Genomic DNA, 54,045 nt, shown 5'->3' with positions numbered 1-54,045 from the left:
TCGTCGCCCGCAGCCTCCTTGTTCATGGTGTAGAACAGATCGCCGGTGCCGCCCTCGGCAACGGTCTTCGCCGTCCAGAGCGCAGCATTCAGATTGGCCGAGAACGGGTTCGAGGCGTCCGCCGTGGTGCCGAGGTCCAGCAGCGCCATGTTCTGCAGCGCCGCGGGCGTCGTCCCGATCCAGCCCGCGCCGTTGTAGACCAGCAGCAGCCCCTCGTCCTCGACCCACGCCCGCCAGCCGGTCCGGGGCGGCAGGCGCAGCCAGGCTCCGTCCGTCCAGAGCGCCACGTTCAGGTCCCAGCCCGACCAGTCGCCAGTGGCGCCCGAGCCGACGATGTAGCGGTCGCCATCGGCTGGACTTGCGGGCGGCACGGTCAGATCCCGGTCGAGCACGGAGAGCTGGATGAGCCCGTCGAGGATCCGCAGCGCCTCGTTGTGAGTGACATGCTTCTGGGCCTGCGCCGCCAGGATGTAGGGCAGCAGCAGATGGGTCGTCGCGTCGGACATGGGAAAAGCCTCAGAAGAAGAGCGTGACGATCTTGGGAGCGCCCCGCCCGACTAGGGCGGAGAGCTGGGAGATGCGGACGTCGAGTGTGTCGGCGGGGCCGAGTGGCGCGCCCCAATCGGCGGTCTGGTCTGCGGCGGTGTAGACCGCGTTGGTGGTGGCGGTGCTCAGCACCCGCTTCACAGTTGCGCCGTCGAGGATCTCGACCTCGTAGGCTTCCAGTTCTTCTCCCAGCGACACCTCGAGCCCGCCCCAGCTGTCAGCCGCTAGCGCACGCGACCGGCGCGTCCAGCGGATGGTGAGGTCCCCGGAAGTGCGCGGCCTGCGCCACGGCTGTTCGACATGGGTGACGGAAAACGGCCGCAGCCCGACGCCCGCTGGCGTGAAGGCCTGCGCGACATAGGTCTCGTCGGCCACCGGGCGGCTCGCGGGCCCGATGCGCCAGTTCCACGGGATGCCGAGATCGGCCTCGGCGATCGGCAGCGATGCGATGCTGTCGTCGAGCACCAAAACCCGCGCGCCGGCGGGCGCGGGATTGCCCATGTCGCCTTCCGTGCCGCGCTGGCCGCGCAGGAGTCGGGTCAGGCGATACCGACCCGGCGCCAGCAACTCGGCCGCACCTGCCTGCACGATTTCCCAGACGCCGGGCGCGCTCTCGATGGCGAGCGCATTGGCGCCGCCGAACAGGGTCAGGTCCGTCACGCTTTCAAGCGTGCCGGTGCGCAGATCGACGATCAGCGCTTTGCCGAGGTCGAAGCGCAACGTCGGCCCTGCGTACAAGTCCGAGACCAGAGTGCCGATCCGCGCCCGCGTCCCGCAGCTCGTGAGCAGTTCGAAGCCGTCCATCGAGGGGCTGCGGAACACCGCGATCTCGCCGGGCTAAGGGACGCCATGCGCCACTGCAAAGGGCCGGTGCGCCGGCTGGTCCTCGGTCAGCTGCGGCAGGTCGAGCAGCACCGCCTCGGGTGCGCCGAAGACGACGGCCTGCGACAGCGCCGAAGGCCGCGGCGCACCGGGCGGGAAGTCGTAAGCTTCCCGGTCCTCGCGGACCGCCTCGATACCGCGCGCATCGGCATCGGCGATGGAAATGAACCGCAGTGGGACGGCGTGGCGGTCATGGACAAACGACACGACATCAGCCGGGTCGAGCGCGAGGCACGACGGCGGCAGACGGAAGACCGCGCTCTCGCGACCGGTCCAGGCCTCCATCAGCGCGCGGCGGCAACGCCGTTCGGCTTCCTCGGGCGGGACCGCCATCGGGAAAGACTCGGACGCGATGCGCGTCGTGTCGACGGTGATGCGACGGGCCTCGACCTGCGCGGCCTCGTAATCCTCGTCGGCGCGAGCCACCTGCCATTTCAGGGCCTGCGGCAGTTCGGTCTCCTGGCCGCGCGTCAGCTCCAGCACGTCGCCCTCGCGGGCGGCCACCAGATCGTCGGGGCTCACACTCGCAACGGCAGCGCGCCCGCGCATGACGAAACGGATCACGCCTTCGGTCTCGACGGCGTCGAATCCGAAGTGGCGGGCGAGCGTGGTGATGGACGCACGCGGGGACTCGAGTGTGCCGATGGCGTAGCCCTCGACCGCGCCCCACAGGCCGGTGACATCGACGCGATCCTCGGGCAGCCCGGCGCGCAGGCAGAGATGTCGGACCAATGCGGCCAGCGACACGGCCCCGAGCCGTCCGGCCAGCCAGTGGCCCAGGCGCCAGTTGCCGCCGTCCGTCCAGACATCGGTCAGCGCCGGAAAGAACTGGTACGGCCGCGCATCCCAGGTCCAGGCGGCACATTCGGCGACATGCACCATGCGGCCGCCGTAGACCGAGGACAGCGGGTTGTTCGCGGCCTCTCCCCAGAAGAGGTAGGTCGCCTCGAGATAGGCGCGCTGGATCGCATCGCCCCGCCAGCCGCGGGAGAAGTAGGGCACGAAGCTCTCCGACGACTTCGGGTCGAAGAAGACGTTGGGCTGGTTCGTACCGCGGTCGATGGCCGGGCATCCGAGCTCGGTGAACCAGACCGGCTTGGACTCCGGCGCCCACGCGGTCGGCGTCCCGCTCTCCACCCCGCCTGGGCGGTCGTAATGCGCGTTCGACCACCAGGCGCGCAGATCCTTGTAGCGGAAGACCCATGGCTTGCCGGCGGCGCCATCAGTGATCGCGGTCCGGACCTGCGCGGAGCGATCGGCCGCGCTGGCGTAGAACCAGTCGAAGCCTTCTCCACCCGCGATGTTCGCCTGCAGGTAGGCCCGGTCGTAGATCGCGGGCCAGCCCTCGGTCGCGTCCGCATGTTCGAAGCCGTCGCGCCAGTCCGACAGCGGCATGTAGTTGTCGATCCCGACAAAATCGATCTCCGGGTCCGCCCAGAGCGGATCGAGATGAAAGTACACATCGCCGCTGCCGTCGCCCGGCTGATGCCCGAAGTATTCCGACCAGTCGGCCGCATAGCCGATCTTCGTCCCCGAACCGAGGATCGCGCGGACATCCGCGAGCAGGTCCCGATAGGCCTGCACCGCCGGATAGGTGCTGGCGCCCGAGCGGATCGTCGTCAGCCCCGGCATCTCGGAGCCGATCAGGAAAGCATCGACCCCGCCCGCCGCCGCGCAGAGATGGGCGTAGTGCAGCACCATGCGCCGCAGACCCCAGTCGCCGGGCGTGCCGGTCCAGCTGACGCTCTCGCCGGTGACGCTGATGCTCGCAGGCGTGGCCGCGCCGAACAGCGCCGCGACCTGGCTTGCGGCCGTGGCGGTCTTGTCCACGGTCCCGGCGAAACCTGCCGCCGGAGAACAGGTGATCCGTCCGCGCCAGGGGAACGCGGGCTGACCGGTCTCGGCGGCGTTGTCGGAATACGGGTTCGGCAGGGTGTTGCCAGGCGGCACATCCATGAGGATGAACGGGTAGAAGGTCAAGCGCAGCCCGCGCGCCTTCATCTCCTGGATGGCCTGCACCACCGCGAAGTCGGACGGCGTGCCGCCAAAGACTGGCCGATCCTGATCGTCGCGGCTGACGAGGAAAGCGCTTGCGCGGCTCACGCCGTTCACCGACCAGCTGGCGGGCGTGGTGGATTTGGCCGACACCTCGACGCCCGGCCGCACCTTGCAGGAGCCCGCCCGAAGATCGTAGCCGAACCACGCCACCACGAGGCTGACGCTCTCGACCGCCGGGGCCATCGCCTGCAGCCGGTCGAGGGCTTCGACCATGTCGGTGGAGTCGGCGAGCGCATTCAGGTTCTCGGGCACCGTCGCGCCGCCATCGGTCTTGCGGATCGCCTGCGTCGCATAGGTGAACTCGCCCGAGGCCGGGATCATGGTGACGGCGCGGGTCAGTCCCTCGGCGGTGTCGGGATCGGCCAGCGGCCGGAACACCTCGAAGGACAGCTGCGGCAGGCGGTTGCCGTAAGTCGAGAGCGCCAGCTCCTCGAAGACCACATAGGCCGTGCCGCGATAGACGGGCGTGCTGGCCGCGCCCATCTTCGCGGCAATGAACGGATCGGGGCTCTGCGCCTCGTCGCCGGGATACCAGCGCCAGGTGACGCCGGAGAGGTCCACCGGCTTGCCGTCGGCCCAGATGCGGCCGATGCCGGTGATCGACCCCTCGCAGAGCGCTACGGCGAAGCTGGCGTAGTAGAGATACTCGGTGGTCTTGACCTTGCCGCCCCCGCCGCCCTTGCCGCCGCCCTGCGTGGTGGTCTTGGTCTCCTCGCGGAAATCCGTCGCCCAGATGATGTTGCCGCCCATCCGCATGCGACCGTAGAGCCGCGGGATGACCGCGCCTTCAGTGGCCGAGGTGATGCGCAGCGTGTCGAGCCGCGCGCCCTCGATGCGCTGGGTCGGGGCCAGCGACGAGATGATCCAGCTGTCCACGACCGAGCCGATGCTGGAGCCGATGAAGCCGCCGATGGTCGCAGCGCTGACACCGAGGATCGCCCCGCCGATCGAACCGCCAATGGCGGCGCCGGCCGCGCCGAGAACAAGGGTGGCCATTTCGGGGTCTCAGCGTTGCGGGAACAGGAAGGCGAAGGCTGTGCGCCGCCGCCAGGCGTAGGTGAGCGGTTCCTCGATCACGCCGAGCCGCTCATAGGCGTGGAGGAAGAAGTCGGGGGCCGTCAGGATCCCGACATGCTTGGCGATGGCACGGGGCTTCATGCGGAAGAGGACCAGCGCCCCGGGAGCAGCCTCGTCGGGCGCCACCTCGATCATCATGCGCCGCGCTCCCTCGGCCAGGACCTCGCGCGGGCCGGTCTCGCCCCAGTCGCGGCTGTAGGGCGGGATTGGGAACGGCTCGGGGCCGACGACCTCGCGCCAGACGCCCCGCGCGAGCCCGAGGCAGTCGCAGCCGATACCCCTGAGGCTCGCCTGGTCGTGATACGGCGTGCCGAGCCAGGAGCGCGCAATGGTGATGACGCGCTGAGGATCAGTGGCGTTCACAGCACCGACCCCTCGTGCCCGCCGTCCTTCGTCGCATAGCGCAGGATGGTGTCTTGGCCGGGTATGTGCGGAAAGCCGCGGAAGTTGGCGGTGTTGGCGAACTTGGCGCCGCAGGTCTCGATCCGCTTGTCGCAGCCGGCCCGGATCGTGAAGCCGTCGCCCTCGGCGATGGCGCGCACCGGTGCTTCGAGCAGGGTTAGCACCGCGATGCCGTCCGACACGTCATGGCCCAGCACTTCCGCGCGACGCCCCGCGTTCGCACCGCTGGACCACTCGATGGTGCCGAAGGTGAACCAGCCGGAGGTGAAGCCGCCGAGACCTGAGGCGGTGAAGGCCCGGTCGCGCAGGAGATCGATGACGGCGCCCGCGCCCTTGTAGGCCGGATCCTCGAGATTGACGGCGCAGCGCGCGTCACCTAGCACGGCATCGCAGGTCGCCTGGAAGGTCCGCCCCACCGTCTGACCGAGCACATGCGCGAGCGAACGCACCTCGGCGACGAAAGCCAAGCGCCCGCGCCGGATCTGACCAATGGCGCCCCGGCGCATCAGCACGCGTTGTCCAGTGTCCGCCCAGTTCACCCGCCAGACCTCGACCTCAGCGTTGTCCCAGCGGCCGTCGAGGATGTCGGTCTCGGTGATCCGGTCCGAGGTCAGCACGCCCTCCGCGTCCTGCGCATCCACCGAAAGGTCCGAGCCAGAGCGGACCTCGGAGGCGGTCAACCCGCTCTCGGGCTCGAAGTCCGTGCCGTCGAAACTCAGCGTCCGGTCGTGGTCGGTGAAACCGAAGGTGACGCCGTCGGCCCGAGTGATCCGCCAGCACCAGGCTAGCGTCGTCGTGCCCTCGTCGAGATGGGCCTGCAGGGCGGGCGAGAGGGATTTCATCGGCAGGTTCCCGTCATGCGGTCGTCGAGATCGGCAATCCAGTCCACCCATGCAGGCGGCACGGTGGCGACGGTTTCGGCAGGCGGTCGGGCAAGCCGCGCCTCCGCGTAAGCTATGCGGCCAGCGTCACCAGCGACCATCGTTGCGGCGCAGCCGGCCAGCAGGATCGCCAGCGCCGCGGCCATCGCGAACCGCATCCCGACCGCGCTCGACACGCTTGTTCTTGTCTTCCATCGCATCGCGTTCCGCCTCCCGTTTGCCTGCGCGTTCCCCTTCGACGCGGCCCCAGAGCCGGCCGAGGACGACGCCCCCGATTGCGCCGAAAGCCGCGACCAGCCAGATCAGGAGATCAGCCATCGTCCGGCTCCCCGCGCGCGGCGGCGGCGCAGAGGGCTGCGACGAAGACGCCGAGGAAGCCGCCCAAGACCAAGCCTGCGAGGAACTCAAGCATCGCCGCGGAACCCGCGCTCGATCCTGTCGCGCAGGCCGATCAGGCCCAGACCGAGGAACATGAGCCCTGCGGGCGAGGCGTCGCCCGAGCCGGCGAGCAGCGCGACGAAGCGGGCGAGTTCCCCGAGCGGCCCGGTGGCGGGCAGAGCGAGAGAGGCGATGCCGGTGAGCATGGCGAGCAGACCCGCCCACCAGGTCATGGAGTTGGGGCGAACGTAGCGCATGGGATCAGGCCCTCTGGATCAGGGTGGAGAAGAAGGCGGCAAGCCGGGCGAGCCAGCCGGTCGGCGCTGTGGGTGAAGGGTCGAGGACGGGCGCTGTCGGTGACAACCCGCGAGCCAAGGCCAGCGCCTCATCCTCGGTCAGGCGACGGATCGGCCGTGAGAAGTCCACGCGGCCTGTGCGATCTACGGACCAGACCGGGATCGTGCCGCCAGGATAGCGGCCATGCCGGAACAGATCGCGCTCGGCCTCCCGGCGGGGAATGATCGAGGCCGGTCTCCGCCAGTTGAGAAACGTGCCGGCGGCTGCAACGCGATTGCCGGCATTGAGGTGCCGGGTGAGCGCGGCCTTCGCGATGCCGCCGGTGTTGTAGTGAAAGCTGACCAGCGCATCGAACTCGTGCGGCGCCAATGGCACCTTCACGGCGCGCAGGACGGCAGCCTCATATTGTGCGAGGTCGGCGCGGAAGACCCGGAACGCCTCGCGTATCCCGGCGTCGAGATCGGCGGGCATGCCCCGCGGCATCGTGGCCGGATCGGGTGGCCCGGCCGCGTCCGTGTGGCCGATGCCGAAGGTCCAGACCTGTTTCACATCGAGATAGGGTCCGGGCACGAGTCCTTCGTGCCAGACGAGGGCCAGCAGGCCCCGGTCGGTCATGTGCATGGGATTACCGGAGAAGCGAGAGGATCAGGATCAGAGAGGCGACGGCGAGGCCGACCGCCAGGCGGTGGCGGAAGGCCTGCCGGGGATCGGCGGGGTCGCAGCGGAGCGAGCGCGCGAGGCGGAGAAGGTCATTCATCGCCACCGCCTTCGTTGGCGCGGCGCAGGCGGGCCAGCAGCATCTCGATGAAGGCCGGACCGAAGACGCCGACGAGATAGGCGGCCGAGCCTGCCGCCCCGCCCGCCGGGATCGCCTCGGGCGGTAGGCTGAGCCAGGCGGTGATCACGGCCATGGAGAGGCTGCCCATCCCGGCTGCGATCAGCCCGCCGAGCAGGATGTGCCGGAGCGCATCGCGCAGCCGCATCTTCGTGGTCAGCGCGTTCGTTGCCCCGCCGAGCGCGCCCCAGGCGGCGAGGATCACGGCGGTCGAGGCCGCGAGCTCGCGCAGCACGGCGGCGACGAAGCTGCCGGTGTCATTCATCGCCGGATCTCCAGAAGCGGAATTGAGGTGATCGAGCCGAGCCGCTCGAGGTCGAGCGTCACGTCGAGCGAGTCGGTGTCGAAACGGACTGGCACGTCGAACTCGAAGCCCGCGGTGACGGCGACGCCCTCAGCGGGCGCGCCATCGAACGTCACGACGCCGGTGGTCGTGTCGACGGACCAGCCGCCGAGCTGTTCCGCGCCATCGAGCGCGACGCGCACCGTGCCGGCGACCGGCTTTGTGATCGTCAGAGTCCAGGTCTGGCTGCCCGAGGCGTAGCGCTTTACCAGCTGGAAGGCGGTCGTCGCGCCGTCGCCGGTGCCGAGCGCCTGGTCGGTTGGCGATGGCGTGCCCGAGGGCAGGCAGGACTTGTGGTCGCCCCAGTCCTTGAACCGGAAGCCATGTAGGCGCCCATTCCGCGCCTCGAAGAAGGCGACCACCGTCGCCAGATCGTCCACGTGGCGGATGCCGTAGGCGACATCGTAGCGGCGTCGCGAGTTGGCCCAGCTTGCGTTGCGCTCCTCGTCGCCAGAGGCGAGCTCGACGATCTGGGTGCGCCGCTCGGGCCCGCCCCGTGCGCCACGGCTGATGTTGTCGGGAAACCGGACCTCGTGGAACGCCATCAAGTCTCTCCTTGGTTCGTGCTCTGGCCCCCGCAACCGGTTTCCACTTGCGGGGTCGCACTCACATGCCCCTCCGCCCGAGCGAGACTGCGCGGGCGATGTCGGCCGCCACTTGCGTGCGGGACTGCCGGAAGCTCTCGGCGTCGCGGGCCATGATGGTGACGTTGACACCGCCGCCCGCGCCGTAGGCCTGCGCCTCCCGCCGTGACAGAACCCGCTCGCCGCGCTGGAGGATCGCTGGCACCTCGTCGTGGCGAAGTCCTGCCATGCCGCCAGCATGCATCCGTGGCGCGGCGGCAAAGGCCATGGCCGGGACCATCCGCGAGGGTCCAGCCGATCCGACCATCCCGCCTGCGTGCAGGACGTTGGCGAAGATGCCGCCCGCACCGGAGAACACGCCGGAGAGTGCATTGGCGATCGGCCCGAGGATGAACCGCCGCGCCGCGAGCTGGGCGAGATCGGCCAGCAGCGAGGTGACCAAGTCGCGGAAGTTCAGCTTGCCGGTCTTCACGAACTGGCCCACGGCGTTCTCGGCGGACTGGAAGGCGCCGACGAGGCTCTGGCCGATGTCGCCGCCGATCTGACGCGCCTTGCTGGCATAGTCGGAGAGTGCCGCCGTGACCGCCTGCCAGCCCGCGACGGCTGTCTCACCGTTGGGCTCTGCAGCAACGGCAGCAGCACCCGCCGCAGCGCCGGCATCGGTGGCCACCTGTCTTGCACCATCGAGCGCGGCCTCGAAGCGCTCTGCCGCAGCTGCGGCGTCGGCGAGCGCGTCGGCGCCGTCCTCGTCGGTTCCCCGCACGGCATCGCTGAGCGCCTGCCAGCTTTCCAGCGGGGCACGGGTCCCCTCGGCCAGATCGCGCGCGGCGCCGCGATAGAGATTGGCGGACTCGAGCGCGCGGTTGGCCGCGTCCGTCAGTCCGAGGTCTGGTGCGGTGAGTGGGTTGTCCTCGAAGGCGCGGTCGAAAGCCGCCTGAGCGGCGGTGGTCGCGGCCGTCGCCGCACCCTCGAAGCGGTTCTCGATCTCGCCGAGGTCGAGGTCGGGCACCAGCGAGATGCGCCGCTCGGACCCGAGGGCTTCGAGCCCCTGATTGATGCCGCAGATGAAGCCGTTGATGCGCAAGACCACGCCGTTCAGCATCGCCTCGACGCCATCGACGAGGCTGTTGGCGGCCTGGAACGCCAGATCGCCGATGGCTGCGGGCAGCACGCCCCAGATCGCCTTGATCGCCTCGTAGGCGCCCTCGAACGTGTTCGCCGCCGCATTCCCGAAACCGACCACGCTCTCGATGGCGCTCTGCATGGCCGACGCAGCGTCCGCCTTCAGGTCGAAGAACATCGCCGTGGCGGCCGCGCCCGCCGCCGCCGCGCCCATGCGGATCTGCTCCCAGACCTCGACCGCGAGGTCCTTCAGGAGGGACATCGCTTCGCCGAAGCCGCCCGCACCGGAGACGAGGCGCGTGAACTGGTAGACGAGCTCGCCCGCGCCGACGATCAGCGCGCCGATGCCGGTGCGGATCAGCGCGCCGCGCAGGACGACGAGCGCCGTGGCTAGGCCGCGCACTGACAGTGCAGCAGCGGCCATGCCAGCGCCCCAGCGGCCCGCGAGGAACGCGGCGAAGGTGGCGGCGTAGGTGGTCAGGCGGCCGATGTTATCGAAGAGACTGCGGATCGCGATGCCGAGCGGCCCGGTGCGGCTCGCCAGCGCCGCCATGGCATCGGCGACGGCTTCCAGCGCAGGCGCTGCGGCGACCGCAAGCTGGTTTGACAGACCGCGCCAGATTAGCCCCAGCCGGGAGATGGCGTCGTTCGTCCGCTCGATCTGGTCGGCATCCTGCTCCGAGACGACAACCCCGAAGGCGCGCACGTCCTCGGTCGCCTGGCGCAGCGTCGCGGTGTCGATCCGCGACATGGCGATGGAGCCTTCTTCGCCGAAAAGCTGGCCCGCGACCGCCGCACGTTCGGCAACCGGCACGAACTCCTCGATGGCAGCGTTGATGGCGCCGACCCGCTGGTCCAGCGGCAATGCGATCAGCTCGTTGGCCGAGAGCCCCAGCCGGTCCAGCGCATCGGCCGCGGGACCGCTCCCGGCGGCCGCCTGGCTGAGCCGGCGCGTCAGATCCTTGGTCGCCTGCTCGATGCCGGACATCGACACGCCGGCCAGTTCGCCCGCACGCTCGAGCGTCTGGATCGAGGCGACGGTGGTGCCGAGCGATTGGGCGAGCTTGGCCTGCGCGTCCACCGTCTGAAGGCCGGAGCGCACCATCGCGACGCCCGCCGCCGTGGCAGCGGCGACGGCCGCTGCAGCTGCAACGCGCACACGGCGCGCGAGGCCCGCGAGCCGAGCGTTGGCCGCCTCCATCTCGCGGCTGAGCAGGCCGAAGCCGCGGGCGCCAGCCTCGCCGACACCTTCCAGCTCGGCGCGCACCTGTCGCCCGCCGACCGCGGCGAGGCGGACGGACACACGCTTTTCAGCCATCGGGACGTTCCATCTGTTCGTTGAGTTTGGCGACCATCACCGCTTCGATGACGGGCAGCAGTTCGGCCGCGGCACTGGGCGGGACGCCGAGCGCGTCTCCGAGCGACAGCGCCGCGGTCAAATCCCAGCCGACGACGGCTCCGGGCAGCACGCGGAGTTGGCCGCCGAGACGGCCGACCAGGTCCCAGACCTGCCAGCCCTCATGGGTCAGCGGACGGTTCAGCCGCGCCGGGCAGTCCGGGCAGATTTGCGTGCAGGCTTCGCAGTATCGCTCGCCCCCGCCGAAGGACCATTCGGCGAGAGCGCGGAGACGTTTTTTTCCTGTTCCAGCAGCAGGCCCTTGGAGACATAGGTCAGTTGGAACGCCTCGAAGATCGGCCAGACGTCGAGCAGCGCGTCGATGGCCTCTGGGCTGGGAGCGATCGGCTGGTCGTCGGCATCGCCAATGCCCTCCCAGGAGAGCACAGCGCGGCAGGCCAGCGCCTTGGCGAAGGCGACAGCGCGCTCCTCGTCGGAAGCCTCATCGGGCACCGTCTCGACGGCCGGGTCGCTGCGGGTCGCCACCATCAGAGCGGTGGTAAGCGGGCGCAACTGCACGCGCACGCCCGGCGCCAGATCGTGCCAGCGGGGTGCGTTCGACAGGTCCAGCGTGAGCATCAATAGGTCTCCACATCATTCACGAGAGTCGCGGTGCAAATTCGGCCGACCACGCTGACGCGGGCGGCCTGCCAGTCGAAGGTGGCCTGCACGCCCTGCGGCCCGGAAATCTCGATGCGCGGGCGCGGCAGGTAGACGGCGTGCACGGTGAAGGTGAAGCTCTCGCCGGACGGCAGGACGTAGGCGAACTCCATCTCGCAGGCCTCGCCGTTGATGGCCTGCGTCACCAGCGTGCTGTCGGCGAAACGCACCTCGATGGAGCCGGTCAGCGCGGCGATGGACGGGTCCGCGCCGTCGATACGCCCGTCCGAGCGGATGGTCTCGATGCGGTCGAGGTTGTTGGCGTAGGTGATCTCGGCCGAGACCACGTTGCCGAGCGCAGAACCATTTCGGGTGATCGCCCCGTTGAAATGGCCGAAACGCTTCAGTTCCAGCGCCGCAAGCGTCCCGGCGCTGGTCGTCGTGCCCACCGTCTCACCCTGTGCCACCAGCCGCGCGGTCGCAGTGAGCAGCCCCGAGCGCTGCATCTGCCAGGTGATCTGGTCGAGCACGCAGCCGGAATACATCGCGTAGCGCGGCACCTCCGGCATGCCGGTCTCGATCGACATGCTGGGCAGCGTCCAGGACCCCGACTGGAACTCGTGGGTGTACGGGGCCTCCGCGCCCGCGGTCGTCGGCGTGCCGAAGGCCGCCTTCAGCCAGAAGCCGAAGGCCTCGGCGTCGAGCGGCACGACGACATCGCCGTCAGCCGTCACCGCGTCCTTGATCGGCGCCAGCGGATCGCGGCCATAGCCGAGAAGTTCAGAGTTGAGGAGCGGCTGCTCCGCCCCCAGCGAGGAGCTGGCGAAGGGCATGCGGATGAAGCCGCTCGCGGGCGGCGTTCCATAGGTCGTCTCGAACGCAAGCGCCATCAGCGCCCGCGCCCCCTGGGCTCGTGCCATCGTGTTCTCCTCGGGTTGTCGGGGTCAGGCCAGCGGGTCGGCCGTGGAATAGTGCAGCACGACCGCGATCACGGCGGCCTTCAGGCTGGCCGCGCTCTCGACCGGCAGATCGACCGGGCGCGGCGCTTCCGCCTCGACCCAGTCGCAGAGTCCGCCCAGCGTTCGGTCGGCGGCGAGTGCAGTGCCGATGCTTCCGATCAGCGTGTCGAAGGCCGCGTCACGGGCGGCGCCCTGCACGACCGCCTCGATCTCGGCTAGGTGCTGATAGTGGTAGCGCAGGGGCGACAGCGTAACCTCCGGTTCTCCGGGCTCGCCATCGCGGAGGATCAGCAGACCCTCAGACGGCACGCGCTCGGGCAGCACCTCGCCACGGAGCGCGGTCGTGGGCAGCGCCGAGAGCCGCGCATGCAGCGCGGCGAGGATGGTTTCGCGGGGTGTGGGCATGGATGTTTGCTATCGTGCAGGTGCGGAGAAGGTCGCGAGAGAGCCCAGAGTTCCGGGTGCTGCGACCCGTATGAATGTCCGATCCTAGACGAAATCGCACGTAGCGTTCGACAGTACCTATCATACTAGGTACCAAGCCGGTATCTCTATGCATTTGTGCCTGCCGGAGGACGCATCGTGATTTCTGGAGTTACAATTCCTGCTTGGTTGGTGAACCTTTTGAGTTCGGCGGCAGTCAGTCTAGTCGTTAGCGTGATCGTATTCTCCATTGGAGTTCGCGTGGGCAAGGAGAGAGCCGACAGATCAATCGTTCGTAAGAAGTATGAGGATATATACACTCATTTCAAAGACCTTTTCAGCTCAATCGAACGTCGACAACTTCGATACTGGTCGCACTATAAGTTAATAGGCGATACCTATGCACCTTGCGTCAGAGAGGGTGAACACGATGGGTCAAACAATTTGCTTCCACCGGCACTGGTGAGACGCTTCCTGGAAACTGAGACAGAAGCACTAGTTGCATCGAGCAAAATTCGGAAGGAGGTGGAGGACATACACGCACCAGAAGTGGAGGTCCAATTCGACCGCCATCGAGATTCAACCAGACAGAAAGGCTCCTCGTACAGAGTCCGCACTTTGTCCATTTCCGATTTTGTCACCATGTCACGCGCCAAAGTTGAAGCGGTCTTGGCGTCCCTGGAAGACGACACATATCTAGCGATAGACACTGCGACAGAACGCGGAAAAACGCACAGTCTCTACATTCGTGATGACATGATGTATGAAGGCACGATGCAAGAATTCATTCTGAAACTGCACGAGGATCGCCAAGCAGAACGGAAAGCAGAAACGGAACTGCTAGAAAATGCGGCGAAGCGCCTGAATCATGATCTCAGGACCCTCTCAGATCGAATTCGCGACCCACATCCACTACGGACAACGGTATTTGGCTCAATGCGCGACTTCTTCAAGTAATGTTTGCAGCCGATCACTACGCTCCCACTTAGCCTGGAATAACTGCTTTCACACTTCAGATGATTTAGAAGCAGCCGGGGCAATGTCCGATTTTGTGCTGTTGCGGTGACTTAAGGCTTTTGGGCCAGCGGCAGTAATGTCCGCAGAGCTGAGTTCAAAACCTCCCCTCCACCCAGTTCGCCACGATCAACCCCGGCACACTGTCGAGCGCCCGCTCGGCGTCACGGTCCAGATCGAGCCGCTTCGGCAGCTTGACCTGGGGGACCAGCAGGAAGATCGGCGCGGACACCTGATTGCGGCCGGTCTTCGAGCGCGACGCCACCGCCTGGCCGCGGGTGTTGATCCGGGCACGGTCGGCGATGAGCAGGCTCGGGCCCCTGCGGCGGTAGACGAAGCGCAGGCGCAGGCCGCGGCGCCGTTCCCACTCGCCGGGGGTGATCTTGCCGCCTCGAAGGCCTCGCCCCGCGGCCTCGGTCGGGATCGCGAGCCAGAACCCGTCTTTCGAGCGGATAAGCGGCCCGGTGTCGTGGGCGCCGACGATGACCGGCGCCTTGGACCACACGAGCGCCGCGGCGTTCAGGCTCTCGCCAGCCTTCGGGTAGGTGTGGCTGCGGATCGAGTTGGCAAGCCGCCGGCCGAGCCCCGCGCCGGTGATCTGGCTGCGCCAAGCGGTCTTCAGCCCGGTGCCGGCCTCGCGCATGGCGGCGGTAACGGCCTTCTCACCGGCCTTCACCTCGGCGGCCATAGCGGCGACGAGGTCCGGGGTGATATCGAGCTTCAGCTTCACGCCGGCCTCAGGTCCACGGTCCAGACGAGCCGCTCGCGGTCGCGGACGGGCTCGCCCTGGATGAGGAAGGCCTCGCCGTCGATCTCGATGCGGTCGCCGGGGCGCGGGTTCGGCACCTCGGCGAGGCGCAGATCCAGCCGAGTGGTTTCCGACCAGATGCGCATCTCGCCAAAGCCGGTGATGTCGTCGGGCCTGCGCGGGATCGCGCGGACCAGCGACGGCGCGCCGCCCTCGGCGGTATAGACGACGTCGCGCGCGAGATGCGCGTCGGCGAAGAGCGCGTCGACGGCGGCGGCGAAGGCGGTCATCAGAAGCTGCCGTTCAGGCGCACCCGGCCGATGGTGTCGCCGGCGCCGCCGGCCACCGCCTCGACGGCGACGCCGATGAGGGTGTTGTCGGTCGCGACAGTGGTGCAGCGCTTGTTGGTGTCGTCCCAGTACACCTTGGCGCCGACGGTCCAAGCCTGCGAGCCGATCTTGGTGAGGTCGAAGACGCCGGTGAGCGCCGCCTCGACGGTGGCGCCGCTCGCGGCATCGCCGGCTGCCACGCCGAAGATGGCGCCGACGAGCAGGCCGTCGCCGGAGGTCACGGCATAGGGTGCCGTCAGGGTGAGGGTGGCGCTGGGCTGGACGTAGTTCTTCATCGCGCATTCCTTTCGCGGAACGACGACGGGCGGCCCATCGGGACCGCCCGTGCGTCAGGGATCAGGCTTCAGGGGATGGCCCGGCTCACGCGCCGGGGTTCTTGTAGAGGCCGCGCCAGTCGATGGCCTTGGCGCCGAAATCGAGACGGCACTTGATCTCGACGCCGTCGACGTCGAAGCCGTTGCGGGTCTCGATGTAGGCGCCCTGCTGGCCCTCGAGATAGGCGTACTCGATGGTGTCGATCTGGTTCGGGCTCGCCGCCAGGTACCAGGCCGTCTCGCTTGCCGCGTCGAGCCGCGGCTCGGCGATAGGCGAGAGCGTCCGGATCGACTGCGGCACCACGTTGCCGCTCTGAGCGGGCACGAGGTTCTGGGCGATCAGCTGCTCGGCCTTCAGTTCCAGCGCCGCCGGCACGATCAGGAAAGCGGGCCGGATGTTCAGCACCGTCTTCTTGTCAAGGCCGGTCTGCTTTCGCATCGCCGCGCGCGCGAGGCCCACGCTGTCCACTCCGAGCGCCGCGCCGCTGCCGGCGAGGTTCTTGTGGGTCGAGTGGAAGAGCGCCGTGCCGTCCGCCATCGCCGGGTTCGACGTCACGATGTCCCAGACCACGTCCGACTCAAGCTGGGCGATGGAGTTGCCGTACATCGCCGGGATGCGCGTGAAGGCGTCGAGATCGTCGTTGATCAGCACCTGCCGGGTGATTGCGACAACGCGGCCGTAGGTCTCGATCCGGTAGCTCTCCTTGCTCTCGCCGAGGGTGCCGCGCTTGAACTCGCCGCTCTCGCCGACCTTCAGCAGCTGCGGCGCCTCGCCGAGCTGGACCCGGTGCATGGCCTTGAAGTCGGTGGCGAGCACCTGCCGGCAGAAGAGCGGGAAGGTTCGCGGATAGGCCTCGTAGGCCTGGCGCAGGGTCTTGTTGGTGACCGCGGCGAGGATCTCGGGGAAGTCCGAGGTCGAATGCAGCGCCCGCGTCGCCACCTCGTCGCGCGAGAGGCCGCGGGTGGTGGCGCCCGCCGTCTCGAGGCTTTCGCGGGCGAGCTCCATCAGCGTCATGCCGCGGTATTCGCGGGCGGCGTCTTCCAGCGGGAAGAGCGTGGGGCTGTAGCGATGCAGGAGCGCGCTGGAGATCGCCTCGCGCCGCGTGACCGTGGCGTCCCGCCCGCCGAGCGGGATCGAGACATGGGGGAACGTCCGCGTCTCATCCGCCTTGGCCGCGACCTGGTCGAGGATCAGTCGGCGCGCCTCGTCGATGGAGACGCCGCGCTTGATCAGGTCGTCGGCGAAGCCGCGCTCGAGATGCAGCTTGTGGGCCAGCCCGTGGATCGTGGAGACGCGCTCGCGCTCCTGCGCGCGGGCCTCGCTGACCAGCGCGTCGGTGTCGACGCTGCGGGCGCGATCCTCCGGCGCCGGGTCGGGCGCGGGCTTCGCCTTGGGCTTGGTCTCGGCGGCGCGGGTCTGCGTCTCGGCAGCGCCGGTCTTGTCTTCGGTCATGCTCGTCTCCTCGGGCACTGCGGTTTCGCTCTTCTGCTCGGCCGTCGCGGCCGGGGTCTGGGTCGTGTCCGTCATCGGGGATGCTCCTTGCTCGGTGGGGGCGTCCCGGCGGTGGAGGACGCAGTCGTGATGTTCGCCCTTGGCGCGGAAGCCGGCGGCGGGGTCGGCGCCCACGGGCACCGCGGAGATCTCGAACGGGGTCCAGTCCACCGCGCGCCAGAGTTCCCGCTGGCCGTCGGGCTTCGAGATCTCGAAGCGGTGGACCTGGTAGCCGATGGAGACCGCGGATCTGCCCGGCCTCGATGTCGCGCCAGATGTCACCGACCGCGTCGCGCTCGGAGAGCCGGATGCGGGCGATGCCCTGTCCGTTCTCGATCCGGGCCGAGCCCGGCACGACCGAGCCGATCACCGCGTCGAGATCGTGCGCCTCGTGCACCTTGAGGAACGGCGCGCCCGCGTTCAGCCGCTCGAGCCGCACATGCTCGGGCGCCATGCTGAGCTCCTCGTCATGCGGCTCGCCAAAGAGCGCGGCGCGCCGCACGCGGGCGCCGGTCGACCAGATCACCTCGACACTGCGGGTCTCCGGGTCGATGCTGTTCGGCGCAAGCTCCGCCGACCGGCGGAACGCCGGCAGTTCGATCGTCTGCTCCATGTGTGGATCCTCGTCAGGCCGCGTCAGTTTCCGGATCGTCTGGATCGGTCGCGGGGTCGGCCGGCGCATTGGCCTGCGCGCTGCCGGTCTTGGTGACGCGGCGCGGGTCGCTGTCGAGCACGAGACCCAGCTCGTCGAGCCTGGCGTTCGTGGCCGCAATCTCGGCCAGTACCGCGTCGGGGTTGCGACCCTGCCGGGCGATGGCCTCGGCGAGCGTCATGGTGCCGGACCGGATGGCCAGCAGGTCGGCCATCGCGTCCTTCTGCGGATCGACCGCCTCGAACTTCGGCGGCGACCATTCCACCGGCACGTCCGGCGTCGGGATCCGCCCTGCCGCCCATGCGGCCTCGGTGAACCAGCGCCAGACCGGCGCGCAGAACATCGGGATGAAGAGCTGCCACTGCACCGCGTCGATCATGCGGCGGAACTCCACGAGCCCCGCGCGGATCGACGAGTAGTTCACCTGGCTGAGATCGCCGGTCAGCAACTCGTAGGGCACGCGGAAACCGGCCGAGATCGTGTGCAGGCTCGCCCGCTTGTACTCGCCGTAGCCGCCGGTGGCCGCAGGCTGGTTGAAGCGGATGTCCTTGCCGCCACGGGCATAGGCGATCAGCCCCGGCTCGAATTGCTCGACGCGGTTGCCGTCTGCATCGACCACCGCGGGCGCGATACCCTGCTGCGCTTCCTCGTCGCCGAAGACGATGGCGGTGACGCAGGCCTCGGTCTTCTTGCGGACGATCTCGGCCACCTCGTAGTCATCGAGATCGCGCAGGGCCCGGATCACCGGCGCGCCCCAGGGCACGCCGCGCGCCTGCGTGCGCTGCTTCTCGTAGACATGGGCGATCTCGCTGGCCGGCACCGCGCGGCTGGTGAGCCCGCCCGTCAGGCTGAGCGTCGCGTCGCCGGGATGCGCACCGAAGAGCCAGTAGGCCCGGCGCCGGCCGAGCGCGTCGAACTCGATGCCCTGCACCGCCTGGCCCGCGCCGAGCGCGCCGTTGCGCGTGGCGTCGAGGAAGTCGGCCTCGAGGAGCTGCAGCTGGACGGGCGGCATCACGCCGTCGCCGGGACGGCGCGGACGGCGGCGGACCAGCACCTCGCCGGCCTCCACCATCTCCCGGCAGGCAAGCGTCTGCAGCCCATAGAAGACGAGCTGGCCATCGGCATCGCAGCCGCGCGCCCAGATCTCGAAGAGCCGGTCCACCTCGCGGTCGAGCGCGGCGTCGCCGCTCGCCGCGCGCGGCATGATCCCGGCGCCGACGATGTTGTTGACAAGCACCGACACCGCCTTTGCGGCATGCGGGTTGTTGCGCACCAGGTCCCGCATCCGGTCCCGCAGCAGCGCCCCGGCCCGGCCGATCTCGGCATCGGCCGAGGATCCCGGCGCGTGCCAGCCATCCGTGCGCCGTCCCCGCGCCGCCCCCTCGTAGGAGCGGGCAAGCCCCTCGAAGGCCTGCCGCGCCAGCACGCGCCGCGTGGCCGTGCGCGGGGCGACCGAGGCGATGGCCCTGTCGAGCCAGGAGACCATCAGCGATCCCCGCGCGAGAAGCCGGCGAAGCCCGCGATGGGCCGTGCGGTCGCCCCGGCGATCTGGCGCTCGATAGTGCGGATGCGCCCGAGCAGATCCTCGGCCGAGCCGTAGTCCACGGTCTTGCCGTCGTAGCTCACCCGCGTCGTCCCGCTCGCATAGGCGCGCCGGAGCGCCGCCAGTTCCGCTTCCGTCCAGTCCGCCATCTTCAGAACCATCCTTCCCGCCGCCCGAGCCAGTCGGAGCGACGCTTGCCTTGCGTGCCTGCGTCGGGTCGCCCGATCATTGCGGCCGGGCTGTCCATGCCGCTCGGCACGCCGAGTTGCGCTTCGAGATCGGCCCATGTCGCTTCGGGCCAGCGATCCGCGCCCGCGATCCAGGCGGCGGCGCGGGCATAGACCCGGCAGTCCAGCGCCTCGTTGCGCTCGCGGAGCTTCTGCCATTCGAGCTTCGCGAAGCCGCGGCGGTTGCGGAAGGTCACCAACTGCTCGGCCGTCAGCTGCTTGATCCACTCGGTGTCAGCCCAGCCGGGCAGATGCACCGTGCCGGGCGGGAACGCAGCACCTTCCTCCAGCTCTTCTGCAGTCGGCCGGGCCAACCGCAGGAAGCGATAGGTCTCGGCCTTGAAGGTCGAAGTGGCCACGGTCCAGAGCCGCGCGCCGCGACGCAGGCGTTTCCCGCCCGCGGTGGCGTCGACGAAGGTCGGCCCGGAGACCGGGCTCGCCCGGTTGAACCCTTCGAGCCCCTTGACCGGCGCCACCTGCGCGAAGCCGACCGAGCGGGCCCAGCCATAGACCGCCGCGGTATCATAGCCGGTGTCGATGGCGAACCGCGCCAGACCCAGCTCCGCGCCACCGGCATGCCGCCAGTTGCGCCCCAAGAGATCGGTCAGCGCCTCCCAGCAATCGGGATGCGCCGGGCCGCCCTCGATCACCACGTGATCGACCAGCCAGCTCTCCAGCCCGCGGCCCCAGGCCCAGACATCGACCTCGATCCGGTCCTTCTGCACGTCTGCGCCCGCGGTCAGGAACAGACCACCCGCGGGAACGGTCCCCGCCGGCCAGTCCTCGCGCCGCTCGGCGATCCGCTGCCAGTCCGGCGCGTCGCCGGTCTCGATCCAGGTCTCGCCGAGCACCGTGTTGCGGAACACGCGTTCTGCCTCGTCCGATCCCGTCGCCGTCTCCTTGTCCCGCGCGATGTCGGCCCAGCTCTTCCACCCCGGCGGCGAATAGAGCGCCGAGAGATGAAACCCCACCGTGCGCGCATCGCGGGCCTCTGCGGTCGCCCGCCACTCGCCCCCGGCCAGCATCGCGGGCTTGTGGTGCTCCTCGATCCGCTTCTCGCAGGCATCGCAATGGTACGCCGCCGTCTCCGGTTTGCCCTTCTCCCAGCGCAGCCGCTCGAACCGCAGCCACGGCATCGCGCCGCAATATGGGCACGGCACGAAGAAGCGGCGCTGGTCGCTCGCCTCGTATTCGCGCTCGATCCGGCTGACGCCGCGGATGGTCGGCGTCGAGACCAGGAGGACCTTGCGCCGGTGCGCGAAGGTCAGCGAGCGCGCTTCGGCGAGCCCGACCGGGTCGCCTTCCTAGTCGGCCGATGCCGGATAGGCGTCGACCTCGTCGAGGAAGACGTAGCGCGCCGGCATCGAGCGCAGGCCCACGGCCGAGTTGGCGCCGGTCATCACCAGCACGCCGCCCGGGAAATCCTTCGACAGCTGCGTGTTGCCGCTGTCGCGCGCCCGCGCCGGGCGGACGCGTTCCTTCAGCGCCGGGCTTTCCTCGATCAGCGGATCGATCCGCTGGCGCGAGTTGCGCTTGGCGAGTTCCACCGTCGGCTGGACGGCGAGCATCGGCCCCGGCGCGTGGTGGATCACGAAGCCGATCCAGTTGTTGCCCGCCTCGGTCGCGCCAACCTGCGCGGCCTTCATGAACACGACCCGTTGCGTCGGATCGCCCGGGCTGAGTGCGTCCATGATCGCGCGCATGTAGGGCGTGCGCTCGGTGCGGTAGCGGCCGGGCTCGGCGCTCGCACGCGAGCTCAGCCAGCGATGCCTGTCCGACCATTCCGAGACGGTCAGCCAGGGATCGGGCGTGAGGCCGCGGCCCCAGGCCCGGAGCAGCGCATCGGCCCCGTCGAACTGCGTGAGCTCGTCAGAGGGCAATCCGGGGCTGGGCGAGTTCCTCGAGATGGGCGCGGACATGGGCCTCCAGAACCTTCTGCATGGCCGCCGTCTCCGTTCCCAACTCCGCCGCCATCAGCGCAGCCACCCGCGCCGGCCAGTTGACCCACGCGTCGCGTTCCTCGCGCGCGAGCCGGAAGACCAGCGCCGTGGCGCGGTCGCGATCGACCAGTTCGCCCTTCAGCTTCGCGAGCCGGATGCGCCGCTCCTGCGCCTTCAGCACCTCGTGCGCCGTCTTCGCTTGCAGGAAGGTCGTCCCTCCACCCGTCGCGGGTGCGGCGAGCCCCTGTTCCTTCAGCGTGTCGCCGACAGCCGAAACCGCGGCCTCGGGTACCGGCTTCAGCTTAGGCGCTGCAGTCTTCCCGGTCTTCGACGGGTCCGTCGCTTCCGCCCGCATCCGGTCCGAGGCCGTGGCATCAATGCTGCCATCCTCGTGCAGGACGAGCCGGCCGGCGGCCTTTGCCTTCTGGATCGCACCGCGCGACAGCCCGACATGGGCGGCGTACTGGCGCTCGCTCATGCCCTGCATTGCCAGCCCCGATTATCATTCAAAGTCAAGTGCTTATCGAGTTGATAAGCCGGGCGCGTGGAGCGAACTTCCGATCACAAGGACGATGCAACTCACCCGGAGCCACGACGATGACCAGCCGCCTGAACCCGATCACCACCCCGCGCCACGAACTCCGCGCCGAGAAAGCGCGCCGGAACAAGGAAGCAGCCATGAATGCCTTCATCGGCAAGAAGGCCGAGATCGACGAGATGCTCGCCCGACTGCAGGCGCTCAGCGACGACCACTTCAACGCCCACCCCGACGAGGTGAACTGGGGCCATGTCGGCACCCTCGAACACTACGCCAGCCTCCTGAAAAGCATCACCGACAGCGCCTTCGGCGAGGGCGAACACGCCCGCTGATCTCCGGCCCAGCCGGAACTCCCGGCGCGCGCCCTGCGCGGCTCGGGGTCGTAGAAGGCGCCGCATGAGGCGGGCCTAATGAGTGGTTTCCAACAGGTCGACCGGAGACACTTTTTCTGATAAGAAGGGTGGTGCGTGATGCGTCGCGCCGGTCTGAGGCGCTCGGAAGGCAATTTATGATGTTGGGAGATCTGCTTTGGATAAAATGGAGCTACAGCCGGCGACTTTTCAAGAATTAAAGGAATTCGTTGAGAACGATCGAACCACACAAAGGCATTTCCGCATATCCCTTGATACGTATGACCAGATAAAATCATACATGCTAAATAGGTATGATGATATATTCCCAGTGAGCGATGCTGTACTCGATAACGTTCACAAGCACCTAGGCCTCAAATTCGAGGAGATGTATTTCAGGGATTTGGTTTGCCCAAACAAGCACACTTATACATTTTTCCAGTTCGTACTGGATGCCCTAAGAGAGCATGAGAGCATCGTTAGAGATTTAATCACACGAGAGAGAGAGGACGATGAGGTGGTGGTCGGAGTGAACAACATCCATCCTCATTTTTGCCATACATGCGGAGAAACTCTTTTAGGAACTCCTGACCCAGTATCGGGGGCCAATCGGGCATCGGAATGCGCATATATCGGTGTTCCATACCTCTGTATTCGGTTCTAAACCTACCAAGGTTTGCTTCCTACTGCTAGTTCGGAGGGGCCATCCACGTCGGTGGCGACATCGTTCGTTTTTGACTTGGGCTTCCGCTGCAAGTATTGACCTACCTGCATTCGCTCTGTTGATAATTTACGCATCCGGACCGTCTCGAACAGCCTGCGCAGCAGATAGCCCCGCGCCAGCGACACGCCGACGAAGGCGAGGCCGATGGTCAGATGCTCCGCGAGACCCGTCTCGATCCCGAACCACGGGAACACGACGATCTGCGTGGCGATGGCCAAACCGTATCCGACGACAACGTTTGCCGCGGCCTCGACCATCGACATGGTCCGGCTCTGTTTCATCGCAGGCTCTCCAGAAACGCCGTCACGAACTCCGCCGCGAGCGGCGGCACGATCGCATTGCCATAGCCCCGCAAGAGCCCCATGCGGCCGGATATCCCATCAGCCAGCGGGAATGTTCCGGACTCAACGGGCGGCCAGCGGCCATCGCGGCAGAGGAGCCAGTCCGGATCTCGCCAGACGCCGTCCGTCGCATCGGTTCCGGCGAGGTCGGCGCCTTCGACCAGTCGACCAGCTTCACCGTCCTGCGGCTTGCATCGGTGTTGCCGGCCGCGTTGTATCGCTCCGTGGCGGGCGAGCCTACCATCGCCGTCGGCCAGCCCGCGAGCCAGACCTGCCGACCCAGCAACGCGTTTGTCGGCACCGCCCGGCATTCCGACCCGTCCTTGTGGTCCCTCGCCGATGCCGTCGCCCAGCCCGCGAGTGACTGTGTCCATGGCAACGGCGCCGAAGAACAACCGCTGGCGGATGTGCGGCGCGCCGATGCCCGCAGCCGGCAGATCGGCCGCCGCGACGGCGTAGGATGCCGTTTCCAGGTCAGCCGCCAGAGCGTCGAACCACGCCCAGCCAGCCGGGCCCTCAACTGCCGGGCGAGACTTTCTGCCAACCGGTCCGAGCACTGCCGCGCTCGCGACCTGCTCGCCGAAGACGAGCTCCGGGCGGCAAGCTGCGACGAGCCGAAGGAAAGCCGGGGCGAGGTGGCGTTCATCGTCCTGTCCCTTGCGCTGACCGGCCTGACTGAAGGGCTGGCAGGGCGGCGAGCCGGTCCAGACGGACAGATCCCCGGCCACGCCGGCGAGGCGCAGCGCGTGGGGCCAGCCGCCGATTCCGGCGAAGAAATGGCATTGCGCGAAGCCGCGCACGTCGGCGGGCTCCACCTCAAGGATGGACCGCTCGTCCACCTCGCCCGCGGGCAGGTGTCCGGCCGCGATCAGCTCCCGCAGCCAGGCACATGCGGCGGGATCGACAGCGTTGTAGTAGACGGCCATCAGGCAGCCGCATCGGCCTTTTCGCCCAGCCGCTCGGCCTTCACCTCGGCGAAGGTCCGGCCGTCGCCGTCAAGGGTCGCGTTCTTGCCGGTTTCGGCCTGCCAGCGCTCCACGGCGACATCGACATAGGCCGGGCTGATCTCCATCGCGAAGACGCGCCGACCGTTGGCCTCGCCCGCCATGATCTGCGAGCCGGAACCGGAGAAGGGCTCGTAGCATAGCCCGCTGCGGGCGACGTGCTGCCGCATCGGGATCCCGAAGGCGTCCAGCGGTTTCGGCGTCGGGTGGTCGGGGCGATCGTCCTTCGCGAAGGACGGCATCTCCCAGGTCGATGGCAGCGTCTGCTCGGCCACCTTCGGCGGGCGGTTCGGGCGGCGCCAGCCCATGATGCAGGGTTCGTGCTTCCAGAGGTAATGCGACCGGGTCAGCACCCCGCGGTCCTTCACCCAGATGATCTGCTGGTGCACGAAGGCGCCCGCCTTTTCCCAGCAGGCGTCGAGCATCGCCTGGCGGCGCGAGGCGTGCCAGCAATACCAGGCCGCATCGTCGGTGATGGCTTCCGCCACGGCGGCGGCAATGAAGCCGTCATAGAGTTCCGCCCCCTGCGAACTGTCGTCCCAGGTCGTGCCGTAGGACGCTGACCAATCCTTGTTTCGGGTCGGGTGGTTCGAGCCGTCATAGTCCACCAGATACGGCGGGTCGGTCGCGAACAGGATTGCGCGCTCGCCGTTCATCAGGCGGCGCACGTCGGTCGCGCTGGTGCTGTCGCCGCAGAGCAGACGGTGATCGCCAAGGATCCACAGATCGCCGGTGCGCGAGGCCGGATTACGCGGCGGCTCGGGGATGGTCACCGGCGGCACGGAGCCTCCGGCGCCACCTTCTTCTTCACCGCCCCCGTCCGAATCGAAGGCCAGCAGCGTGTCCAGCTCGCCGTCGGAGAAGCCGACCAGCGACAGGTCGTAGTCGTCCGCGAGCAAGTCCTGCAGCTCGGCCGAGAGCAGGGCCTCGTCCCAGCTGCCGAGTTCCGTCAGCTTGTTGTCCGCGATCCGATAGGCCTGCCGCTGCGCCTCTGTCAGGTGCCCGAGCACGATCACCGGCGCTTCGGTCAGCCCGAGCTGCGTGGCAGCGAGCACGCGACCGTGGCCCGCGATCAGTTCGCCGTCCTCGCCGACAAGGCAGGGCACGGTCCAGCCGAACGCGGCCATGCTGGCGGCGATCTTCGCGACCTGGTCGGCGCCATGCACCTTCGCGTTCTTTGCGTAGGGCTGGAGCTTGGCCAGCGGCCAGGTCTCGATCCGCTCGGGGGCGAAGCTCAGCGTCATGGGCGGGTGGTTTCCGTCGATTAGTGGATACCGGCCGGAGTCCGGAGTCCGGATGCCACGCCGGACTCCACGAGGGGTCCAGCGGCGTCCGAGGCATCCGGTCCGAAGACCTGCGTTCATTGGGGTTCGCGCGGGGGTCGGGTGGATCCGGGATCCGGGTGGCTTCCCAAAAATCCGGCCCTGTCGCTGGCGAAATATCGCGCCAAGCCCGCCAGCATACATAGTCGCCAGGAAGGAACCATTGACTTCAATGGGTTGGCGGCTCGGACGCCGGCTGGATACCGCGCTGGATCCGGGAGACCACATGCGCGAGCCGTCCCGCGCGCGCCTCTCCCGAGTATATCCGGTTTCTAACCCGGGAGAGCCGTTTTTGCCTTAGCGAAAACTGTCCGGCGGACACTTTCCTATTGTGCCCATGGGCTTACGCGCCAGCGGCCAGCGCGATCACCTTGCGCTTCGACAGGCTGCGATTGAACGACCGCCTGTTGAGCGTCAGCGCGATCACCGAAAGCCCGTATTGCCAGTGCTGATGCGCCGCGGACCGCCGAAGACCGACCGCCCAGCAGATCTCCTTCCAGCGCTCGCCATGCGCCTTCATCCAGACGATCTTGCCGTCGAGCGGCTCGAGGCACGCCGTCCAGGTCAGGGTCTCCTCCATCCGGCTGATATCCTGCGGCGAGGGCAGCACGCGCATCGGTTTCGGTTCCTGGCCGACCTTGTCGCCGAAGCTGTGGACGATCTCGGGCCATGTGCTGAAGTATCCCTGCCGCCGCGGCTCGGGCATGCGTTTCAGCACGAGGGCCGCCACGGCGAGCCGCTCCTCGACCATTGCCGGGGTCCAGTCCGTCATCGCTGCACCTCCTGTTCCGAGGGGCGCGCGCCGTAGAGACGCTCGCCGAGTTGCCGTACCAGTTCCCGCTCAGGCCAAGTAAGTCTCTGGTCGTCAAGCGAAACCGCGAAGATGCCTTGCTCCTTCCACCCTTCGCGCCGTATCTGCTCGGGGCCGCGGCGATGGCCTCCATAGCCCTTGGGATGCCACCTCATTGGATGCCTCCCTTGGTTTCCAGCGCCCAGAACAGGATCGCGATGGCATCGGCCTCGTTGTCGTCGGCCGGGCTGAACCCGCGTGCCCGGGCGGCCGCGATCATGGCGTCCTTGTTGGCGTTGCCCTTGCCGGTGGCGAAGCGCTAGATCGTGCCCACCGGGACGCCCTCGTAGGGCACGCCGCGCAGCTCGGCCCAGGAGGTGAGTGTGGCCATCAGCCCGCCGTAGACATGGGCCGCGTCCGTGCCGGCGTGGCGGCGGACCTCCTCGAACCAGATTGCAGCAATAGGCCCGGAGAGCCGATCCAACTCAGCCAGCCAGTTGGTGAAGCGCAGGTAGCGCATGCCGCCGCCATCGAAGCGACCAGGACGGAAAGACACGGTGCCGGAGGTGATCAGGCCGTCGGCTCCGTGCAGGGCCCACCCCGTGGTGTTGCCGAGATCGAGCGCGAGCAAGGTGCGATCGGCACGATGCGCGACAGGCAGATCGGGGATTGCCTCACGAGCGGAGGTGGCGAGAGTCAGGTCAGCCATGGGTGGTCTCCTCTTCTGGTTGGCTGCTCGGGTGGAAGACGACGGCGGCCTGGTGCTTTGCGGTACGGGGCCGCCGTCGTCGGATCGGGATGTGAAGAGAGCGTCGAGCCCCGCGCGCGCGGATACCCCTCGACGTATGGGAGGAGAGGCCAACCCTGCCGGTTGGCCTCTCCATACGTAGTATGGGGGCTTCCCCACTCGCCTCATGTTTTGGGCGTAGCGCACTGTTTTCATTGCGCTTTTACGGGTCGAGCGATGAGAGGGGCCGATGAGGAAGACCTTTCTCATCTTCATGCCCAACCCATTGATTTCATTGAGCCATGAGGAAGGGGTGAGGATGAGGAAGGCCGCGCTCATGATGAGGAAGTCAGTCATGCGCCTCCTCCGGATAGACCCAGACGGAGGGGTTCTCGACCTCGCGCGCGCGGCCGGAATGGGGGCATTTGTAATGGGTCGGTAGGACCGCTACGCCCTCGTCGAGAACCTCGCCGGTCTCGGCGTCGATGACGGGATCGCGGCCGAAGCGCATGTCCCGGACGACGAGATACCCGAAATGCGATTGCGTACCGGGGAAGCCGTGCTCCGCGAAATTCCGGCGGAACTTGATCTGCCCCTTGGTGGCGAGGACCGCGAGCCGTTCGCGGATGCTGTAGCGCCCGCCCAGATCGTGCTGGTTCTCGAACGCCTCGGCGAACTGGGTGGCGGTGTAGAGCCGTCCCTCGGCCGCCTCGTCGAAGATCAGCCCGAGGACGACCAGGTTCTTGCGATCCCGCTCCGCGTCATGCCTGGCGCCCAGATCCTTGCGCACCAGCCGCTCGCTGCTCGGGGTGAGCTCGGTCCAGGTGCCATTCAGCTTGTCGACCACCTTGGCAGGCAGCGCGGGCCCGTTGCGCAGCTCGATCTCCAGCCGGCGCTCGCTGGCCTCTTCGTCGGGCCGGTACAGGATCAGACCTGTTGTGTAGAAGCTCCGGAGCGCGCTGGCGCCGGAGAGCGCCAGGAACGGGTCCTCCTTTACCTCGTGCTTCGACAGCTTCTTGGTGTGGTGGACGAGGATCACCCCGCAGTCGGGATTGACGTGGTCGCGCAGGACCTCGACCCGGTCCTTGAGGAAGAACATCATGGCGGCGTTGTCGTTCTCGCCGTCGCCGTCCGGGCCACCGTCGAAGAGGTTCCGGATCGGGTCGATGCACAGGATGTCGAGCGGATCGTCGGGGAACGCGGCCCTGATGGCCTCGGCCACGCGCGCACTGCCCTCGGCATCGAGCAGCATCCGCAGCTTCGGCGTAACGATCAGGTTGTCGCGCGCGGCCGCGATCAGCTCTGGCGGCAGGCCGATCTGCTGCATGCGCTCGCGCAGGTAGTGATACTGGATCTCGGCCTGCAGGTAGAAGATCCGCAGCGGCCGCGGCGGAGTGAAGCCGAGGAAGGGCGCGCCCGCCGCCATATGCACGAGCAATGCGATCAGCAGATCGCTCTTGCCCACCTTGGGCGCGCCGCCCAGCACCAGGAGCCCGCCCGGCGTCAGCACGCGGGGACCGATGATGTCGTCCGGCATCGGGCTCGCGTCGTCGAGGAGCGCGCCCAGCGTGAAGGTCGGCAGGTCCATCTGCGCAGGCGACGCGCTGTCGAGGCGGACCAGCGGCGGCCCGTGCCGCTTGATGTGCAGCTCCCAAAGGCGGTTCGTCTCGCGCTTAAGCCGGTCGAGCGGCCACGACGGGCGCAGCATCGCGGCGTTGTAGCCGCAGATCGCCGCCCAGCCCTCGTCCATCGATATCCGGCCCTCGTGGACCAGCCGCAGGAAATAGCCGATGGCGGCCGAGGCGCCCTCGAAACGCGACCAGTCGTCCGTGCCGCCCTCGTGCACCGGGGTTGCCAGCACGTCGTCGATCGCGGGTTTCTCGCGGGGCTCGGCCGTGGCCATGCCGACGCCGGGCATGGGCGGCATGTCGGAGATGCGCTCGGCCATTTCGGCGAGATCGACCTCGAGTTCGGTCGCCTCGCGGATCTGCACCAGCCGGGTGAGCCCGCCCTTGTGATAGACCGTGCCGGGCACACGGATCGGCTGGTGGGCCGAGCGGAAATGGGTATCGCCGCCGACCTTCAGCGCGATCTCGCCGCGCAGCTGGCAGAGCCGGTCGAGATCTAGGCCCTCAGCAGGTTCGGTCAGCTTCCACCAGACATGGAGCTTGGTCGCGCCCTCGGGCGAGCGCCCGCCGCTCTCGACGATCAGGGTCGGCCTGCCGAGATGGTGGAGGAGGTGATCGAGCTTGGCCGGGATGTCGCCCGAGTCGAGATCGACCACGAGGCTCTGCATCTGCAGGACATCCGCGGCGCGGGCCTGGCCCGTCTCCGCCACCGTGCCGGGAATGACGTAGACCGCCGCGCCCTCGCGCGCCGCCCAGCCGGCGAAGGTAGTGAGCTTCTCCGGCGCGGTGGCATCCGCGTCGATCCAGATGTTGTGCGGGCGGCCATCCTTGCCCTGACCCTTGTCCACGAAACCGCGGACCGGGATCAGGCCCTCGGAATAGCCGAAGACCACGTCGACGAAGCAGGCGATCTGGTCCGCGTACGGTTCGACCGCAAAGGGATCGTCCAAGGGCGCCGCATCGTTGAAATCGCGCCAGGGATTGAAGTGGATGATGTTGTCGTCGCTCATGCCGGCAGGCTCCAGCAGCGCTCGGCCCACGGGCAGAACCGGCACTCGAAGAAGTCGCGGTTCTGGGCCACGCGCGGCAGCAACTCTCCCGCGTCGGTGGCTCGCAGGATCCGCACGCCCCGGTCCGACATTCGCTGCGCAAGGTCGGCGTCGAAGGACACGAGCTCGTGGTGCAGCTCGGCAGTGTCCTTGTTGATCGCGGTGAAGAGCGCCGGGTTGGCCGAGATGCCCGGCACCGTCGCTTCCATGTAGGCTTGGTAGAGCGCGATCTGGGCGGCGTAGACCGGCTTCGCCACGGTCACGCCCTTGGCCACCGTCTCGTGCCAGTTCTTCGCGTTCATGGTCTTGCACTCCCAGAGCGCCGGGGTGCGCAGCCCCAACGCCGCTGGGGCCTCGACGACGATTCCGTCGACATGGCCACGGATGCGCCCGCCCGCGACGGAGAAGCCGAACTGGACGCCTTCCCGCTTCTGGGTGACCAGATCGAGCCCCGCCGCCCGAAGCCAGCGGATGGCGAGATCCTCGAGTTCATGCCCGATCGCGAAGATCCGGAGCGACCGCCCGGAAAAGTCCTGGCCCTCGTCCTTCGGCGCGCGCGCGAATTCGAACTGCAGCGCGCGCTCGCAGGCATGGCCCAGCCGGGACGCGCCGAGGTAATCGCGCGGTTGCGTCGCCGCGCGCTCGGCTTCGAGCGCGGCGTCCACGGCCGCATTGATGCGCTCGGCGATGCCGGGGCGATGATTGAAGTCCAGCATCAGAACGGGATCTCCGCCTCGGCGGCGATCTCCGCCATTTCGTCCCGGAAGGCCTCGATGGTCGTGACGATCAGCCGGTGCATGTCGTTCTGGGTCAGCTGGCCCAGTGGCCGGTCCCAGCCGATCCGCTCCATCTCGGGTGCGAGCGCGCGCATGACGGCGGGCAACGCCTGGGTTTCCTCTTCGGTGAAATCGACCATGCTCATTCCTCTCTTTGCTTTGCGGGTGAAGGCCGCCTGGCAGCCCATGGAGCAGAACCAGCGGCGGGTGCGGGTTGGGCGCGGCCGGTGGGGATCGAACCAGCCGAAGCCGCGGGTGCGCGCGGTGCAGACGGCGCAAAGCACCGGGCGCGGATGCCAGAGGCGATCAAAGCCCGGTCGATCCGGAGCCGCTGCGGGCGGGGATGGGACTTGCGCGACATGGTTCACGCCGCCCTCCGCTCGGGCGCGGCCGACATCACGAGACGCCGAATGTCGCGCCGGTTGAACTGGAAGGTGATCAGCGCCGAGGCGCGGTAGCGCGTGAGCCCGTAATCCTGCCGCTGCGCGGGCGAGAGGTATTGCAGCTGCTTCTCCGTCGGCGCCTGGCCCAGCCAGCGCTGGGACTTGAAGGCGCTCTCGTCGGTCTCGTGTTCGTTCAGCCAGTCGTCGGCCTGCGCCAGACAGACGGTGCGCTCGCCCACGCCGAGGAGGCGCGTCCGCTCATTCTTGCCACCGCCTACGGCGTGCCAGCGCCCCTCGAGGAAGAACACGCCGCCCCAGGCATTGAACCCGCTCGCCATGAGCGCGGACTCGTCATCGAACAGATCCTCCCAGGCGAAGCTGGAGCGCCTCAGGAGGTCGATCTCGGACATGACCACGCTTTCGAGCGGCGGCTCCCCGTCGCTCAGGAACTCGTATCCGCAGATCGGGCATTGGCGGGCTGCGAGCGGGACCGTCGCTTCGCATTCCGGGCAGGTCTTCGTCGGCGCGTCGCACGGTGTGGGATCGCGGCCGTCGAGATCGACGTCCTGCTCCAGCGTGCCGTGCGTCAGGCTCGAGATGCCGAAATCCAGCACGATGCAGTCGGTCTTAACGATGCCGGGGTGCTCGGCCGGGTCGACGGTGCGGAGGCCGCGCCCGACCATCTGGATCATGGTCGACTTGCAGGAGCTCGGCCGCAGCAGCACCACGCTGGGGGTGGGCGGGTGATCCCAGCCTTCGGTCAGCACCGCCACGTTGACGACGACCTGCGTTTCGCCAGAGGCGTAGGCTGCGAGGATCCGGCGGCGCGTCTCGGAGCCGAGGTCGCCGTGGATGACGCCGGCGGGGATCCCGTTGTCATTGAAGGCTTCGGCGACGTTTTCCGCGTGGGCGACGGTCGAGCAGAAGACCACGGTCTGGCGGTCGCCGGCCTTCTCGCGCCAGTGCCGGATGACCTCCTCCGTGATCGGTGCGCGGTTCATGATCTCCGCAACCGCGCCCATGTCGTAGTCGGACGCGGTCTTGCGCACGGCACGCAACTTCTCCTGCACGCCCACATCGATCACGAAGGTGCGCGGTGGGACGAGGTGACCAGACGCGATCAGTTCGGCCAGCGTGACCTGGTCGCCGACATTGTCGAAAACCTCGCGCAGCCCTTTCCGGTCGCCGCGGTTGGGCGTCGCCGTGACGCCGAAGATGCGGGCTTCGGGATTGGCGTCGCGAACGCGGTCGATGATCCGACGATAGCTGTCGGCCACCGCGTGATGCGCCTCGTCGATCACCAGCAGATCGAGCTTGGGCATCGCCTTCAGGCTCGGCGAACGAGACAGCGTCGGCGCCATGGCGAAGGTGACCTGGCCAGCCCACGACTTCGAGCCGGCATCCACCACGGAGGTGGTTACTTCCGGATTGACCCGGCCGAACTTCGCGCGGTTCTGGCCGGTCAGCTCGTCGCGATGGGCGAGAACGCAGGCCTTGGCCGCCGTCTTCTCCACCAGCTTGCCGGTGACCGCGGACAGCATGATGGTCTTGCCCGCGCCCGTGGGCGCGACGCCGAGCGTGTTGCCGTGCTTCGAGAGCGCAGCGAGGCTGCGCTCCACGAAGACTTTCTGGCGGGGACGCAGCCGCATCGGACGCCCCTCACTGCGCCCAGGCCGGGCGGCCGGGAGCCGCCGGAGCGGTCGGCTGCGGTGCCGCCGGCTGCGGCGCGGGCTGCGATGGCGGCTGATAGCCGTGGCCGGCCGTGCCCATGACCTGCGCATAGTCGCGATGGTCGGGCGTCACCGCGGCACGGATCTCGTTCTTGTCCTCGCCCATCGCATCGGAGCCAATGTCGATGCGCGCGACGAACTCCAGCCCGTCAAGGTCGGCGAAGCCGTTGATCAGACGTGCGGCCTGCGTCTCGGGCGAGGTGTCCTTGTCGGAAATCCCGCGCGCCGAGTTCAGCATGCCGCGGACGAGACTACGGCCCATATTGGCCCAGTCCGGACCCTTGGGGCTGTGCAACCCGATCAGCGTGAAGATCTTGCGCCGGGCATAGGGGCCCTCGGTCACCGTGAACTCGCCGTTGAGATACACCGCACCGGTGGAGCCGCGGGTGGCATAACCCCCGGTCCAGCCCTGCGAGGGATCGTCGAAGCCGCCGGGGCGGATGGTCAGGCGCACCTTGGCGAGCGTCCCCTTGGGGATCAGGTTCGTGTTGGACTGCGCGTCGTTGAAATCGTTCCAGAGACCGGTCATGGCGTGGGGTCCTTTCAGTTGGTGGGATCGGTTTGAGGGGTCGCGGCCGGCGCCGGCATGCGCGGCGCGTCCGTCACGAGCGGGCGTGCATCGATCGACAGCGGCTGGCGGATCTTCTCGATGAGCCGGCCGAGATGCGGCGGTTCCAGCAGGTCGAGCCGGCCGGAGCGGTCCTTTGCCGGGTAGCCCCAGCTGTTCTGCGTGTGGCAGACGAAGACCCGCTGCGGCACGCCGTTGTCGTCGGGCAGCGAGGTGAGCGTCAGCACCTCGTCGACGATGCCGGGCAGCTCGAGCCCGGTCTTCGATCCGTCGATCTGCGGAACGAAGACCTTGCGATTGAAGTCGTCGAATTTCTCGTCGAGGATCCCGACGAAGATCACGTTCTTCGCCCGCGTGTGCTGGAGGTGGGTGAGCCAGGCGATCATCTCGCGCCCGTGCAGACCGTAGGCCCCGCGGACGTCCGGCTTGCCGGTCTTGTCGGAATGCGCTTCCGGCTGACCCTTGCACCACTGGAAGCAGAGCCGTCCTGCCACGGTGATCGAGTCGATGAAGACCGTGTCGTACTTCTCCAGCACCTTCGGATCGCCGTACTTCTGGCAGATCGCCTGGTAATGGTCCTCGCTGTAGGGCTGGTCCGTGCGCAGCGCCGGGTTCGGGCCGCCGATGAACACCGCGAAGTCGCGGCATTCCCGCCAGGTGCGCGGGCGGATCGTGTCGATTGCCACCCCCTCGATGGCGAGATCGCCGGCCTCGAGGTCGAAAAACAGCGTGGTCGAGGCCCGGAGCGTGCGCAGAAGCGTGGTCTTGCCGACCCCGCTCGGGCCGAAGACGGCGGCCTTCACGCCGCGCACCTCGGCCAGCCGCTCGTCGGCGCTGATGATCGGGAGGCTCATGCATCGCCTCCCTGCGGCCGGATCTCGACCTTCAGCGCGCCGGTCTTCACTGTCCGCGCGGGCTCGAAACCCTGGCGGATCGCATCGGGCCAGGCCGCGTATTTGCGCTCGGGCACCTTGAAGGCGATGTCGAGATACTCGGCCGGGTCGTCCCCGGCCGCGCGGATCCGCTCGACCATGGCCGCGAGCTGGGACTGGTCCCACTCGACGCGCTTCGGCAGATCGGCGACCACGGTGAAATCGCCGTCGTCGAAGCGGACCGTGCCCGTGTCCTTGGCCTGCGCCTGCCGCTCCTCGGCGGCGCGGGTGGCGTAGCGGACGGTCAGCGCGGCATCGAGCCGGGTCTTCGCGGCCTTGTCGCGTTTCAGGCGCTCGTCGATCTCGCGCTGAAGGATGGCCAGCAGTTCGACGGGCAGCCCGGCGATCTCCTGCGGGCTGAGGCGCGGCAGGTCATCGGGCGTGGGTGTGTTCTCGGGAAAGGGCATTGGGGTCTCCGGAATGGGGAATGGGGTTCAGGCGGCCTCAAGCAGGCGCATCGAGAGCGCAGCTCCCGGTGGGCCTGGCTTCGGGCGGGCGACGGCGATGTAGGCAAAGGCGTCGGGGCCGAGCCGGGACTGCACGAGATGGACGAGGTTCTGCTCGGCCGCGCGGCGGGCCGCGGCCGCCACCAGTTGCAGCGTGCGTTGCCGGTCCGCCGGCAGCTTCGAGATGACCGACGTGGCGTCGACGGCGAGGAAGCCGCGGTGATAGACCAGCGCCTCGCCGGGTTCGGCCTGCGCGATCCAGGCGGCGAGCCCGACCTCTTCGAGCCCCGGCCCGTTCGCGCCGTGCAGCGGCACGAACTCGGCCTCGGTAATGGGCGACAGGCGTCCCATCAGGCCGCTCCCGCGCGCGGCTGGGTGTCCATCGTGTGCTGGAGCTGGTCGCGCTCGAAGGCGACGATGTCCTCGAGCCGGTAGACGACCCGGCCGCCGATCTTCATGTAGGCGGGGCCTTCACCCGCCCACCGCCAGCGCTCCAGCGTGCGATGCGAGATCGTCCAGCGTCGGGCGAGTTCCTTCTGGTTCAGGCAATGCTTCTGCTGCATCGGCTCTCTCCGTTTGCGTGTGCTTCGGAGAGAGATTGCGAAATCCCGCTATGGGATGTCGTCAGGATCGCAGGGGGATGCAGAGGGGGATGGATATGGCCTTGCAAGACAGGCTTGGACGGCTCGCTGTGGGATCGTCATCCCCCTCCATCGCCCAGCCGATCCCACACCGAGCGCAATCAGGGACTGCGCATAGGGGATGGCTGGCGAGTCAGTCGATGTTCAGACGGTAGCCGCCGCGGCGGTCGGAGCGGATCAGCTGCCGCCAGTCCTTCTGCGACTTGAAGACGTCGGCCATGCGCAAGCTCTTCGAGCCGGCCGAGGACAGGATGGCCTTGCCGCTCTGCCACGCCTCGCCCCGCTGCGCGGCCTCGTGCAGCGCGCGGACGACCTGCGCCTGGATCGGGCCGAGCCGGAAGCGGTAGCTGTTACAGCGCACCTCCTGGTAGTCGGCCGAAGCGATGAAGGTGCTCTCCTCGATCGCCGAGCCCCCGGAGGAAAACCCAGACTGCAGCTTGAAACGATCACGTTCCTCGCGCCTTAGCAGCAGATCGCCGATCATCACGAAGACCGGCTTGGCCTCGCCATAGAGCGACGCATAGTCCGCGCGCGGCGTGCGGAACTCGCTGACATAGAGCTCGCCGCAGCGGAACAGCTGGAAGACGTCGCAGGCGTGCAGGTCGAGCAGCCCGCTGAAGGGCTTCTGCTCCCACGGCGCGCGGAACCGCTCGCCGTCCTGGCCCTCCTCGTAGTCGCCGAACTCGACCGGCTCGCCGAAGACGCGCACCGACAGCCGGAGCTTGTCGTTCTCGGCCAGGTAGACGAGGTCCGTCTCGGAAATCCGCCAGCGCTCGAGCACCTCGGGGAGCGTGAAATACAGCTTGTCGGTGTGCACTCGCCCCTCCGATACCTCTGCCTGATGTTTACCTTCTGTTCTTATTCGCTTGACGGCCGTCGATCAATCCGATTTTATCCTATTTTATCCACAGATGGGTGGGGAAACATGAACGAGCATCACACGCTTGCCGACCGTCTCAGGGCCCGGGCCAACCAGCTCGGCCTCAGCCCCGCCCATGTCGCCGAGATGGCCGGCGTGAACCGCTCCTTCGTCTACGACATCCTGCGCGGACGATCATCCCGCCCCGGCATCGACCGGCTGGCCGAGGTCGCCCGTGTCCTCAAGGTCGACCGCGATTGGCTGATCCACGGGATGGGAGATGTCGAGGGCACGCCCCCCTTCATCGAGAACCCGGACGAGGCCTTCGTCTCGATCGCACATGCCAGCCCCCGCCCGTCCATGGGCGGCGGCGCCGTTGTCGAGGAGCATGAGGATCCCGCCGGCCGCGCCTACCACTTCCGCCGGTCCTGGATCCGGCACAGCCTGAAGGCCAGCCCCTCCCAGCTCCGGATCATGCATGTGGAAGGCGACAGCATGGCGCCCACGCTGCTCGACGGCGACACGGTGCTTGTCGACATGGCGCGCCGCGCGCCGAACCCGCCGGGGATCTTCGTGCTGGACGACGGCATGGGGCTGGTGGCCAAACGGCTCGAGCACATCCCGAACAGCGACCCTCCCGCCGTGCGCGTCATCTCGGACAACGGCTTCTACAGCCCCTACGAGCGAACGGCCGACGAGATCCACATCGTCGGCCGCATCCGTTGGTTCGCGCGGGAGATTTGACCGTCCACCGGCTTCCTCTGGCTAGCAGATCAGCTCGCAGGCCCATGCAAAGACGTGCCGATCGTCCTCCTTCAGGCGACAGCATACAGTAGAGTTTATCGTTGTTGAGCAACCGTGCGGGCGCTATGAGAGAATGATCGCGTACAAGCACATAGGAGTTGGCGAATATGATGAGCGAGGTGCAGCCAGGTCGCCACCCAAAGTTCGATATTACGATCTTTGATCCTCAGGAGCAGAGGGTCCTGCGCCGTATGGAGCAGATGTTTCATCTTACGCGATACGGCGAAATCACCATCGGCAACCAGAAAAGCCAGTACCGCTATGCACTTATCAAGCCCTGCGGGAAGATGCGTGGAATTCTTCACACTGATCGTGAAGTCTTGGTCGTATTCTCTTCCTACGTTGAGTTTCAACCGCGGTCGATAGATGCGTTCGACCATATCATCGAACAGAGCTCAGAAGACTTTCGAATTGAGAAGGTAGCGAGGATTCTCGTCAGCGGAGACGCAAATATCAGCAAGAAGCTCAAGGATTTATTTGAGAGCCGACCAGATGCGCCAGTAGTGATCCCTTATCACTTCAGCGAATTCTCCCTCGCCACTCAGGAGTCCGATATTATTGGAAGAGTACGAGAGTTCACCTTCTCGAGGGATCTCTTTTCAATGTCTTCGCCACTGCGTAGCGAGCTCTACTTCTATGGCCGTTCTGATATCATAAATGAAATCTCTGCAAAGCTAGCCTCGGGAGAGAATTTTGGCTTATTCGGACTGCGCAGAAGTGGAAAGACCTCACTTATATCCGGAGTAAGCCGAGCACTTGCCACTCGAAGTGGCACAAGTGTTTCGATTGATTGTCAGTCGCCGTCGGTTCACCAGCTACGCTGGAATGAGCTCTTGCGGCATATAGCTTCTGAGCTGAAGTCCACCCTCTCCGTTAAACACCGGATCGGAGATGACACAGCTTATAGCACAAAAGACGCGGCAACAACTTTTTCTGAGGACGTCCGAATTATATCGAAGCAAGCAAAGAAAGCGTTTGTTGCAATCCTTTTTGACGAAATTGAGCGGATTGCCCCGGGCACGGCATCATCAGAGCACTGGAACAAAGAGCGTGACTTCCTACTCTTCTGGCAGTCAATGCGAGCTGCATTCCAAAGCGCATCGTCACCTATCGTGTATCTGATCGTAGGGACCAATCCGCATTGCATTGAGGCAGTTAAGCTCTTCGAGAGTGACAACCCCCTTTACGGGAATGTGGAGAAGCGCTTTATCCCGATGTTTACGCCTGGGCAGGTTTCGGAGATGGTTGGAGACTTAGGTGCTATCATGGGTGTCGAGTTTGATGCAGAGACCCGGGTGAAGCTGTTTCAAGACTTCGGCGGACACCCGTTTCTGACCCGTTATGCGTGCAGCTTTATTGCCGACGCAGCACGTGAGAGGCCCATAGTGGTTGATCGCACGCTGTATGCTCTAGGCGTCAACGAATACACTAACGAGTCCGACAGCTACGTATCATCTGTTGTGGGGCTGCTTGAAGAGCAGTACCCCGACGAGCACTTGATGCTTGAGTATATCGGCCAAGGAGATGTGGATAGTTTCAACTCCTACGCGCACCATGACACAAGTCTGCTAGAGCACCTTTATGGCTACGGCGTTCTCAAGAGGGGTGTCGAGGGTAGCTTTTTCAATATCGGAATAGTCGAGAGGTACTTCTCAAAGAAGGCAAAGCCTACGAGACTTCTTGGCAATGAAGATCGCCTCGCTGAGATATCAAAAAGACGCAACGCACTTGAAAGAAGGGTCCGAACGCACATCAAGACTGTCTTTTCGATACAATTCTCGAAATCCAATCGTCTTGAGAGTCTCTTGTCGAAGTTTCCATCGAAAAGGCAAGGTGGTCTCTCTGGGATGGGCTTCGATGATCTTTTGGCGGAAGGCGCAAGCCCCTTATATTTTGATGAGCTCAAGTCTATAATCTTGGGGTTCTGGGAAAAGTTTGAGAACTCTCTTGAAATGAGCAAGACAGAGTTTGAGTATCATATGGACGTGGTTAACAGGTCACGCTACGACGCGCATTCAAAAGATGTTGACGATCACTATTTTGATAAAGTTCGTGTTTCACTTGGCGAGTTAGAGTCGATGTTCTGAGTTTTTTCTAGGTTCGAGTACCACTCTACACGCCGCATTACTCGCAACTGCGAAAGCAACCTGTTTTGACTTGAACTTCCACGCCGCACGCCGCCACGAAGGAGCAAACCGCCTCAGGAGGTTCGCTCCCCATGCCAGACGACATCACTTTCGCGCCGCCCGCCGACACGCTCACCACCGATGAGCGGCTGGCGGAACTGGCCGGCATCCTCGTCGGCGCCATCGCGCGCAGCAACCCGCCGAAAACGAACGAGAATTCTCCGTTCGACGGAGACAGTTCGCTGGACATTCTCGCCCTCAGACGCCGTCGTCGGAGAAAGGTTCGCAACCGAGTTGGAGACGACGCATGAGGAAAAGCACAAGGAAATCAGGCACGAAGGCTGCGCCCGCGCGCCAGGCGAAGATGATCGACGTCCTGGCCGAACTGTCGGCGCTTAAGGCGATGACGGTGCCTGAGTTGCAGGAGAAGTGGCAGGCCATCTTCGGGGAACGCGCGCCGAACGCCAGCCGCGGCCACCTCGAGCTTCGGCTTGGCTACCGCATCCAGGAACTGGCCCATGGCGGGCTGCGCCGGGAGACGCGCCGCACGCTCGATGCGCTGGCCGACGAGGTCATGAACGGCAAGCTGGGCGGCATGGTGGCGGATCCGCGCAAGCCAGCGCCCGGCACGAAGCTGGTCCGCGAGTGGGGTGGCAAGGAGCACATGGTCACCGTTCTGGCGGACGGCTTCGAATGGCAGGGCCGGCGCTTCAAGTCGCTCTCGGCCGCCGTGCGCGCGATCACCGGCGCACACTGGAATGGCTGGCGGTTCTTCGGGCTCGATCGGACCGGAGGCGCCCGATGACCAGAAAGTCCCAGACCGAACCGGCGCGCCGCCTGCGCTGCGCCATCTACACCCGCAAGTCGAGCGAGGAAGGGCTCGACATGGAGTTCAACAGCCTCGACGCGCAGCGCGAGGCCTGTGAGGCCTACATCGCCAGCCAGCGCGCCGAGGGCTGGGCGTGCCTGCGCGAGCGGTACGATGACGGCGGATTCTCCGGCGGCACGCTGGACCGCCCCGCGCTAAAGCAGCTGATCGCCGATGTCGAGGACGGGCTGATCGACGTGGTCGTGGTCTACAAGATCGACCGCCTCAGCCGGGCGCTGATGGATTTCTCCAAGCTGGTCGAGATCTTCGACCGCCACGGCGTCACCTTCGTGTCCGTCACTCAGTCCTTCAACACGACCACATCGAAGGGCCGGCTGACGCTGAACATCCTGCTCAGCTTCGCCCAGTTCGAGCGCGAGGTGATCGGCGAACGGATCCGCGACAAGGTCGCTGCCTCGAAGAAGAAGGGCATGTGGATGGGCGGCTACGTGCCGCTCGGCTACGACGTGGTCGACCGCAAGCTGATCGTGAACGAGGCCGAGGCGGCGCAGGTCCGGACCATGTTCGAGCTCTTCGCGCGCTCGGATTCCACCGCTGCCGTGATCCGGGAACTGAACGCCCGCGGCATCCGGTCCAAGCGCGGCCGGCCCATCGACCGCGGGGCGCTCTACAAGCTGCTGCACAACCGCATCTACCGCGGCGAGATCACCCACAAGGACGAGACCTATCCCGGCATGCACGAGCCCATCGTGGATGCAGCGTTGTGGGACGCGGCCCATGCCGTGCTGGCCGGCAACCGAAACCAGCGGGCCGGACGCACCCGGAGCACCGAACCGGCGCTGCTGCGCGGGCTGATCTTCACCGAGACTGGCGCCGCGATGACCCCGCACCACACGAAGAAGGGGAACAGGCGGTACTGCTACTACGTCTCGATGGACGTGATCCAGAAGCGCCCGACGGCCGAGCTGCGCGGGCCGCAGCGGCTGCCCGCCGCCATGGTCGAGGAAGCGGTTATCGGAGAAATCCGGCGGCTGCTGCGCACGCCGGAGATCATCGCGCGCACCGCGCGCGCCTTGAAGAAGGAGCGGCCCGACCTCGACGAGGGCACCGTGACCGCCGCACTGACGCAGTTCGACGGTCTCTGGAAGGCGCTGATCCCGGCCGAGCAAGCCCGCGTCGTCCAACTGCTCGTGGCGCGCGTGACGGTGGGCGAGGACGGGTTGGACATCGACCTGCGCCATGACGGGCACGGCGCGCTGGCGAGCCTGATGACGCCCGCGCAGGAGGACGCCGCCTGATGCCCGCGAACGAGACCATCCGCATCCACATCCCGCTCACGGTCCGCAAACGCGGCGGCCGGCCCCGTATCCTGCCGCCGAAGGACATCGAGGCGTCGGAGCCTCCGCCGGGACAGGATCCCTACGTGCTGCGCGCCATCGGCCGGGCATGGGCGTGGCGGAAGCGGATGGAGCGCGGCGAGGTCACCACCATCGCCGATCTCGCCGCCGAGGAGGGGCTGTCCGACCGCTATGTCAGCCGCCTCCTACGCCTCGCATGGCTGGCGCCGGACGTCCTCGAGCGGCTGGTCGTGCGCCGCGAGCCCAGCGCGATCAGCCTCTACGACCTGTGCTTCGTCGCATCCCTGCCGTGGGACGAGCAGCCGGCGCGAGTGTTCGGCTAAGCCTTGCTCTGCCTTGCATTTCAGAGACACGTCTCAAGTCCGAGTATCGACCCGACCGACGTGCCTCCTTACGCAGACTCTCGGTCGATTGCGTCGGCGATATTTCCCAAATGGAAAAGGATGGCGCGAAGGTTCTCGAGCATCGAGTCGATATCTGCCTGGTCATATTCCGTGCGAGTGCCCGATGTGTCCGCGTGCGCGGCGCGGTTTCGCATGCTTTGAACGTCGGCGATCAGGCTGCCTTTGGAAAGGACGTCGACCTCTTTTCTGACAGTCTCAATCCTCGCGAATCTCTTTCTGATATCCCTCAGAATCGACAGGATATTGATCGGGTAATCAGTATCGATTTTCTCATGATCCCTATGCAACAACATCGTAGACTCGGCCAAACTCGCGTTGAAGTTTGCAACCTCCTTTCGGAGGATTCCTTCGGCCTTTTCCTTTTCGGATGCACTTTCAGCATACGCATACTCAACGATCGATTTTGAGAGTGCGTTGAACTTGCCTTCGAGATCCTCGAGAAGCTTGATGGTTCGCTTGCTGATGGGAACATTCCAGGCCTTCGCCAGTGTGTATACTACAAATTCTAGCATGCGCCCAACGCAAAGAGCAGACGTAGTATAGTGTCCGCTGGCGTATTCCCTGAAGAAATTCTCGCCCTCTAGCCTCAACACTTGAAATGCTTCATCTGGAATCCGAGTTCGGAAATTCACCAAGACATCCGCAAGAGGCCCAGTCCCTGGAAGGGAGTCCGCCAGTTGCTCACTGCTCAGCATAGCGAGGCGATCCGCCGGAATCGGCGCGAACAGGCGCTCTCTGATAGTGCGTGCAGCAACTAATGCGCCATCCTCGCCAGGTGCAGCCACGATTTCAAGCCAGTCCGCTTCTTCAGCCGTGATACCCTTGGGCTGCTCGGAGCCAAAGAGCACTACAATGCAAATTACTTGATCTTCGAATGCCTCGCGAACAGCCTCCATCTGGCTTCGCGCTTGGGAAAGAACCATACGCGCCGATCGCAAGCCCAAAGACTTGATCTCAACGACCGCTCTTTGGGGTGAGGAAATATAGATATCTGTCTGAAACCAACGATTATCGCCGGTTTTTACTCGAAAGCCTGGAACTACCTGAATGCCAACCTCACTCAGTGCGTCAACCAGTTGCCGCTCGAATTCTGATTCTGGCTGAAACGCTCTAGAAGCCACTATTACTTCCCTTTCGTTACTCTCGCTCGAGACCTATAGGTTTCGTTGAGACATGCGCAACGGTTCGGCTTTCGTCGGCTTCACGACTAACAGCCCAGAGGCTCCCCGTCAGCCAGCAAATCATGCCTTCGCGCATGAAGCCATTTGGCTCATGGAAAGCGCTTTCGACCCGTGTCATGCGTTGCGCAGGCAAGCGTTCACCGGGCGACCGTAAGACTGGCGTTCCGCGTTCACGCTGCGGATGTTGCTCTCGTATCAGACCAACTTCCACGGTGTTGAGTTCACCGCCATAACTACGCGCCAGTCGGCCAGCGTACCTCGCGGCTACGCCTCCTGCATGTTCGGTCTCTGTTTCGGTCGATAGCATTGGAAACATGGCGTGCAGTTTTGGCGGGGTTGCGAGGCAGACCATTGGAAAGGCGCAGAAATTTTCAACCGAACCGGAATCGACGCGGTTCGCCCGACCAGAGACTGCCGGCCATACAGAGACGGAAATCGCTGCGGCCCCGCGTCTCAGCAGTTCGCACCCATCCGGCAAACCCCTTTGAAAACAGTGGAAATTCTGCCTCGGACGCGCGGCATGAACGGGTTCGAAATGGTGATAGTGGCGGAGGAGGTGGGATTCGAACCCACGGTGGAGTCTCCCCCACGTCGGTTTTCAAGACCGGTGCATTAAACCACTCTGCCACTCCTCCGACCGCGACGTGCTAGCCTGCGACGGAATGTTGCGCAAGCCCGGCTTGCCCGCGCAGCGGCGTTTCGATACCACCGGCGCAACGCATAGGAGGCGCATGATGGAGCGGATCAATTCTCTTAGCCAGGGCCCGGACGAGCAGGGGCGCTTCGGGATTTTCGGCGGGCGCTTCGTATCCGAGACGCTGATGCCACTGATCCTCGATCTCGAGGCGGAATATGACCGGGCGCGCAACGATCCCGACTTTGCGGCCGAGATGTCGGATCTCTGGGAACATTACGTGGGCCGGCCCAGCCCGCTTTATTTCGCGCCGCGCCTGACCGAAGAACTCGGCGGGGCGAAGATCTATCTCAAGCGCGAAGAGCTGAACCACACCGGCAGCCACAAGATCAACAACGTGCTGGGCCAGATCCTGCTGGCGCGGCGCATGGGCAAGACCCGGATCATCGCCGAGACCGGGGCCGGGCAGCACGGCGTCGCCACCGCAACGGTCTGCGCGCGCTTCGGGTTGAAATGCGTGGTCTATATGGGGGCGAAGGATGTCGAGCGTCAGGCGCCGAATGTGTTCCGGATGCGTCTTCTGGGGGCCGAGGTGGTCTCGGTCAGTTCGGGCAAGGGGACGCTGAAGGATGCGATGAACGATGCGCTGCGCGATTGGGTGACCAATGTGCGCGACACCTTCTATTGCATCGGCACGGTGGCCGGGCCGCATCCCTATCCGCGCATGGTGCGCGATTTCCAGGCGGTGATCGGGCGCGAGACGCGGGACCAGATCATGCGCGCCGAAGGTCGGCTGCCCGATACGGTCATCGCCTGCATCGGCGGGGGATCGAACGCGATGGGGCTGTTCCACCCGTTTCTCGACGATCCCGAGGTGCGGATCATCGGGGTCGAGGCAGGCGGCCACGGCGTCGATGAGCGAATGGAACATTGCGCCTCGCTGACCGGCGGGCGGGCAGGGGTTCTGCATGGCAACCGCACCTATCTGTTGCAGGACGAGGCCGGGCAGATCCTTGACGGGCATTCGATCAGCGCCGGGCTGGACTATCCCGGCATCGGGCCGGAACATGCCTGGCTGCACGAACAGGGACGTGCGGAATATGTCTATGTCACGGATGATGAGGCGCTGGAGGCGTTCCAGCTTTTATGCTGGACCGAAGGCATCATCCCGGCCCTCGAACCGAGTCACGCGCTTGCCCACATCACCAAGATCGCCCCGGATCTTCCGAAGGATCACCTCATCGTGCTGAACCTGTCGGGGCGTGGCGACAAGGATATCTTCACCGTCGCGAAGAATCTCGGGGTGGAGATCGACGCGGGCGGTTAACGGGTCAGAAAGAGCAGGTTCATCCGCGATTCGAGATCCGGGTCCGGAAAGATGATCCGCGCTTTTCGGTCCGAGACCGCCTCGACGATGCCGATATCGGCCCAGATCTGCCCGGACGCGGCGCTGCCCAGCGGAGCTGCGGGCAGATCGGGATAGGCGGGGACGTCGATTCCCGCCACGAAGCCCGTGCCCAGATAGACCACCCGGCCGTCATCTTCGTGAAGCGTGCCGCGCGTGCGCTGAGAGCCGCTGAGCTTCTCGAAGCTGTTGCCCCGGATGCGGCAATCAAAATCGTCATAGACCACCAGCGGTGACAGATCGCCTGCCTTCATCATCCGGCATTTCCAATCGCCCTCTAGCGCCGCCCGCGCCTCGCTCATCGGCAAGGGGCGGCCGCCAAGCGCCTCGACAAGCTGCGCCACATCGCCGTTCTCGCCGCCGCTCAGAGCCTCGCGCAGCGCAGCGCCGACATGCAGATCGAGCAGCGAAAGCTTGTCGGCATCTGCAGCATGAAGGGCAGCGCCGTCGTCGAGTGTGAAATCCCCGTTGCCCGCCTGATCGAGAGCCAGGGCGGGAAGGGCTGCAAAGGCGGCCAGCAATATCGTGGCCATATGTCGGCGAAGGGCAGGGCGGAGCATTCGGGTCTCGTGATGTGTCCGGTTACCGGTTCTCGACGGCGTGGGCGTGCAAAAGTTCCAGCGGGACGACTTCAATTGCCCGTGCATGGGTGGCCTCGAGCACCACTTTCGGCGCCGCATATTCCTGTGCTGCCTGAAGAAACCGTGCCGCGCAGAGGCACCAGCGATCGCCGGGTGTCAGGCCGGAAAAACGGAATTCCGGGCGCGGTGTCGACAGGTCATTGCCCAGATATTTCGACAGGGCCAGGAACTCTGCCGTGACGATGACGCAGACCGTGTGGCTGCCCCGATCCTCGGGGCCGGTGTTGCAGCAGCCGTCGCGATAGAACCCGGTCAGCGGGTCCATCGAGCAGGCCTCGAGCGGGCCGCCCAGAACGTTCAGCGATGGTTCCATGAGCGGGCCTCTCACGCTGGGTGCGGTTGACCTTCAGCCTCACGCTTTCGCGCGGTGGTGTAAAGGGTGCGAACACCGGGCGCAGGGCCGGATGACGCGACGCGCCGGACGAATGTATGGTCTCAGCGAAACCGGCTGGCGAGGGATTGCAGCTTGTCGGCGAAGCTTTGTGGCTGGTCCGGTTCGGCCGCGCGATCCGCCGGGGCCGCAGACGCTTTCTCTGACGGTGTCGCGGGCGATCCGGTTGCGCGGTGTGAGGGTTCAGCGCGCCCCGGGTTGACCCGCAACGCCACCTTGTTCTGAAACCCCGGCGCATCGTCCGCTGCCAGAGCCTCCGCCCCGTCCGAGATGCCGCGCAGAAGATCGTCCAGCCAGGCCGCATCTGCCTTGGCGAAATCCGAGAGCACATAGGGCGCGACCCTGTCCTTGTGGCCCGGATGTCCGATCCCCAGCCGAACCCGCTGATACGCCTCGCCGATATGCTGATGAATCGAGCGCAGCCCGTTATGCCCGGCATGCCCGCCGCCGGTTTTCACGCGGCACTTGCCGGGCGCAAGGTCCAGCTCGTCATGAAAGACGATGACGTCACCCGGGCCGAGCTTGAGATAGCGCATCGCCTCGCCCACCGACTGACCGGAGAGATTCATGAAGGTGCCGGGTTTCAGCAGCGCCACCCGCTCATCGCCAAGCCGGCCTTCGGTCATCTGCCCCTGCAACCGCGCGCGCCACGTTCCGAAACCGTGATCCTCCGCGATGCGGTCCACGGCCATGAAGCCGATATTATGGCGATTTCCGGCGTATTTCGGTCCCGGATTGCCAAGCCCCACGATCAGTTTCATTTCGGCTCCTTCAGGCGATCTCTTTCAAATGCTTCGCATCCCTTGCGGATGAGATCGGGCGTTACTAAGACTCTGTCAACCTTTGGTAGGTAGAAGACCGCTCTGACACGAGGTCCCTTGCGTCCTCGACTCGACAGGGCAGAGGCAATCGGGCAAGGAAGATTGATGAGCGATCCGGCAGAACACTACATGAATACGCTCGTCCCCATGGTGGTCGAACAGACCTCGCGCGGGGAACGGGCCTACGATATTTTCTCGCGGCTGCTGAAGGAGCGGATCATCTTCGTTTCGGGGCCGGTGCATGACGGCATGTCGACGCTGATCTGCGCGCAGCTTCTGTTCCTTGAGGCGGAAAACCCGTCCAAGGAAATCTCGATGTATATCAACAGCCCCGGCGGCGTGGTAACCTCGGGGCTGTCGATCTATGACACGATGCAGTATATCCGCCCGCGCGTCTCGACGCTGGTGATCGGGCAGGCGTCTTCGATGGGATCGCTGCTGCTCTGCGCGGGCGAAAAGGGCCAGCGTTACGCGCTGCCCAACAGTCGCATCATGGTTCACCAGCCCTCGGGTGGGTTCCAGGGCCAGGCGACCGACATCCTGATCCATGCGCGCGAGACCGAAAAGCTCAAGCAGCGCCTGAACGAAATCTATGTGCACCATACCGGACAGACGCTGAAAGCCGTCGAGGAGGCGCTCGAGCGTGATCGCTTCATGTCGCCCGAAGAGGCGAAGGAATGGGGGCTCATCGACGAAGTGCTGAGCCCGCGCGGCAAGGCCGATCCCGAATCGAAGTGATCCGGCGCCGGGCCAAGTGCCCGGCGATGCGGTTTGGGGATTGAGACATGGGGGCAGCACCCCTAACATGGGCCGACCAAATCTGGGGGTGCCCGCAGGGCTCGCCCGCCCAGGACTAAGGACGAAGCATGGCGACTGAGACCGACAGCAAGAACACGCTCTATTGCAGCTTTTGCGGCAAGAGCCAGCACGAGGTCCGCAAGCTGATCGCGGGGCCGACCGTGTTCATCTGCGACGAATGCGTCGAGCTGTGCATGGACATCATCCGGGAGGAGACGAAATCCTCCGGGCTGAAATCCGGTGAAGGCGTGCCCAGCCCGCAGGAAATCTGTCAGGTGCTGGACGATTACGTGATCGGACAGGAACGCGCCAAGCGGGTGCTCTCGGTCGCTGTGCATAACCACTACAAGCGGCTGAACCACGGCGCAAAGTCGGATATCGAGCTTGCGAAATCCAACATCCTGCTGATCGGCCCGACGGGTTGCGGCAAGACGCTTTTGGCCCAGACGCTGGCGCGGATTCTCGATGTGCCCTTTACCATGGCCGATGCCACCACGCTGACCGAGGCCGGCTATGTCGGCGAGGATGTGGAAAACATCATCCTGAAGCTGCTTCAGGCGTCGGAATATAACGTCGAACGCGCGCAGCGCGGCATCGTTTATATCGACGAAGTCGACAAGATCACCCGCAAATCCGACAACCCCTCGATCACCCGCGATGTGTCGGGCGAGGGTGTGCAGCAGGCGCTGCTGAAAATCATGGAGGGCACGGTTGCCAGCGTGCCGCCGCAGGGCGGTCGCAAGCATCCGCAGCAGGAATTCCTGCAGGTCGACACGACCAATATCCTGTTTGTCTGCGGCGGTGCCTTCGCCGGGCTGGACCGGATCATCGCGCAGCGCAACAAGGGCACTGCGATGGGCTTTGGTGCCGAGGTCAAGGAGAACGACGACCGCGGCGTCGGCGACATGTTCAAGGAACTCGAACCCGAGGATCTGCTGAAATTCGGTCTGATCCCGGAATTCGTCGGCCGCCTGCCGGTGATCGCGACGCTGACCGATCTGGACGAGGATGCGCTGATCACCATCCTGACCAAGCCGAAAAATGCGCTGGTGAAACAATATCAGCGGCTCTTCGATCTCGAGGATGTGTCGCTGACCTTCACCGATGACGCGCTCACGGCCATTGCGCGCCGTGCCATCAAGCGCAAGACCGGCGCGCGCGGGCTGCGCTCGATCATGGAAGACATCCTTCTCGACACGATGTTCGACCTGCCGGGTCTGCAAAGCGTCGAAGAGGTCGTGGTCAATGAAGAGGCGGTCGATAATGCCTCTGCCAAACCGCTGATCATCCATGCCGATCAGAAAAAGGAAACGGCGAAGACAGCGGGCTGACGCGCCGATGCGGCTTGCCTCGCTCAGCGCCATTGCCGGGATCGCCGCGCTCGGCGCTGCCCCGCTGCCCGCCAATGCCGATCCTTTCGAGCAATTCGGAACGGGTATGAAATATGCCCTTCCGCTGGCCGCGGCGGTCTGCGCCGAGCGTGAGGACCGGCTCGAGGATTTCGCCGTTCGCGGCCTTTCCCATGTCGCGGTGACCTATGTGATGAAGCGCGCGCTAGACGGCAGGCCGATCTCGCTGCGCCCGAATGGCGAGGGGCTCGGCTTCCCCTCGGGCCACAGCGCAGCGGCGTTTTTCGGCGCCGCGGATCTCGCCGGAAAATGCTTCGAAGACAATACCGCTGCGGGCGCCGCCGCCTATGGCACCGCCGGACTCGCGGCATGGAGCAGGGTGCAGGCCCGCGCCCATAATCCGCACCAGGTCATGGCCGGTGCATTGATCGGGTTCAGCTTCGGCGCGGCGGATTTCGGCATCGGAACAGACGGCGCCAGTTTTTCCATCGGGCTCGGTTTCTGATCTTACTCCGGCTGGCCGGTCCAGCTGTCGATTTCCGCGGCGACCCGCGCCTGAAGCTCCCAGATATAGGGATCGACGATCCCCGCCTCGCGCAGCCCGCGCGCGGTGCGCAGCAGATACTCCGCGCCCGAACCCGCCGGGCCGCAGGCCCGCGCCAGCCGCATCGCCTGTTCCGCGATCGTCAGATCGGCCAGATCCGTATCGACGGGCCCGGCATAGAAGGTCAGCGCTTCGCTGCGCCCCTGAGCCGTCTCGACCTCGATCCAAGAGGCGTTGCGCGACAATTCATGGGCCACAAGCTCGCGCCGTAGGATCGAACGCAGCGACTCGCGTTCCGTCCCCGGAGCGATTTCCAGCACCAGCCCCTCGCAGCGGCCGCCCCGGGCCAGGGCCAGCATCAGGCCAAGCTGCGCGGGCGAGCCGCGGAAATGGTCCAGAGAGATATTGAACTGCCGGTGCCAGCCAAGCGCCGTGGCGCGGGTCCGGCGGTGCACGGCGAAATCCGGGTTCCAGATCAGCGATCCATAGGCGAAGATCGGGATGGGCCGCTGCCTTCCCCTGGTCAGCCGCGCCGCGATGGCGTCGAGGTCACGGTCCTCCAGCAAATGCCATTCCAGCCTGTGCCGCGCGCCCACGATCTGACGCGTGGCGCGGCGGACATGGTCATCGGTCAGCGAAAGCGGCGGGGCGGTCGTCACGATCAGGATACTCGGCAAGGCAGATTGAGTTGGCAAAGGCAGGTGGCGATCATTACGCGCATCGCGGACCGGGCTGGCGATACATTGCCCGGCGCTCACCCATCGCGGCGGCGATCAGACATCCAGCCCGTCATCCTCGACGAAGCGGGCGTTTTCCTGGATATACTGAAAGCGCAGCTCGGGCTTCTTGCCCATCAGCCGCTCGACCAGATCGCCGGTTTCGCCAGCGGCGTCATCATCGATGCTCACCCGGATCAGCTTGCGCGTCCTGGGGTTCATCGTGGTTTCTTTCAGATCCTTCGCATCCATCTCGCCCAGACCCTTGAAGCGCTGCACGTCGATCTTGCCGCGCCCGCCAAGTCCCTTGGCCATCATCGCCTCTTTTTCGGCCTCATCGGCGACATAGACCCGCTCCGAGCCCTGGGTCAGCCGGTAGAGCGGCGGGCAGGCGAGATAGAGATGCCCCTTGTCGATCAGCGGCCGCATCTGGGTGAAGAAGAACGTCATCAGCAGCGAGGCGATATGCGCGCCATCCACATCGGCATCGGTCATGATGATGATCTTGTCATAGCGCAGATCATCCACGTTGAACTTCGTGCCCATCCCGACGCCGAGCGCCTGACAGAGATCGTTGATCTCCTGGTTCGAACCCAGCTTGCCCGAGGCCGCGCCCAGCACGTTCAGGATCTTGCCCTTCAGCGGCAGGAGCGCCTGCGTATTGCGGTCGCGTGCCTGCTTGGCCGAGCCGCCGGCCGAGTCCCCTTCGACGATGAAGATCTCGGTCCCGGCGCGGTTCTTGGCACTGCAATCGACCAGCTTGCCGGGCAGGCGCAGCTTTTGCGTCGCGGTCTTGCGCTGCGTTTCCTTTTCCTGACGGCGGCGCAGCCGTTCCTCGGCGCGCAGGATCAGGAAGTCGAGGATCGCGCCCGCCGATTTCGGATCGCTGGCCAGCCAGTTGTCGAAATGGTCGCGCACCGCGCCTTCGACCAGCCTCTGCGCCTCGGTCGTGGCCAGCCGGTCCTTAGTCTGGCCGACGAATTCCGGTTCGCGGATGAAGCAGGACACAAGCGCGCAGCCGCCGGTGATCAGATCTTCGCGGGTGATCTGGGCGGCCTTCTTGTTGTTGGCGAGTTCGCCGTAAGCGCGGACCCCTTTCAGGATCGCGGCCCAGAACCCGGCCTCATGCGTGCCGCCCTCGGGCGTGGGGACGGTGTTGCAATAGGACTGGATGAAGCCGTCACGCGACGGCGTCCAGTTGATCGCCCAATCGACCTTGCCGGGAACGCCGAAACGTTCCTTGAAATCGACATTGCCCGAGAACGGACGGTCGGCATAGGTGGTCACACCATCCAGCGTCTCGGTCAGATAATCGGCGAGGCCGCCGGGAAAGTGGAACGTGGCCTCGAGCGGGGTTTCGCCATCGTCGATCTCGGATTTCCAGCGGATTTCGACGCCGGAGAACAGATAGGCCTTGGATTTCACCATCTTCAGCAGCCGCGCGGGCTTGAAACGGTGATGGCCGAAGATTTCCTCATCGGCATGGAAGGTGACGGTGGTGCCGCGCCGGTTCGGGGCCGCGCCGATCTTTTCCGCCGGGCCCTGCGGGATCCCGCGCGAAAAGCTCTGCTCGAACAGCTCCTTATTGCGCGCCACCTGCACCACGAGCCGGTCCGACAGCGCGTTGACCACCGAGGCCCCGACGCCGTGCAACCCGCCCGAAGTCTGATAGGCATCGCCCGAGAATTTCCCGCCCGCATGGAGCGTGCAGAGGATCACCTCAAGCGCGGATTTGCCGGGGAATTTCGGATGCGGATCGATCGGGATGCCGCGCCCGTTATCGCGAATAGTGACGCTGTAATCTGCGTGCAGTTCGACCTCGATACGGGTGGCATGGCCCGCGACGGCTTCGTCCATCGAGTTGTCGAGGATCTCTGCGACCAGATGGTGCAGCGCGCGTTCATCGGTGCCGCCGATATACATGCCGGGACGTTTGCGCACCGGCTCCAGCCCCTCCAGCACCTCGATCGAGGCGGCGGAATAGCTGGTGTCCTCCGTCGTGGTGGGGAATAGGTCGTCGGCCATGCTCTGCTCGCTTTTGGTTTCCGCGCTTATCTCATGAAGCGGGCTGTCTCGGCAAGGCTTTGTGGCGCCGAGACGGCCCGCCGCAAGGGGTAGCGGTCAGCGATGGGCGCGCAGCCATTCCGCCAGATCGCCATCGTCGATCCGGCCCTGAGCGAGGGCGATGATCTTGTCGCCGATCACCTCCGGCGCGACATCCGGTTCCCGCGCGCCATTCATGTCCAGAACGATCTGCATCACGCGATAGGCGGTCCGCTTGTTCGCGTCGTTGAAGCAATGCCCTTGCGAGATCGCCTTGGCATAGACCGCGACGAGCCCGAAAACATCCTCGACCATGCCATAGGCGAGACGGTTCTCGACTCGGGCAAGCATGCCTTCCAGCGACTTGTCGCGCGCCATGCCGGCAAGCTCGCCAGGGTTCAGCACGGCATCGTGGATCATCTCGACCATATCGGGCGAGGGCAGCAGCCATTCGCGCATCCGGTCGCTCACTTGTCGCGCAGGTAATCCAGCACCGGCTGCGCTTGCGCCTCGGTGCGCTGCAGCGCCTCCATCACCTCTTCGCGCGTGGCATATCGGTGCGGCGCCGTCTCGGTCGCCTCTTCCGGCACCAGATAGCCCACCAACTGCGAGTTCTTCAGGATCGCCACCGGCTTGCCGCCCGAGCGTTCGAGCACCTTATGCGGCTCGCGCAGCTCGGTCATGGTGCAGATATGGTTGGTCAGCAGACGGGTCATGCGGTGTCCTTTCCATCGGACGATACATTGCATGATGAAATGTGTATTTCAATGTCTATTCCGGCTCGGACAGCCGCGCCTCCCACATCTTCTGAAATGCCGGGCGGGCCTGCGCATCGGCCAGCCATTGCGCGATGCCGGGGAACTGGTCCATCAGCGGCGCATAGCCCTGCGCATATCGGATCGTTTCGGCCATGTTGATATCGGCGACGGTAAAACGTCCCGCAACAAGCTGGCCCTGACTGGCGACGCGATCCTCGATCACACGGAACGGTCGGATCAGCCGCTCGGCGGCATTGGCGATGAGGGCCTGATCGTCGCCGCTCTGCGCCGATCCGCGCCCGTGCAGGAACAGCAGGGTCAGCGCATCCGGCTCGACCGCGGTTGCGGCGTAGAAGCTCCACTGCATCATCAGCGCGTCCTCGGCGGCGTCGGAGGGGCCGAGCGGGGCGCTGTGTTTGCGGGCGAGATAAAGCGTGATCGCATAGGATTCCGACAGAACCAGCCCGTCATCCTCGATCACCGGGATCGCCCCGGCCGGGGCGATGCGGCGAAAGGCAGGGCTGTCGGTGTTCAGCGGCGCCTCAGCCGCTTCGGGGTCGGCCACGCGATAGGCCTGGATGACGGGCTCTTGCCGGAAGGGCAGGCCGATCTCATGGCAGAGCCAGATGATGCGCGACGCGCGGGACCGGGTGACACCGTGAATGGTCAGCATGAAGAACTCCGCCAGAATATCGCGGATCAGGTTAGGCGGAAACGAGGCAGGGGGGAATTGCGAAATGCGCCGAAAGCCTCGGCCGATCCACCGGCCGGTCAGGCGCGCTGCCTCAGCGGGCGCGCGCCCATTCCTCTGCGCCGGTGCCGGTGAGTTCCGACAGGCTCGCCAGACCCTCGCGCTCGGCCCGCTGATCGAGCCCGCGGGCAATCTCGGCGGCGCGCGAAAACCCATGATAGATCAACGCTGTATAAAGCTGCACCGCGCTCGCCCCGGCGCGGATCTTCTGCCAGGCATCCTCGACGCTGTTGATGCCGCCAACGCCGATCAGCGGCACATGCCCGCCGGTCATCCGGTAAATCTGCGCCAGAACCCGCGTCGAGCGTGCGAAAAGCGGCCGCCCGGACATCCCGCCCGGCTGGGCCGATTGCGGGTCGGTCACGCCATCGCGTGACAGCGTGGTATTGGTCGCGATGATCGCGTCCACCCCGACCGATTTCGCCACATTGGCCAGATCGGCGAGCGCGTTCTCATCGAGATCGGGCGCGATCTTGAGAAACACGGGCCGCCGCACCGGCAGCGAATCGCGCGCCGCCATCACGCCTTTCAACAGCGCGGCAAGCGCCTCGGCGCCCTGAAGCTCGCGCAGGCGTTCGGTATTGGGCGAAGAGACATTCACGGTCAGGAAATCTGCGGTCT

Annotated in this window: 60 protein-coding genes, 1 tRNA gene and 2 pseudogenes (2 of these 63 only partly in view); 12 read left to right on the top strand and 51 right to left on the bottom strand. The window is 66.1% G+C overall.

All coding sequences use genetic code 11. The annotated features are described in order from the left end of the window. The 16 genes and pseudogenes from PAF18_RS06390 to PAF18_RS06320 form a co-directional block, all read right to left on the bottom strand. Window positions 1-506, bottom strand: the 5' end (the start) of a protein-coding gene (locus tag PAF18_RS06390) for a DUF2793 domain-containing protein (protein ID WP_271117766.1). Its footprint begins 571 nt before the window's first position; only the first 506 of its 1,077 coding nucleotides appear in the window; its start codon is at window positions 504-506; its stop codon lies beyond the left edge, outside the window. Between the two features lie 10 nt (window positions 507-516). Then, a pseudogene (locus PAF18_RS06385) lies at window positions 517-4,482 on the bottom strand (baseplate multidomain protein megatron). 9 nt (window positions 4,483-4,491) lie between these two features. After that, complete coding sequence (locus PAF18_RS06380; protein WP_271117765.1) at window positions 4,492-4,926, bottom strand: NlpC/P60 family protein; 435 nt, start codon at window positions 4,924-4,926, stop codon at window positions 4,492-4,494. Beyond that, window positions 4,923-5,807 carry a phage/gene transfer agent baseplate hub protein gene (locus PAF18_RS06375; RefSeq protein WP_271117764.1) on the bottom strand — a complete coding sequence of 295 codons (885 nt, stop codon included), beginning with the start codon at window positions 5,805-5,807 and terminating at the stop codon, window positions 4,923-4,925. The genes PAF18_RS06380 and PAF18_RS06375 overlap by 4 nt, the downstream gene beginning before the upstream one ends. A 126-nt stretch (window positions 5,808-5,933) precedes the next feature. Further along, window positions 5,934-6,164 carry a hypothetical protein gene (locus tag PAF18_RS06370; protein WP_271117763.1) on the bottom strand — a complete coding sequence of 77 codons (231 nt, stop codon included), beginning with the start codon at window positions 6,162-6,164 and terminating at the stop codon, window positions 5,934-5,936. Further along, window positions 6,157-6,258: a DUF3789 domain-containing protein gene (locus PAF18_RS17585; RefSeq protein ID WP_491899800.1), complete on the bottom strand. Its 102-nt coding sequence runs from the start codon at window positions 6,256-6,258 to the stop codon at window positions 6,157-6,159. Before PAF18_RS17585 ends, PAF18_RS06370 begins: the two co-directional genes overlap by 8 nt. Beyond that, on the bottom strand, window positions 6,251-6,481 hold the full coding sequence (locus PAF18_RS06365; protein ID WP_271117762.1) for a hypothetical protein: 231 nt from the start codon (window positions 6,479-6,481) through the stop codon (window positions 6,251-6,253). The genes PAF18_RS17585 and PAF18_RS06365 overlap by 8 nt, the downstream gene beginning before the upstream one ends. A gap of 4 nt (window positions 6,482-6,485) precedes the next feature. Continuing rightward, the gene (locus PAF18_RS06360) at window positions 6,486-7,142 is read right to left on the bottom strand and encodes a lysozyme (RefSeq protein WP_271117761.1); all 657 of its coding nucleotides are present in this window, start codon (window positions 7,140-7,142) and stop codon (window positions 6,486-6,488) included. Between the two features lie 4 nt (window positions 7,143-7,146). After that, entirely contained in the window at window positions 7,147-7,278 is a 132-nt protein-coding gene (locus PAF18_RS06355) for a hypothetical protein (protein WP_271117760.1), read from the bottom strand. Further along, complete coding sequence (locus PAF18_RS06350) at window positions 7,271-7,621, bottom strand: hypothetical protein (protein WP_028031152.1); 351 nt, start codon at window positions 7,619-7,621, stop codon at window positions 7,271-7,273. Before PAF18_RS06350 ends, PAF18_RS06355 begins: the two co-directional genes overlap by 8 nt. Beyond that, on the bottom strand, window positions 7,618-8,244 hold the full coding sequence (locus tag PAF18_RS06345; protein WP_271117759.1) for a DUF2460 domain-containing protein: 627 nt from the start codon (window positions 8,242-8,244) through the stop codon (window positions 7,618-7,620). Before PAF18_RS06345 ends, PAF18_RS06350 begins: the two co-directional genes overlap by 4 nt. A 61-nt stretch (window positions 8,245-8,305) precedes the next feature. Next, window positions 8,306-10,723 (bottom strand): phage tail tape measure C-terminal domain-containing protein, encoded by a 2,418-nt coding sequence (locus PAF18_RS06340; RefSeq protein WP_271117758.1) that lies wholly within the window; start codon window positions 10,721-10,723, stop codon window positions 8,306-8,308. Beyond that, complete coding sequence (locus PAF18_RS06335; RefSeq protein ID WP_271117757.1) at window positions 10,716-10,874, bottom strand: DUF7697 family protein; 159 nt, start codon at window positions 10,872-10,874, stop codon at window positions 10,716-10,718. Before PAF18_RS06335 ends, PAF18_RS06340 begins: the two co-directional genes overlap by 8 nt. A gap of 68 nt (window positions 10,875-10,942) precedes the next feature. After that, window positions 10,943-11,380 carry a hypothetical protein gene (locus PAF18_RS06330; RefSeq protein ID WP_271117756.1) on the bottom strand — a complete coding sequence of 146 codons (438 nt, stop codon included), beginning with the start codon at window positions 11,378-11,380 and terminating at the stop codon, window positions 10,943-10,945. Beyond that, window positions 11,380-12,321, bottom strand: coding sequence for a phage tail tube protein (locus PAF18_RS06325; protein WP_271117755.1), 942 nt, complete (start codon window positions 12,319-12,321; stop codon window positions 11,380-11,382). Before PAF18_RS06325 ends, PAF18_RS06330 begins: the two co-directional genes overlap by 1 nt. Before the next feature lie 24 nt (window positions 12,322-12,345). After that, entirely contained in the window at window positions 12,346-12,765 is a 420-nt protein-coding gene (locus PAF18_RS06320; RefSeq protein WP_271117754.1) for an acyl-CoA transferase, read from the bottom strand. A 636-nt stretch (window positions 12,766-13,401) separates the two neighbouring features. Here PAF18_RS06320 and PAF18_RS06315 point away from each other — a divergent pair. After that, entirely contained in the window at window positions 13,402-13,740 is a 339-nt protein-coding gene (locus PAF18_RS06315; protein ID WP_271117753.1) for a hypothetical protein, read from the top strand. Window positions 13,741-13,894: 154 nt separating this feature from the next. Here the strand turns inward: PAF18_RS06315 and PAF18_RS06310 are convergent, their stop codons facing one another. The 8 genes and pseudogenes from PAF18_RS06310 to PAF18_RS06275 all read right to left on the bottom strand — a co-directional run bounded on the left by PAF18_RS06310 (window position 13,895) and on the right by PAF18_RS06275 (window position 21,550). Continuing rightward, window positions 13,895-14,527, bottom strand: a complete 633-nt coding sequence (locus tag PAF18_RS06310) for a DUF6441 family protein (protein WP_271117752.1) — start codon at window positions 14,525-14,527, stop codon at window positions 13,895-13,897. Continuing rightward, window positions 14,524-14,835: a head-tail joining protein gene (locus tag PAF18_RS06305; protein ID WP_271117751.1), complete on the bottom strand. Its 312-nt coding sequence runs from the start codon at window positions 14,833-14,835 to the stop codon at window positions 14,524-14,526. The genes PAF18_RS06310 and PAF18_RS06305 overlap by 4 nt, the downstream gene beginning before the upstream one ends. After that, entirely contained in the window at window positions 14,835-15,170 is a 336-nt protein-coding gene (locus PAF18_RS06300) for a DUF2190 family protein (RefSeq protein WP_271117750.1), read from the bottom strand. The genes PAF18_RS06305 and PAF18_RS06300 overlap by 1 nt, the downstream gene beginning before the upstream one ends. An 85-nt stretch (window positions 15,171-15,255) precedes the next feature. Next, window positions 15,256-16,983, bottom strand: a complete 1,728-nt coding sequence (locus tag PAF18_RS06295) for a prohead protease/major capsid protein fusion protein (RefSeq protein WP_271117749.1) — start codon at window positions 16,981-16,983, stop codon at window positions 15,256-15,258. 344 nt (window positions 16,984-17,327) lie between these two features. After that, window positions 17,328-18,839, bottom strand: coding sequence for a phage portal protein (locus PAF18_RS06290; protein ID WP_271117748.1), 1,512 nt, complete (start codon window positions 18,837-18,839; stop codon window positions 17,328-17,330). Beyond that, on the bottom strand, window positions 18,839-19,057 hold the full coding sequence (locus tag PAF18_RS06285) for a phage head-tail joining protein (RefSeq protein ID WP_271117747.1): 219 nt from the start codon (window positions 19,055-19,057) through the stop codon (window positions 18,839-18,841). Before PAF18_RS06285 ends, PAF18_RS06290 begins: the two co-directional genes overlap by 1 nt. Next, a pseudogene (locus tag PAF18_RS06280) lies at window positions 19,048-21,042 on the bottom strand (phage terminase large subunit family protein). The gene PAF18_RS06285 and the pseudogene PAF18_RS06280 overlap by 10 nt, the downstream one beginning before the upstream one ends. Then, window positions 20,993-21,550: a hypothetical protein gene (locus tag PAF18_RS06275; protein ID WP_271117746.1), complete on the bottom strand. Its 558-nt coding sequence runs from the start codon at window positions 21,548-21,550 to the stop codon at window positions 20,993-20,995. The pseudogene PAF18_RS06280 and the gene PAF18_RS06275 overlap by 50 nt, the downstream one beginning before the upstream one ends. A gap of 110 nt (window positions 21,551-21,660) precedes the next feature. On the opposite strand from PAF18_RS06275, the gene PAF18_RS06270 reads away from it, so the two are divergent. After that, entirely contained in the window at window positions 21,661-21,933 is a 273-nt protein-coding gene (locus tag PAF18_RS06270) for a hypothetical protein (RefSeq protein ID WP_271117745.1), read from the top strand. A gap of 684 nt (window positions 21,934-22,617) precedes the next feature. Here the strand turns inward: PAF18_RS06270 and PAF18_RS17500 are convergent. The 16 genes from PAF18_RS17500 to PAF18_RS06190 all read right to left on the bottom strand — a co-directional run bounded on the left by PAF18_RS17500 (window position 22,618) and on the right by PAF18_RS06190 (window position 35,829). Next, on the bottom strand, window positions 22,618-22,956 hold the full coding sequence (locus PAF18_RS17500; protein ID WP_434802243.1) for a DUF7220 family protein: 339 nt from the start codon (window positions 22,954-22,956) through the stop codon (window positions 22,618-22,620). Further along, on the bottom strand, window positions 22,953-23,942 hold the full coding sequence (locus PAF18_RS06260; protein ID WP_271117744.1) for a DNA cytosine methyltransferase: 990 nt from the start codon (window positions 23,940-23,942) through the stop codon (window positions 22,953-22,955). The genes PAF18_RS17500 and PAF18_RS06260 overlap by 4 nt, the downstream gene beginning before the upstream one ends. Continuing rightward, window positions 23,942-25,264: a site-specific DNA-methyltransferase gene (locus tag PAF18_RS06255; protein WP_271117743.1), complete on the bottom strand. Its 1,323-nt coding sequence runs from the start codon at window positions 25,262-25,264 to the stop codon at window positions 23,942-23,944. Before PAF18_RS06255 ends, PAF18_RS06260 begins: the two co-directional genes overlap by 1 nt. A 421-nt stretch (window positions 25,265-25,685) precedes the next feature. Further along, entirely contained in the window at window positions 25,686-26,114 is a 429-nt protein-coding gene (locus tag PAF18_RS06250) for a DUF6362 family protein (RefSeq protein WP_093359575.1), read from the bottom strand. After that, window positions 26,111-26,308, bottom strand: coding sequence for a hypothetical protein (locus PAF18_RS06245; RefSeq protein ID WP_271117742.1), 198 nt, complete (start codon window positions 26,306-26,308; stop codon window positions 26,111-26,113). Before PAF18_RS06245 ends, PAF18_RS06250 begins: the two co-directional genes overlap by 4 nt. A 143-nt stretch (window positions 26,309-26,451) precedes the next feature. Next, window positions 26,452-26,841 (bottom strand): hypothetical protein, encoded by a 390-nt coding sequence (locus tag PAF18_RS06240; RefSeq protein ID WP_434802242.1) that lies wholly within the window; start codon window positions 26,839-26,841, stop codon window positions 26,452-26,454. A gap of 367 nt (window positions 26,842-27,208) precedes the next feature. Beyond that, window positions 27,209-29,497 carry an AAA family ATPase gene (locus tag PAF18_RS06235; protein ID WP_271117741.1) on the bottom strand — a complete coding sequence of 763 codons (2,289 nt, stop codon included), beginning with the start codon at window positions 29,495-29,497 and terminating at the stop codon, window positions 27,209-27,211. Beyond that, the gene (locus tag PAF18_RS06230) at window positions 29,494-30,252 is read right to left on the bottom strand and encodes a PD-(D/E)XK nuclease family protein (protein WP_271117740.1); all 759 of its coding nucleotides are present in this window, start codon (window positions 30,250-30,252) and stop codon (window positions 29,494-29,496) included. Before PAF18_RS06230 ends, PAF18_RS06235 begins: the two co-directional genes overlap by 4 nt. Further along, window positions 30,252-30,452, bottom strand: a complete 201-nt coding sequence (locus tag PAF18_RS06225) for a DUF6511 domain-containing protein (protein ID WP_271117739.1) — start codon at window positions 30,450-30,452, stop codon at window positions 30,252-30,254. Before PAF18_RS06225 ends, PAF18_RS06230 begins: the two co-directional genes overlap by 1 nt. 224 nt (window positions 30,453-30,676) lie before the next feature. Further along, the gene (locus PAF18_RS06220) at window positions 30,677-32,344 is read right to left on the bottom strand and encodes a DEAD/DEAH box helicase (protein ID WP_271117738.1); all 1,668 of its coding nucleotides are present in this window, start codon (window positions 32,342-32,344) and stop codon (window positions 30,677-30,679) included. A 10-nt stretch (window positions 32,345-32,354) separates the two neighbouring features. Further along, on the bottom strand, window positions 32,355-32,954 hold the full coding sequence (locus tag PAF18_RS06215; protein ID WP_271117737.1) for a hypothetical protein: 600 nt from the start codon (window positions 32,952-32,954) through the stop codon (window positions 32,355-32,357). 14 nt (window positions 32,955-32,968) lie between these two features. Then, complete coding sequence (locus PAF18_RS06210; protein ID WP_271117736.1) at window positions 32,969-33,847, bottom strand: ATP-binding protein; 879 nt, start codon at window positions 33,845-33,847, stop codon at window positions 32,969-32,971. After that, window positions 33,844-34,332: a hypothetical protein gene (locus PAF18_RS06205; RefSeq protein ID WP_271117735.1), complete on the bottom strand. Its 489-nt coding sequence runs from the start codon at window positions 34,330-34,332 to the stop codon at window positions 33,844-33,846. Before PAF18_RS06205 ends, PAF18_RS06210 begins: the two co-directional genes overlap by 4 nt. Before the next feature lie 27 nt (window positions 34,333-34,359). Further along, window positions 34,360-34,722 (bottom strand): hypothetical protein, encoded by a 363-nt coding sequence (locus PAF18_RS06200; RefSeq protein WP_271117734.1) that lies wholly within the window; start codon window positions 34,720-34,722, stop codon window positions 34,360-34,362. Then, window positions 34,722-34,934 (bottom strand): helix-turn-helix transcriptional regulator, encoded by a 213-nt coding sequence (locus PAF18_RS06195; protein WP_074219579.1) that lies wholly within the window; start codon window positions 34,932-34,934, stop codon window positions 34,722-34,724. Before PAF18_RS06195 ends, PAF18_RS06200 begins: the two co-directional genes overlap by 1 nt. Window positions 34,935-35,145: 211 nt before the next feature. After that, a complete protein-coding gene (locus tag PAF18_RS06190; protein ID WP_271117733.1) occupies window positions 35,146-35,829 on the bottom strand; it encodes a hypothetical protein in 684 nt (227 codons plus the stop codon). Between the two features lie 108 nt (window positions 35,830-35,937). Between PAF18_RS06190 and PAF18_RS06185 the strand changes: the two genes are divergently transcribed. The 6 genes from PAF18_RS06185 (at window position 35,938) to PAF18_RS06160 (ending at window position 41,311) form a co-directional block, all read left to right on the top strand. Then, window positions 35,938-36,615, top strand: a complete 678-nt coding sequence (locus tag PAF18_RS06185) for an XRE family transcriptional regulator (protein WP_271117732.1) — start codon at window positions 35,938-35,940, stop codon at window positions 36,613-36,615. 170 nt (window positions 36,616-36,785) lie between these two features. Next, window positions 36,786-38,762, top strand: coding sequence for an AAA-like domain-containing protein (locus PAF18_RS06180; protein ID WP_271117731.1), 1,977 nt, complete (start codon window positions 36,786-36,788; stop codon window positions 38,760-38,762). A gap of 131 nt (window positions 38,763-38,893) precedes the next feature. Beyond that, window positions 38,894-39,112, top strand: a complete 219-nt coding sequence (locus tag PAF18_RS06175; protein WP_271117730.1) for a hypothetical protein — start codon at window positions 38,894-38,896, stop codon at window positions 39,110-39,112. Between the two features lie 53 nt (window positions 39,113-39,165). Continuing rightward, window positions 39,166-39,606, top strand: a complete 441-nt coding sequence (locus PAF18_RS06170; protein WP_271117729.1) for a DUF2924 domain-containing protein — start codon at window positions 39,166-39,168, stop codon at window positions 39,604-39,606. After that, window positions 39,603-40,928 carry a recombinase family protein gene (locus tag PAF18_RS06165; protein ID WP_271117728.1) on the top strand — a complete coding sequence of 442 codons (1,326 nt, stop codon included), beginning with the start codon at window positions 39,603-39,605 and terminating at the stop codon, window positions 40,926-40,928. The genes PAF18_RS06170 and PAF18_RS06165 overlap by 4 nt, the downstream gene beginning before the upstream one ends. Then, entirely contained in the window at window positions 40,928-41,311 is a 384-nt protein-coding gene (locus tag PAF18_RS06160) for a hypothetical protein (RefSeq protein WP_271117727.1), read from the top strand. Before PAF18_RS06165 ends, PAF18_RS06160 begins: the two co-directional genes overlap by 1 nt. Window positions 41,312-41,379: 68 nt before the next feature. On the opposite strand, the gene PAF18_RS06155 is transcribed toward PAF18_RS06160, so the two are convergent. Continuing rightward, window positions 41,380-42,513 (bottom strand): ATP synthase subunit B family protein, encoded by a 1,134-nt coding sequence (locus tag PAF18_RS06155; RefSeq protein ID WP_271117726.1) that lies wholly within the window; start codon window positions 42,511-42,513, stop codon window positions 41,380-41,382. A gap of 605 nt (window positions 42,514-43,118) precedes the next feature. Further along, window positions 43,119-43,208: transfer RNA gene (locus PAF18_RS06150), tRNA-Ser, on the bottom strand. 99 nt (window positions 43,209-43,307) lie between these two features. On the opposite strand from PAF18_RS06150, the gene trpB reads away from it, so the two are divergent. Then, window positions 43,308-44,534: a tryptophan synthase subunit beta gene (trpB, locus tag PAF18_RS06145; RefSeq protein WP_434802241.1), complete on the top strand. Its 1,227-nt coding sequence runs from the start codon at window positions 43,308-43,310 to the stop codon at window positions 44,532-44,534. Here the strand turns inward: trpB and PAF18_RS06140 are convergent. From PAF18_RS06140 to pth, 3 genes are all read right to left on the bottom strand, one after another. Further along, a complete protein-coding gene (locus PAF18_RS06140) occupies window positions 44,531-45,145 on the bottom strand; it encodes a DUF4893 domain-containing protein (protein WP_271117724.1) in 615 nt (204 codons plus the stop codon). The two genes, trpB and PAF18_RS06140, sit on opposite strands and share 4 nt — an antisense overlap. A gap of 49 nt (window positions 45,146-45,194) precedes the next feature. Further along, entirely contained in the window at window positions 45,195-45,566 is a 372-nt protein-coding gene (locus tag PAF18_RS06135; RefSeq protein WP_271117723.1) for a DUF2237 family protein, read from the bottom strand. 122 nt (window positions 45,567-45,688) lie between these two features. Next, on the bottom strand, window positions 45,689-46,405 hold the full coding sequence (gene pth / locus PAF18_RS06130) for an aminoacyl-tRNA hydrolase (RefSeq protein ID WP_271117722.1): 717 nt from the start codon (window positions 46,403-46,405) through the stop codon (window positions 45,689-45,691). A 165-nt stretch (window positions 46,406-46,570) separates the two neighbouring features. Here pth and PAF18_RS06125 point away from each other — a divergent pair, with 165 nt between their 5' ends. From PAF18_RS06125 to PAF18_RS06115, 3 genes are all read left to right on the top strand, one after another. Beyond that, window positions 46,571-47,203, top strand: a complete 633-nt coding sequence (locus PAF18_RS06125; protein WP_271117721.1) for an ATP-dependent Clp protease proteolytic subunit — start codon at window positions 46,571-46,573, stop codon at window positions 47,201-47,203. A 128-nt stretch (window positions 47,204-47,331) separates the two neighbouring features. Next, window positions 47,332-48,594, top strand: a complete 1,263-nt coding sequence (gene clpX, locus PAF18_RS06120) for an ATP-dependent Clp protease ATP-binding subunit ClpX (protein ID WP_271117720.1) — start codon at window positions 47,332-47,334, stop codon at window positions 48,592-48,594. A 7-nt stretch (window positions 48,595-48,601) separates the two neighbouring features. Further along, complete coding sequence (locus PAF18_RS06115) at window positions 48,602-49,117, top strand: phosphatase PAP2 family protein (protein ID WP_271117719.1); 516 nt, start codon at window positions 48,602-48,604, stop codon at window positions 49,115-49,117. Between the two features lie 2 nt (window positions 49,118-49,119). Here the strand turns inward: PAF18_RS06115 and PAF18_RS06110 are convergent, their stop codons facing one another. From PAF18_RS06110 to PAF18_RS06085, 6 genes are all read right to left on the bottom strand, one after another. Beyond that, window positions 49,120-49,815, bottom strand: coding sequence for a gamma-glutamylcyclotransferase (locus PAF18_RS06110; protein ID WP_271117718.1), 696 nt, complete (start codon window positions 49,813-49,815; stop codon window positions 49,120-49,122). Window positions 49,816-49,929: 114 nt separating this feature from the next. After that, the gene (gene parE, locus PAF18_RS06105) at window positions 49,930-51,897 is read right to left on the bottom strand and encodes a DNA topoisomerase IV subunit B (protein ID WP_271117717.1); all 1,968 of its coding nucleotides are present in this window, start codon (window positions 51,895-51,897) and stop codon (window positions 49,930-49,932) included. 96 nt (window positions 51,898-51,993) lie between these two features. Then, window positions 51,994-52,374: a type II toxin-antitoxin system death-on-curing family toxin gene (locus tag PAF18_RS06100; RefSeq protein ID WP_271117716.1), complete on the bottom strand. Its 381-nt coding sequence runs from the start codon at window positions 52,372-52,374 to the stop codon at window positions 51,994-51,996. A gap of 8 nt (window positions 52,375-52,382) precedes the next feature. Next, window positions 52,383-52,631, bottom strand: coding sequence for a hypothetical protein (locus PAF18_RS06095; RefSeq protein WP_271117715.1), 249 nt, complete (start codon window positions 52,629-52,631; stop codon window positions 52,383-52,385). A gap of 55 nt (window positions 52,632-52,686) precedes the next feature. After that, on the bottom strand, window positions 52,687-53,346 hold the full coding sequence (locus tag PAF18_RS06090) for a glutathione S-transferase family protein (protein ID WP_271117714.1): 660 nt from the start codon (window positions 53,344-53,346) through the stop codon (window positions 52,687-52,689). Window positions 53,347-53,458: 112 nt separating this feature from the next. Continuing rightward, window positions 53,459-54,045, bottom strand: the 3' portion of a protein-coding gene (locus PAF18_RS06085) for a quinone-dependent dihydroorotate dehydrogenase (RefSeq protein ID WP_271117713.1). The gene runs 484 nt beyond the window's last position; 587 of the gene's 1,071 nt are visible here — the last part of the coding sequence; its start codon lies off the right edge, out of view; its stop codon occupies window positions 53,459-53,461.

The sequence above is a fragment of the Paracoccus sediminicola genome, assembly GCF_027912835.1.
Classification (GTDB): Bacteria; Pseudomonadota; Alphaproteobacteria; order Rhodobacterales; family Rhodobacteraceae; genus Paracoccus; species Paracoccus sediminicola.
This window is presented reverse-complemented; position numbering and strand designations above follow the sequence as displayed.

Bases quoted from the DNA above. Each gene is read 5' to 3' on its own strand.
- PAF18_RS06170 (WP_271117729.1), top strand. From the start codon at position 39,166: ATGATCGACGTCCTGGCCGAACTGTCGGCGCTTAAGGCGATGACGGTG.
- PAF18_RS06210 (WP_271117736.1), bottom strand. From the start codon at position 33,847: ATGAGCCTCCCGATCATCAGCGCCGACGAGCGGCTGGCCGAGGTGCGC.
- PAF18_RS17500 (WP_434802243.1), bottom strand. From the start codon at position 22,956: ATGAAACAGAGCCGGACCATGTCGATGGTCGAGGCCGCGGCAAACGTT.
- PAF18_RS06215 (WP_271117737.1), bottom strand. From the start codon at position 32,954: ATGACCGGTCTCTGGAACGATTTCAACGACGCGCAGTCCAACACGAAC.
- PAF18_RS06095 (WP_271117715.1), bottom strand. From the start codon at position 52,631: ATGACCCGTCTGCTGACCAACCATATCTGCACCATGACCGAGCTGCGC.
- clpX (WP_271117720.1), top strand. From the start codon at position 47,332: ATGGCGACTGAGACCGACAGCAAGAACACGCTCTATTGCAGCTTTTGC.
- PAF18_RS06090 (WP_271117714.1), bottom strand. From the start codon at position 53,346: ATGCTGACCATTCACGGTGTCACCCGGTCCCGCGCGTCGCGCATCATC.
- PAF18_RS06305 (WP_271117751.1), bottom strand. From the start codon at position 14,835: ATGACCGCCTTCGCCGCCGCCGTCGACGCGCTCTTCGCCGACGCGCAT.
- PAF18_RS06165 (WP_271117728.1), top strand. From the start codon at position 39,603: ATGACCAGAAAGTCCCAGACCGAACCGGCGCGCCGCCTGCGCTGCGCC.
- PAF18_RS06290 (WP_271117748.1), bottom strand. From the start codon at position 18,839: ATGGTCTCCTGGCTCGACAGGGCCATCGCCTCGGTCGCCCCGCGCACG.
- trpB (WP_434802241.1), top strand. From the start codon at position 43,308: ATGGAGCGGATCAATTCTCTTAGCCAGGGCCCGGACGAGCAGGGGCGC.
- PAF18_RS06195 (WP_074219579.1), bottom strand. From the start codon at position 34,934: ATGCAGCAGAAGCATTGCCTGAACCAGAAGGAACTCGCCCGACGCTGG.
- PAF18_RS06230 (WP_271117740.1), bottom strand. From the start codon at position 30,252: ATGCTGGACTTCAATCATCGCCCCGGCATCGCCGAGCGCATCAATGCG.
- PAF18_RS06360 (WP_271117761.1), bottom strand. From the start codon at position 7,142: ATGCACATGACCGACCGGGGCCTGCTGGCCCTCGTCTGGCACGAAGGA.
- PAF18_RS06325 (WP_271117755.1), bottom strand. From the start codon at position 12,321: ATGGCACGAGCCCAGGGGGCGCGGGCGCTGATGGCGCTTGCGTTCGAG.
- PAF18_RS06175 (WP_271117730.1), top strand. From the start codon at position 38,894: ATGCCAGACGACATCACTTTCGCGCCGCCCGCCGACACGCTCACCACC.
- PAF18_RS06100 (WP_271117716.1), bottom strand. From the start codon at position 52,374: ATGCGCGAATGGCTGCTGCCCTCGCCCGATATGGTCGAGATGATCCAC.
- PAF18_RS06235 (WP_271117741.1), bottom strand. From the start codon at position 29,497: ATGAGCGACGACAACATCATCCACTTCAATCCCTGGCGCGATTTCAAC.
- PAF18_RS06300 (WP_271117750.1), bottom strand. From the start codon at position 15,170: ATGAAGAACTACGTCCAGCCCAGCGCCACCCTCACCCTGACGGCACCC.
- PAF18_RS06370 (WP_271117763.1), bottom strand. From the start codon at position 6,164: ATGGCTGATCTCCTGATCTGGCTGGTCGCGGCTTTCGGCGCAATCGGG.
- PAF18_RS06160 (WP_271117727.1), top strand. From the start codon at position 40,928: ATGCCCGCGAACGAGACCATCCGCATCCACATCCCGCTCACGGTCCGC.
- PAF18_RS06220 (WP_271117738.1), bottom strand. From the start codon at position 32,344: ATGCGGCTGCGTCCCCGCCAGAAAGTCTTCGTGGAGCGCAGCCTCGCT.
- parE (WP_271117717.1), bottom strand. From the start codon at position 51,897: ATGGCCGACGACCTATTCCCCACCACGACGGAGGACACCAGCTATTCC.
- PAF18_RS06320 (WP_271117754.1), bottom strand. From the start codon at position 12,765: ATGCCCACACCCCGCGAAACCATCCTCGCCGCGCTGCATGCGCGGCTC.
- PAF18_RS06125 (WP_271117721.1), top strand. From the start codon at position 46,571: ATGAGCGATCCGGCAGAACACTACATGAATACGCTCGTCCCCATGGTG.
- PAF18_RS06355 (WP_271117760.1), bottom strand. From the start codon at position 7,278: ATGAATGACCTTCTCCGCCTCGCGCGCTCGCTCCGCTGCGACCCCGCC.
- PAF18_RS06255 (WP_271117743.1), bottom strand. From the start codon at position 25,264: ATGACGCTGAGCTTCGCCCCCGAGCGGATCGAGACCTGGCCGCTGGCC.
- PAF18_RS06365 (WP_271117762.1), bottom strand. From the start codon at position 6,481: ATGCGCTACGTTCGCCCCAACTCCATGACCTGGTGGGCGGGTCTGCTC.
- PAF18_RS06205 (WP_271117735.1), bottom strand. From the start codon at position 34,332: ATGCCCTTTCCCGAGAACACACCCACGCCCGATGACCTGCCGCGCCTC.
- PAF18_RS06345 (WP_271117759.1), bottom strand. From the start codon at position 8,244: ATGGCGTTCCACGAGGTCCGGTTTCCCGACAACATCAGCCGTGGCGCA.
- PAF18_RS06140 (WP_271117724.1), bottom strand. From the start codon at position 45,145: ATGGCCACGATATTGCTGGCCGCCTTTGCAGCCCTTCCCGCCCTGGCT.
- PAF18_RS06225 (WP_271117739.1), bottom strand. From the start codon at position 30,452: ATGGTCGATTTCACCGAAGAGGAAACCCAGGCGTTGCCCGCCGTCATG.
- PAF18_RS06250 (WP_093359575.1), bottom strand. From the start codon at position 26,114: ATGACGGACTGGACCCCGGCAATGGTCGAGGAGCGGCTCGCCGTGGCG.
- pth (WP_271117722.1), bottom strand. From the start codon at position 46,405: ATGAAACTGATCGTGGGGCTTGGCAATCCGGGACCGAAATACGCCGGA.
- PAF18_RS06180 (WP_271117731.1), top strand. From the start codon at position 36,786: ATGAGCGAGGTGCAGCCAGGTCGCCACCCAAAGTTCGATATTACGATC.
- PAF18_RS06185 (WP_271117732.1), top strand. From the start codon at position 35,938: ATGAACGAGCATCACACGCTTGCCGACCGTCTCAGGGCCCGGGCCAAC.
- PAF18_RS06240 (WP_434802242.1), bottom strand. From the start codon at position 26,841: ATGGCTGACCTGACTCTCGCCACCTCCGCTCGTGAGGCAATCCCCGAT.
- PAF18_RS06115 (WP_271117719.1), top strand. From the start codon at position 48,602: ATGCGGCTTGCCTCGCTCAGCGCCATTGCCGGGATCGCCGCGCTCGGC.
- PAF18_RS06245 (WP_271117742.1), bottom strand. From the start codon at position 26,308: ATGAGGTGGCATCCCAAGGGCTATGGAGGCCATCGCCGCGGCCCCGAG.
- PAF18_RS06375 (WP_271117764.1), bottom strand. From the start codon at position 5,807: ATGAAATCCCTCTCGCCCGCCCTGCAGGCCCATCTCGACGAGGGCACG.
- PAF18_RS17585 (WP_491899800.1), bottom strand. From the start codon at position 6,258: ATGCTTGAGTTCCTCGCAGGCTTGGTCTTGGGCGGCTTCCTCGGCGTC.
- PAF18_RS06270 (WP_271117745.1), top strand. From the start codon at position 21,661: ATGACCAGCCGCCTGAACCCGATCACCACCCCGCGCCACGAACTCCGC.
- PAF18_RS06350 (WP_028031152.1), bottom strand. From the start codon at position 7,621: ATGAATGACACCGGCAGCTTCGTCGCCGCCGTGCTGCGCGAGCTCGCG.
- PAF18_RS06285 (WP_271117747.1), bottom strand. From the start codon at position 19,057: ATGGTTCTGAAGATGGCGGACTGGACGGAAGCGGAACTGGCGGCGCTC.
- PAF18_RS06340 (WP_271117758.1), bottom strand. From the start codon at position 10,723: ATGGCTGAAAAGCGTGTGTCCGTCCGCCTCGCCGCGGTCGGCGGGCGA.
- PAF18_RS06135 (WP_271117723.1), bottom strand. From the start codon at position 45,566: ATGGAACCATCGCTGAACGTTCTGGGCGGCCCGCTCGAGGCCTGCTCG.
- PAF18_RS06200 (WP_271117734.1), bottom strand. From the start codon at position 34,722: ATGGGACGCCTGTCGCCCATTACCGAGGCCGAGTTCGTGCCGCTGCAC.
- PAF18_RS06260 (WP_271117744.1), bottom strand. From the start codon at position 23,942: ATGGCCGTCTACTACAACGCTGTCGATCCCGCCGCATGTGCCTGGCTG.
- PAF18_RS06330 (WP_271117756.1), bottom strand. From the start codon at position 11,380: ATGCTCACGCTGGACCTGTCGAACGCACCCCGCTGGCACGATCTGGCG.
- PAF18_RS06275 (WP_271117746.1), bottom strand. From the start codon at position 21,550: ATGCAGGGCATGAGCGAGCGCCAGTACGCCGCCCATGTCGGGCTGTCG.